The organism is Sphingomonas sp. MJ1 (PH-R8) (genome assembly GCF_048058635.1).
Lineage (GTDB): Bacteria > Pseudomonadota > Alphaproteobacteria > Sphingomonadales > Sphingomonadaceae > Sphingomonas.
Window position 1 is genome coordinate 1 of sequence record NZ_JBBEFX010000008.1, and the last position, 57,671, is coordinate 57,671.

The following is a 57,671-nucleotide window of genomic DNA, read 5'->3' on the forward strand; positions in this document are numbered from 1 at the left end:
GAGGACCGGGTTGAACGTACCTCTGGTGTACCTGTCGTCGTGCCAACGGCGCAGCAGGGTAGCTATGTACGGACGGGATAACCGCTGAAAGCATCTAAGCGGGAAGCCTCCCTCGAGATAAGATTTCTTAGGACGGTCGGAGACCACGACCTTGATAGATCGGATGTGGAAGCGCGGTAACGCGTGTAGCTAACCGATACTAATTGTCCTATTCGCGCTTGAAGAGTCCCACCATCAACGACAACCCTGGTTGTCACGATGTGGATGTACCCTCAGCCTTAACATCGATTTGAAAAACTTGTGTGCACCGGCTTCATTGCTTGGTGGCTATAGCGTCTGTGACCCACCCGATCCCATCCCGAACTCGGCCGTGAAACCAGACCGCGCCAATGGTACTATCGCTCAAGCGATGGAAGAGTAGGTCGTCGCCAGGCATTGAAGCTCGTGCTCACAACCCATTCACAATGCAATTCACCCTGGCGCGGGGTGGAGCAGCCCGGTAGCTCGTCAGGCTCATAACCTGAAGGTCACAGGTTCAAATCCTGTCCCCGCAACCAAACACCAAAGCCCGCTTGGTCCAACGACCTCGCGGGCTTTGTTGCGTCCGGGGTATACGCGCTCAGGCCCTGGAGATAGCCTGCCCGCGTGGAAACTGTCGCGGTGTGCCGTGCCCGCCTCCTCAGCCGAACTGGCGCCAAACAGCACGCTCACCGTAAGCGGCCGGTGAGCCGCGTGTTGCCGGGGGCGGCGTAGGCGTCAATGTCCGGATTTGTGGTCTCCTCCTGGAGTCCAGAAGGAGGTCAGGAGATGGGGCAAATGGAGGTCATCACCGGGACGGAGCGCCGGCGGACCTACAGCGAGCGGGCAGCGGCGATCTACACCCTCTCCAAACCGCCAAGCTCAACTTTGTCGACCCCCAGCCTCGCTGCGCGACGTGCTTACGCGCATCGCCGACGGGTACCCTGTCAACCGCATAGGCGAACTCGTACCGCGGAACTGGACCACGTAGCGTTCAATCCGAGAGACGGAAACGATGGCTTGCTGCACCCCTTCATCTACAATCGGCACATGACGCCATCCCGCATCAAGACCGCCGGCCACCACGTAGCGCGCTATGTGCTGCCCATCATTAGCGCCATATGGCTGTTCTGGACGATGCTTGAAACAAAGCGCATGCAAGGCTGGTTCGAAGCTCAGGACGATTTTCGTCATGCCTCAAGGCCGTTCTTCGCCTTTCCGACGGCTGAGTTTGCTTTCGCCGCGATCTTCGTCATCGCGAGCTTCGCATCGGCCGCGATGTCACGTCCCCGGATTGCAGCCATCATTGCTCTCATGGCAACGGCCTTCGTCGAGATCATGTGGATCGGCATGACAAGGTGATCTTGCCAGCCCTCCGCAGCTCATCACTTCTTCCCAGTCGACGGTCCTGAGCAGACGCTTACGTGGGCTCTGCGGATCCGCCGCTCTTTTCGCCGGACTAATTCCGGCTTGTTCCGCGCGGGTTCTTCGCCGCGATGTCAGCGTGTTTCACCAATGGTGCGGTGGTGACCAGGTCCGGCTTGCCCGGCACCAGCGGATAGAAGCCGAGTGCGCCGAAGACGTACCAGGCCGACATCGCACCCGCGTCGTCATCCATGCCGTCGGCATACCCCTGCGGCGCCAGCGCGAAGCTGCGGCCGCGGAAGGGGACGGGGCGCTTGCCGGCGTTGGTGTAAGGGTGGTCCACCGGCTCGGTGAGGTAGCGGTGCACCAGGTCGCGCGTCTTATCCGGACGACCAAGCGCCGCGTAGAGCCAGGGCGTATGAATGTCGGGCTGGTTGGTCATGTTGTAGAGCCCGTCCGCAAAGAAGCGATCCAGCTCCTGCAGAAAGCGCTCCCTGCCGAGCGTCGCCACCATCCAGTCGAGGTCGAACACCGGCGCCCAGCGGTACTGCCACAGCGTTCCCTGGTAGAGGCCCCGCGCCTTGACGACGTCGGCATCGGGCCCGAGGTTCTCGAACACCGAGCGCCACATCTTCCGATAGGAGAGTGCCTTGGCGCGGAAGCGCTCCGCGATCGCCTGCTCCCCCAGTTCGCCGGCGAGTTCGGCGACCGCCCAGTCATCATAGGCGGCCTCGATCTGCTGGTCCGGGGTGTCGCGTTGCAGCGTCTCGCTTTCGCGTACCATGCCGGCGAGGGCAGCACGCGCATCAAAGCCGCGGATGCCGCGTCGGTAGAAATCGAGCAGCGCGACGCCGGCATGCTCGGTGCGCACCGTCAGGAACGGCTCCGTCCGGGTCGACCAGCGCTGCTTGCCCTCGCCATAGAGGGCAAGCAGCGAACGTGCGATGTCGGCGGCGCGGTCCGGGTCGAGGATCGCGATCAGCGGCATCTGGGTCCGGTAATTGTCCCACAGCGCCCAGCTGGCATAGCGGGTGGTGCCGGGTGCGGACCGGTGCACCTGGCCGTCGCTGCCACGGTGTCGGCCATCGGGATCGTCGATTGCGACCGGCGTCTGCATCACCCGGAAAAGCGACGTGTAGAACAGCGCGCGCTGCTCGCGCGAGGCGTCAATGCGGACGCGGGACAGTTCCCGCTGCCAGCGCGCTCGCGTGCCCGCGAGCACCGTCGCGAACGATCGGGTGCCGAGCTCCGTGTCGCGCACCCCTGCTGCCGCCGCGGGGTCGACGGTCGAGAGACCCGTGCGCACTTCCACGACGGCGCCGCGGCGCAGATCGAGGGCAAGCGATGCCTGGTTGCCGGTGATCGTCCCGGCGGCAGCGCGCGGCGTGCCGTCCACCGTGATCCGGCTCGCGCTGTGGATCGTATAGGCACCCTCGTCGCAGACGGTGCCGGCGGTCAGGGTCGCCCGCAGATCAGTGCCCTCGGCGGTGAGCCGGGCGGCATGGCGCCGCGTGTAGGCGTGCGCGGCATCGAAGCGGAGCAGGTAGCGGCCCGTCTGGGAGACGGTGAAGCGCAGCAGGCCGGCGCCGCGGGTCGCGGTCATGTCGGCGGTGATGCCGTTGGCATAGGTGACCCGGTAGAGCCCGGCGCCTGCGCGCTCGCTTGCCTTGTCGAGCGGCACGAGCGCTCCAGAGCCCTCCGGCAGCAGCGAGACCAGCAGGTCGCCGCCGCCGCCGCCACAGCCCACGCCCACCGCACGCGTGTGCGAGAAGCCGCGCAGGCTGCGCGCCGCATAGTCGTACCCGGCGTGGTTGGCAGGATCGGTGTCCGGCCCCAACTGCACCATGCCATAGGGCGCTACGGCGGCGGGGGAGAGCTGCCCGAAATCAGCGAGCGTGCCGACGAACGGATCGACGAGGTCGACCGGCTTCTCGCGCGCGATCGCAGGTGCCGTGAACGCCAGTGCCGCACCGGCGGCCAGGAGAGCGCGCTTCATTGGCCCAGCCGAGCGAGGAGCGGCGATGGGGAATCGCATGCCACGTCCCTTCGGATCGCGCGGCGCGGGAGATCCCCCGGCACCGGCGGTCGGCGATATCGGCATTCATTCCCTCCAGCAGGCGAGCAGCTTGCCGCTCCTTTGCCCGGCCACCTCCCGGTGTCCAGAGCGGGCAAGCCCTCTACCGCTGTTGCGCCGATCCGTGTGCGCTCTTCAGGACCTCCCGCCGCTTCCCCGCACGGTCAGAACTCGAACGCCGCGCTGAACCGGAACGAGCGACCGAGGATCGGGCGGGCAAGGATCGGACCCGTGCCCTGGCCGCCGATGATCCGCGGGTTGCCCTCGGTCAGGCCGATCTCGTCGGTCAGGTTGTTGCCCGTCACCTGCAGTCGGATGCGCTGCGACACCTCCAGGGAAACGCCCGCGTCGAGCTGGTAGAAGTGCGGCAGGACCTGCAGGTTTTCCGGATCGGAGAAGCGGTCGCCGGTATATTGCAGCGTGGCGAAGATCGACGGGCGCAGATTGCCGACATCCACGTCGATCGCCGGCGTCACCCGCCACATCCATTTGGGCTGGCGTTGCACCTGATTGCCGGTGTTGTCGATGGTGCCGTTGCCGGTGAAGAAGTCGCGGTAGGTGGCGTCGAGATAGGTGCCGGCCGCCGTGATGCTGAACCAAGGCGTCGGGCGCACGGCACCCTCCACTTCGACGCCGGTCGCCTTGGCGCCACCGTTCGAACTGACCGGCACATTGTCGATCAGCGAAGTGGTCGCCAGGCCATCGAACTTGTTGTGGAAGACGGTGGCATATAGGTTGCCGATCCCCGTCGAGATCTTCACGCCGCCCTCATAGGTATCGACCTCCGCGGTTGCGGCGAGTCCGGTGTCGTTGGCGATGTTCTCGGCCGTGGCTTCGCGCAGATTGTCGAACTGCGGGAAGCTGTTGCCGCGGCTGTAGCGGGCGAAGACGCCGATCTCGTCGGTGAAGTCGTAGTTGGCGCCGGCGGTCCACGACCAGGCATCGTTGCGGTAGCGAATCGTACGCGGGTCGCCGAGTACGGTGACGGAATTGTCGTACAGCGTCAGCGGGTCCCCATCGAGATTGACGTTGCCGCCCGCGACCGGCGTACGCAGCGTCGCATCGACGGCATGGCGTTGCCAGCGGATGCCGCCGTCGATGCGCAGTTGTGGGGTCAGCTGCAGCTCGTCGACGGCGTAGAGGGCATAGTCCTCACCCTCGTAATTCGCGCGGACCTGGAAGGCGGGACCGCTCGTGAAGCCGTCGAGCGTTGCGGCGCGGCCCCCGTTCAGCGTCAGGTTCAGGCGGCGCGCGTTCGGTTCCGCCGCGAGCAGCACCTGGTTGCCCAGCACCCAGGCGTCGCGCGACGTATAGTTGGTGTAGAAAAAGCCGGCAGTCAGCTTGTTCTTGCCCGCCGTCCACTCGGCTGCCGTGTCCGACACGAAGGACGAGATCTTCTTGCGCACTTCCCAGATGCCCGCGCGCATCACCCGCGCGTCGGCACCGCCCTCGACCGCGCCGCCGCCGCTCGCATAGGTGAGCGCACCGACGGTCGAGCCGGCGCCGCCCAGCGTCACGGCCATGGCGGATGCTGCGACCGGGGCCTCGACCGGCACGAGCCCGAGCGTATCCGCATTCCCGCCAAGGAAGCTGGTGCGCTCGCGCAGCCGCAGCCCCTCGGCGACCTCATATTCGAAGTTGATGCCTGTGTTGACGATCTTGGCGCCGCGGCCCTCGCGCAGGTCAAGGGTGCGGCCGACCACGTTGGTCGTGACCCGCGTGTCCGGCCCCAGCAGCGTGCCGGTGCCGGGATCGAAGCCCGGATAGGCGCGAATGTCGCCATCGCTGTCGGAGATCACGGGGATCGGCAGCAGCCAGGCGCCGCGATCGTTCAGGTAGCGCGCATAGACCTCCACGGATCCGCGGCCGCCGAAATCATGGTGGACATTGGCCGTGATCTGCCCGCCCTTTTCGGCGCGGAAGCGGGGATCGCGGATGCCGTTGCCCTGGGCGTAGAAGCCACCGATCATGAAGCCGGTATCCTCGTCGAGCGGACCGGAGACCCAGGCATCGCCGCGGATCTCGTCGTAATCGGTGTAGGAGAGCTTGGCCAAGCCGTGGAACTCGCTGCCGCCGATCCGCGGAACGACGTTGACGGTAAGTCCGGGCTGGCCGAGCGAGAACAGCGATCCCGTGCCGCCACGCACCGCCTCGATCCGCTGCACCGTCTCGTCCAGCCGGATCAGCTGCGAATTCTCCAGGAACGAGAGGGTGGGCGGTGCGAACACCGGCGCGCCGGCATATTGGAAGGAGACGAACTGCGCATCGCCGCCCGACGGATAGCCGCGGACGAAGATGTTGGCGCCGTTCTGGCCGCCCGAGCTTTCCGCCATGACCCCGGGCACCGCGCGCAGGATGTCGGCCGTGCTGTTCGGCGCCGCGCGTTCAATGGCGTCGTTGGAAAGCGCTGTTACCGCAAACGCGGCGTCCTGCCGGCGCGTGCCGCCGCCGGCCGTGCCGACGACGATGATCTCCTCGCCATTGGGCTGGCTCGTATCGACCAGCCCCTCCTCAGGCGCGGCGCGCTGGGCGCTGTCGGCCGTCTGCGCCCCGTCCGTGGTTGTTTGCGCGAGTGCAGGGAGTGCCGTCATCAGCGCCCCGGTAGCGGTACCGATCATCAGTCGACGAATGGATATGGCAAGCATGTCTCATCCCCTACACTTGTACGATCCGGCTTTAATTCGGCCGGTTCTTGATGTGGGATCTTCATCCCAAGAGCTGGTATAGTACTTCATTTCAGTTGCTGCGATAGGTGTACGGTACAAGGCCGGTTCACTGCTGCTTTCTTGCAACAGAGGATCGGCGTACGAGGACGGTTTCTGGAGTGCTGATCTTGCGGATGGAGTTTCTCGCAGGAATAGCTGCCGCGGGAGGGCTGTGTGGGGGCAAGAGGGTGCTCGCTCGGTTGGACCTTGATGAGGCCGGTCGCTTGCCGCAGCCTTTTTGGACCGGCATCTGGGCACGAACGGCGCGCCCGTGCTGACGAGAGGACAAGACATGAAGCTTTCGCGTTCGCTGATCGGCAGCTTGCTTGCGCTCTCGGCACTGGTCGCAAGCCCGCTTCCCGCGCAGCAGCAATCGCCTGCCGACATCTACGGCCCCCTTTTCAGCGCGGTGCAGACCGGGCGCATCTTCCCGGACGGCAAGACCTTCGTCGATGCGGTGCCGAAGCGCGCGCCGGACGCCATCCTGGCAGAGTATCGCCGCAATGCGCCCACCACGCGGGAGGCGTTGCGCGCCTTCGTGCTCCGGAACTTCGTCGTGCCGGGGGTCAAAGACCGCGAGGCCGCGGACCTGCGCCGCCACATCCGTACGCTCTGGCCGACGCTGGTGCGCCAGCCCGAGCCGGTGCCGGCGGGCAGTTCTGCGCTGCCGATGCAGGCGCCGTACGTGGTGCCAGGCGGGCGCTTCCGCGAGATTTATTACTGGGACAGCTATTTCACGATGCTGGGGCTGACCGTCGACGGGCAGCAGCCGCTGGTGGAATCGATGCTCGCGGACTTCACCGACACGATCGAGCGCTACGGCCACATCCCCAACGGCATGCGAACCTACTATCTCGGCCGCTCGCAGCCGCCCTTCTTCGCGCTGATGCTGGACCTGTCGAAGGATGCCGATCCCGCACTCGCTGCGCGTCGGCTTGCGGCGCTGAAGCGCGAGCATGGCTATTGGATGCAGGGCGCCGCGTGCCTGGATGCGTCCGGGGCCTGTGCGCGCGTGGTGCGCATGCCGGACGGGACGCTGCTCAACCGCTATTGGGACGATCGCCCGCTTCCGCGCGACGAGTCCTTTGCCGAGGATGTCGCCACCGCGAAGGAGGACCCTTCGCGCCCGGCGGAAACCCTCTACCGGCACCTGCGCGCAGGGGCGGAGAGCGGCTGGGACTATAGCAGCCGGTGGCTCGCCGATCCGCGGCGCCTGGCCTCGATCCGCACCACCGAGATCGTGCCGGTCGACCTCAACAGCCTGATGCTGATCCTGGAGCAGTCGATCGCCCGCCGGTGTGCGGCCGCGGGCGACCAGGGCTGCGCGATCCAGTTCCGCGACCTCGCGAGCCGCCGCCGCGCTGCCCTCGATCGCTATTTCTGGGTGGCGAAGGAAGGGCACTATGCGGATTGGGACCGCGTCGCGCGCGTCGCCACACCGCGCCTGTCCGCCGCGATGCTCTATCCGCTGTTCGCGGGTGCCGCGTCTCCCAGGCAGGCTGCCGCCGTCGCCGCGACGGTGCGCCGGACGCTACTCGCGACCGGCGGCCTGCGGACCACGCCGCTGCGAACCGGCCAGCAGTGGGATTCGCCCAACGGCTGGGCGCCGCTGCAGTGGATCGCGATCGCTGGCCTGGAACGCTCTGGCCAGCCGGAACTCGCGCGCGAGATCGCGCGCCGCTGGATCGATACGGTCGCCACCGCCTATGCCGAAACCGGCAAAATGCTTGAGAAATACGACGTCGAGGAGCGCAAGCCTGGCGGCGGCGGCGAATATCCGACGCAGGACGGCTTCGGCTGGACCAACGGCGTGGCGAGCGCGATCCTGGAGCGCTACCCGGACATCGGCGCGCCGGTCCGCACCCGCTGAAAGGGCTTCCATGTCTGCTCGTTACCTCGAAGACCTGTCCGTCGGCGAAAGCTGGGAAGGGGGGCCGATTCCGATCACCGAGGATGCGGTGATCGCCTTCGCCAGCGTCTATGATCCGCAACCGATGCACGTCGATCCGGTGGCGGCGGCGCAGGGGCGTTTCGGCGGCATCATCGCGAGCGGATGGCACGTAGCCGCGCTGGTGATGCGCGATACGGTGGAGACCAGCCCGTTCGGCGACATGCCGCTGCTGGGGCTCCAATTGGACGAGCTTCGCTGGGAGGAGGCGGTGCGGCCAGGCGACGTCCTGCGCGCACGCCGCGAGGTCCTGGAGGTCAACAGGTCGCGAACCAAGCCCGACCGGGGCGTGGTGCGCATCGGCGTCACCGTCCGCAATCAGCATGGCCGCACCGCGATGCGCTACACGAATCTCGTGCAGATCTTCGCGCGCCCAACGCCCCAGGGTGAAAGTTAACCTAGTAGAATCCATCCGCGTAACGTCCGCTGCGCGGCACCTTCCGTCGCAACCATACGAACCTTCAATTCCTCCGAAGCGCTTGCGGGATGCCAGAGGCCGGCAGGTTTCCTCAGGCGTCACCGCAATCGGAGGAGTTTCGCATGTTCATCCACATCAAGGAGGCGGCCTACAACTGCACGCCCGAGCGTCCTGATCCCCTGTACGCCAAGAAGCTCCAGGAGCTGATCGGCGGTCAATGGGGCGAGATCAGCGTGATGCTGGGCTATATGTTCCAGGCCTGGAACAGCCGCGGCCCGATCAAGTATCGCGACATGACCTTCGACATCGGCACGGAAGAGATCGGCCACGTCGAGATGCTGGCGACGATGGTTGCCCGGCTGCTCGAACAGTCTCCGGTGGAAGCGCAGGAACATGCCGCCAAGGATTCGATCGTGGGCGCGGTGATGGGCGGCGCACGCGTGGACGACGTGGTGTTCGCCGCAATGAGCCCGCAGCACGCGATCGTGAGCGGCGGCGGCGCCATGCCGGTGGACTCGCAGGGGAACCGCTGGACCGCCGACTATATCGTCGCGAGCGGCAACCTGCTGGCCGACTTCCGCTTCAACGTGACGGCCGAGAGCCAGGGCCGCCTCCAGGCCGCGCGTCTCTACAACATGACGGACGATCCCGGCGTGAAGGACATGCTGAGCTACCTGATCGCGCGCGATACCATGCACCAGAACCAGTGGCTGGCCGCGATCGCGGAACTCGAGGCCGAAGGGCTGGACGAGACGCCGAACCCGATCACCTTCCCCCAGGAGCTGCAGCGCGAGGAATTCGCGTACAAGTATCTCCAGCATTCGCGCGGTGGCGAAAGCGCCACCGGCCGCTGGGCATCGGGCCCGTCGATGGATGGCAAGGGCGAGTTCGAATTCATCGCCGAGCCGCCGGCCATGGGCCCGCCGCTGGAGCTCGGGCCGACGGACCCGCGCCTCTACGGGACCCAGAAGGTGCCGACCCCGCCGGCTGCATCCTGAGCGAACGGGAGCGGCGGTCCTCCGCCGCTCTCGCTTTCCGCCTATCGGGGCGTGAGGGTCACGCGCGTACCGCTGGCCGCCAGCGGGATCGTATAGGCCCCACGCTCGACTGCTGCGGTGTCGACCGTATAGGAGCGCGCGCCTGCCACCGTGGTTTCCACCAGCAGGCGCGCGGCAGGGGTGAAGCGCGTCTTGCCCGACAGCGTCAGCGTCACCCGGCCGCTCGCCGGATCATAGTCGGCCGCGTCGATCTTGCCCGCCTCCAGCGTCAGCCACAGCCCGGCCGGTGCCACGAACAGCCGCGTGCGTGCGCTGTCCCTGGGCTCGACGTGCAGCGAGCCGCCCTGCTGCTTCAGGTTGCCGCCATAGGCGAGCCAGCCGAAGGTCGGGTCGTTCACCAGATAGGTCGCCGTCGCATAGGCGTGGCCGAAGAAGCCCATGCCATAGTCGCCGGTATAGGCGTCCCACTGCATCATGTCGGGATAGGAATGGAAGGCGGCGCTGGAGAAGCCCTCCTGGTCGATGTTGGTGATGCCGCCCATCAACCCGCCATAGGCGACGCGCAGCAGGTGGGTATCCTTGGGGTTCGCGCGGAAGGCGTCGAACAGCGGCACCGCGTTGAGGGTCGAGCCATAATGGTGGATCTGCCGCTCGATCCGCGGGACCTTGCCGCCGTAGAGGAAGTCCCAATAGCGGCGCGCATTGCCGTTATAGCCCCAGTGCGGGACGGCCGGGTCATAGGCCAGGATCACCTCGCGCGTTTCGTCGGCCTGCTGCTGGTGGCCGAAATAGCGCATCCACGCATAGACCTCGGGCTGGCCGGTCGAATCCCACGCCATCTCGCTGCCGAACGGATAGGGCAGCGTCTTCCAGTGGTCGGCGCGACCCTTCATCAGCCGTTCCATCTCGGCCGCCTCGGGCGCCATCCCCTCGCGCTTCAGGTCCTTGAGGATGTCGACGAACACGTCGCCCTCCATCTGGCCGAACTGCGCATACTGCGGCGCATCGCGCATCATCGCGACCGTGGTCTGATAGGCACGCTCCAGATACCAGCGCCAGTCATGGGTCTTCACCAGGCCGGTGTGGTTGCGGGCGAGCCGGTAGAGCACCCAATGGCCGGCCGCGACGTGTGGATAATTGTACGAGCGGCCGAGGTCGTCGGACTGCTTCTTCGTCCACGCCGTCCAGTTCTTCCAGTTCCGGCTCTCGTCGTAATAGCCCGGGTGCTGCCCGGGCTCATAATAGAACAGGCTCTTCTTGATGGCGCCCGCCTGCGGGCCGCTGGCGACCTGCAGCTTGCCGACCACCGTCTCGTTCATCATCCGCTCGAGCTTGGCGACTTCCTCGCGTACCGGATTGTCGAGCTGCTTCATCATCGCGGCCACCCAGGCGCCGGCGCCGCCCTCGTCGCTGAGACCCGCGATCCAGACGCGGGCATCCTGCGTCACGATGCGGTTCGCCTCGCGATCATAGGACATGACGGCGGGGCCGCGGCGGAAGGGATCGGACCTGTCGTCATACCATTGCCGGGTGGTCGAGAAGCGGCCGAGGTCCGCCACTGCCTGTTCGAGCGGCTTGGTGATGAAGTAGCTCACCGTCTGCACGCTGTTGTCGGCATAGGTGATCGAGAGGCGCGCCCGGCCCCAGCCGCTGGCGCGCACCGCATAGCGGGCCCAGCCGTTGACCGGCGCCGCAGGCGTCGCGGCAAGCGCGCCGGCGGGCTCGCTCTCGACCTTGATGACCGGCTGGGTGCTCTTGAGGAACAGCGATGCATCCAGGTCGGTCGGCACGACATAGCCTGGGATGCCGACGGCGACGGGCCGCGCCTGCTGCACCAGCGTGTTCTCGATGCCGCGGATGGAGGGCGCCTGCACCAGCCGCACGCCGATGGTGCGGGTTTCGCCCGGCGCCAGGGTGATGCTGGTCGGCGTGTTCCACTGCTCGCCGGCGTTCTTCCATTCCTTGTCGGCAAAGCCCTTGCTGGCCACCGTCCAGTCGTAGAAGCCTTCCGAGGTCTGGCCCCGCGGGCTGCGGTCGGTGAAGATGTCGCCGGGCTTGGCGTGGCGGGCCTCGGCGATCGGGCGATAGGCCTCCAGCGGGGTGCCGCGCTCGGGGATCACCAGCAGCGCCGGGCCCTTGCCGTTCAGGCGCGTCACCTGCAGGTAGCCGGCGTCACGGCCGATATAGGGGTCGACGAAGCTCGCCTGCGCGTGCGCCGTGTCCAGCTCGCGTTCGGTGATGATGTTGTCGAACACCATCGGCAGCCCCAAGCCGCCGATCTCGATCGGCGTGCTGCCGGGGTTGGTGAGGGTGAAGCGCAGCGCCACCGCCTTGCCCTCGGTCGCCCAGCGCCGCTCCACCTTCAGCGGAAAGCCCGCGCCCATGCTGGCGGTAATATCGGCGGCCGCGAGCGTCCCCGGGCGCGCTGCGAGCTTGCGGATCGGGGCACGCTTCCTGGACGAGGCGAAGTCCTGCCAGGCGCCGCCAGGCGTGCGCAGCCGCAGGTTGAGGTCGCCCAGATGGACATAGCCGTCCTCGGCCCGCTCTGCCGCCCGCGCGCCTGGCACGAAATCGAACGCCGGTTCGGCGTTGGGGGACAGGCGCGCGAGCGTCCCCGTGTCGCTGCGCAGCTCCATGCGGAAGTCCGCCGTCCGGTACGCGGTGCGCGCGATCGGCTTGGCAGCCTTCTTGACCGGCTTCTCCTGCGACCAGGCGGGCTGCAGGACCGGGACCAGCGGCACGGCTGCTAGCAAGGCGACGAGGGGCAGGGTGCGCAGGACGTGCATTCGGCGGGGCTCCTAGTCTGCGGCGGCAAGGGTGCAGCAACGGCAGTATCTTCACCGGCATGAAACCAGCCGAGTGTACATAGGTCAAATACATTATACGATGTTGAAGCTACCATGAAGATGGCAGCGGTTGACGCCGCAGGAAGTGCGCCGTAATCGTATACCGTATTTCACGGGAGAGGCATGTGATCGAGAGCAGCCGTAGGGAACTGCTGGTAGGGGCAGCCACGTTGGTTTTCGCAGCGCATGGCGCGCGCGCGATGGCGCGGGTGGCGAATCCGGGCGCATCGCTGCTGCCGCCCAAGCCCAAGCCGCTACCGCTCGCGGCCGTGCGGCTCAAGCCGTCCGACTATGCGACCGCCGTCGAGGTCAACCGCGGCTATCTGCATCGGCTCGATCCCGACCGCTTCCTCCACAACTTCCGTAAATATGCCGGGCTCGAGCCCAAGGCGCCGATCTATGGCGGCTGGGAAAACGACACGATTGCGGGCCATACGCTCGGCCACTACATGACCGCGCTGGTGCTGACGTGGCAGCAGACCGGCGACCCCGAATGCCGCCGCCGCGCCGACTATATCGTCGACGAACTCGCCGAGGCGCAGGCGAAGCGCGGCACCGGCTATGTCGGTGCTCTCGGTCGCAAGCGGAAGGACGGCACGATCGTCGACGGGGAGGAGATCTTCCCCGAGGTGATGAAGGGCGACATCCGTTCCGGCGGCTTCGACCTCAACGGCAGCTGGTCGCCGCTCTACACCGTGCACAAGCTGTTCGCCGGCCTGCTCGACATCCACGGCGCCTGGGGCAATCCCAAGGCGCTGCAGGTCGTCCTCGGCCTGGGCGGCTATTTCGAGCGGGTGTTCGCAGCGCTCGACGACGCGCAGATGGAGAAGCTCTTGGGCTGCGAGTACGGCGGCCTTAACGAAAGCTATGCCGAGCTCTACGCCCGCACCAACGACAAGCGCTGGCTCGCGGTCGCGGAGCGGATCTACGACCATCGCGTGCTCGACCCGCTGGTTGCGGGCGAGGACAAGCTCGCCAACTTCCATGCCAATACCCAGGTCCCCAAGCTGATCGGCCTGGCGCGGCTCCACGACCTCACCGGCAAGCCCGAGCAGCGCAACGCAGCCACCTTCTTCTGGAAGACGGTGACGCAGCACCACAGCTATGTGATCGGCGGCAACGCGGACCGCGAGTATTTCTCCGAACCCGACAGCATCGCCAACCACATTACCGAGCAGACGTGCGAGCATTGCAACACGTACAACATGCTCAAGCTGACGCAGCAGCTCTACCATTGGCAGCCCGACGGCGCGCTGTTCGATTATTACGAGCGCGCGCACCTCAACCATGTCATGTCGGCGCAGAACCCCAAGACCGGCGGCTTCACCTACATGACGCCGCTGATGACGGGCACGAAGCGGGGCTATTCGGAACCCTATGAGGACAGCTTCTGGTGCTGCGTCGGTTCCGGCATGGAGAGCCACGCCAAGCATGGCGAGGCGATCTTCTGGGAAGGCGAGGGTGGCCTGATCGTCAACCTCTACATTCCGGCCGAAGCACAGTGGCAGACCCGCGGTGCACAGCTGGCACTGGAGACTCGCTACCCCTTCGAGCCCGGCGCCCGCCTGACGCTCACCGCGCTCCAGAAGCGCGGGCGCTTCCCCGTGGCACTTCGTATTCCAGGCTGGGCCGGCGACACCGTGCAGGTGACGGTCAACGACCAGCCCGTCACCCCCGCGATCGGCAATGGTTATGCCGTGGTGGATCGGCGCTGGAAGGCTGGCGACATGGTCGCGATCACCTTCCCGCTCGATCTGCGGCTGGAATCGACGCCGGGCGATCCGAACACGGTTGCCGTGGTACGCGGGCCGCTGGTGCTGGCGGCCGACCTGGGTCCGGCCGAGACCGAGTGGCAGGGCGTTGATCCGGCGATGGTCGGCGAACAGCCGCTCGCCGCGTTTACGCCCGTCCAGGGCCGCGCGTCCTATGCCACCAAGGGGCTGCTGCGCCCCGCCGACCTGACCTTCGTGCCCTTCTACTCGCAGTATGAACGGCGCAGCGCAGTCTATTTCAAGCGCTTCAGCGAGGCCGGCTGGAAGAACGAGCAGGTCGCGTTCCTCGCCGAACAGGCGCGCGTGAAGGACATCGCTGCCCGTTCGGTCGACGTCATGCACCTGGGCGAAATGCAGCCGGAGCGCGACCACAACCTCACCTCCGAAATCTCCTATCCGGTCTCGTACCGCGGCAGGAACGGGCGCGACGCGCGCTCGGGCGGCTATTTCGAATTCTCGATGAAGGTGAAGCCGGGTCCGCTCGTCCTCCAGGCCAGTTATTGGGGCAGCGAGCGCGCGCGCGACTTCGACATCCTCATCGACGATGTGAAGCTCGCCACCCAGCATCTGGAGAACGACCAGCCGGGCAAGTTCTTCGACGTCGAATATCCGCTTCCCGAGGCTCTTACCAAGGGCAAGCAGAGCGTGAAGGTGAAGTTCGTGCCGCATGACCGCAGCAGCGCCGGGCCGGTGTTCGGCGTCCGCCTGTTCACCGCGAAGCCCGGCGCGACGACGTGAGCGAGGCCGCTCCCGCCGACACGGTGGCGATGTCGCTGGACGAGGTCCGCACCCTGTCGCGCAACGTGCTGTCCGGCGCGGGCCTTTCCGACGATCATGCCGCGGCGGTCGCCGAGACGTTGGTCTCCGGCGAGCGCGACGGCTGCGGATCGCACGGCGTCTACCGGCTGCTGGTCGCGACCCGCAGCATCGCGACCGGCCGCGTGTCCAAGAATGCGGTGCCGGTGGTGAGCGAGCCCGCCCAGGCGCTGGTGCGGGTCGATGGCGGCGGCGGCTTTGCCCAACTCGCCTTCGAGCGTGGCAAGCCGCTGCTGGTGGAAAAGGCGCGCAAGTTCGGCATCGCCGCGCTGGCGCTCAACAACGTCGTCCACTTCGCAGCACTCTGGCCCGAGGTCGAGGCGCTGACCGAGCAGGGGCTGGTGGCGCTCGCCTTCACCCCCAGCCACGCCTGGGTGGCGCCGGCGGGCGGGACGGAGCCGGTGTTCGGCACCAACCCGATCGCGTTCGGCTGGCCACGGCCGGGGCGCGAGCCGTTCGTGTTCGACTTTGCGACCAGCGCAGTCGCGCGCGGGGAAATCGAGCTCCACCGTCGCGCCGGCAAGCCCGTGCCCGACGACTGGGGCTATGACGCCGACGGCAATCCCACCACCGACGCCGCGGCCGTGCTCTCTGGCGCGATGCGGACCTTTGGCGGCCACAAGGGCTCGGCGCTCGCCGCAATGGTCGAGCTGATCGCCGGGCCGCTGATCGGCGACATGACCAGCAAGGAATCGATGGCGGCCGACGAAGGCGCGGGCGGATCGCCGCTCGGCGGCGAGCTGGTGCTCGCGATCGACCCGGCCGGCTTCCTGGGTGCGGGCGTCGCCGAGCATCTCGCGCGCGCCGAGGCGATGTTCGAGGCAATCGAAACGCAGGGTGCGCGCCTGCCGGGGTCGCGGCGCTATGCCGCGCGGCCGCGCAGCCTGGTGGAAGGCGTGCGGGTGCCCGCGTCTCTCCACGCCGATCTGATGGCGCTGGCACAGGGGGGCAAGGCTTAGACATGCGCAAGGCACGGTTTCTGCTTGGGGCAGCGTTGATGATGGGGCAGCTGGCGGTGGTGGAGGCGGCGGTTGCCGCGGCCCCGGCACAGGCCGCGGCCGCCCAGACCGCCGACCAGCGGTTTGAGGCGATCTACACGGCCGAATGGGAATGGCGAACGCAGCAGTCCGCCCCCAATGAGGACAGCCCTGCGGGCGCCGCCAAGCGCCTGCCGGACGTCGGCCCCAAGGTGCAGGCCGAAAAGCTCCAGCGCTGGGAAGCGACCGAACGCGCGCTCGCCGCCATCGACCTCGCCACGCTGTCGCCTGCCAACCGCGTCAACTTCGCGGTCTACAAGGGGCAGATCGACGCGCTCTTGGCCGAGCAGCGCTACCGCGAATATGAAAAGCCGCTCAACGCGGACACCAGCTTCTGGGGCGACATCGCCGGCTGGGCGCGCGAGCCGCTCGAGAACGAGACCGCCTATCGCAACTACATCGCGATGCTGCGGGAGGTGCCGCGCTATTATGACCAGCAGATCGCGAACATGCGCGCCGGCCTCAAGCGCGGTTTCACCCCGTCCGCGATCACGCTGAAGGGCCGCGACCTCGGCGTCGCACAGGTCGCCGAGGCCAAGTCGCTCGACGACCAGGCCTTCTACGCGCCGTTCCGCAAAATGCCCTCGACCATCCCGGCGGCGACCCAGGCCGCGCTGCGCAAGGAGGGAGAGGCGGCGATCCGCGAGGCGGTGGTGCCCGCCCATGCCAGGCTGCTCACGTTCCTGCGCACCGAATATATCCCCGGCGCCCGCAAGGAGCTGGACGCCTATCACCTTCCCGACGGCAAGGCCTATTACCAGTCCAAGATCCGCGAGTTCACCACGCTCGACAAGACACCGGACGAGATCCACGCGATCGGCTTGTCCGAGGTCGCCAAGATCCGCGCGCGGATGCTGGAGGTGATGCAGCAGGTCGGCTTCCAGGGTGACCTGCCGGCGTTCCTCACCTTCCTGCGCACCGATCCGCAATTCTATGTGAAGACCCCGCAGGCGCTGCTCGACCGCGCCGCCTGGGTCGCCAAGACCTTTGACGGCAAGGCCAGCCAGTATTTCGGCCGGCTGCCGCGTAGCCGCTTCGCGATCAAGCCGGTGCCGGACGAGGTCGCGCCCTTCTACACCGGCGGGCGCGGCGGGCCGGGCATCTACCTCGTCAACACCTACAACCTGCCGGCGCGGCCGCTCTATTCGATCCCGGCGCTGACCCTGCACGAGAGCGCGCCAGGTCACGCCTTCCAGATGCCGCTGGCGGCGGAGAACACCAGCCTGCCGGCGTTCCGCCGCGACAGCTATATCTCTGCCTATGGCGAGGGCTGGGCGCTCTATTGCGAAGCGCTGGGCGAAGAGATGGGGATGTACGACACGCCCTATGACGTGTTCGGCATGCTCAGCTACCAGATGTGGCGTGCCGCCCGGCTGGTGGTCGACACCGGCATCCACACCAAGGGGTGGAGCCGCGATCAGGCGCAGAAATATCTGCACGACAACACCGCGATGGCCGATCACGAGATCACGACCGAGGTGGATCGCTACATCGCCTGGCCGGGGCAGGCGCTGTCCTATTACTTGGGCGAGCTCGCGATCCAGGAAGCACGCGCCAAGGCCGAGCAGGCGCTTGGCCCCAAGTTCAACATCCGCAACTTCCATGACGCGGTGCTCGAACTCGGATCGGTGCCGCTGCCGGTGATGGCGGCGCGGGTGGACCAGCTGATCGCGGAAGGCGGCAAGGGGCCGTACCCGGACGAGGGATAACATGCGCGCGGCTCGGTCAGTCCCGCTCGCGGCGCTGCTCGCAGCGGCGTGGCCGGCCGCCGCGCAACAGGGCGTGCCGGTGCAAAGCGCCAGCAATCCCATCCTCGCGGATGGGCGCTTCTATTCGACCGATCCCGCTCCGGTGGTGATCGACGACACGCTCTACATCCTCGCGGGCCGCGACGAGGCGCCTCCGGACGTCAACGACTTCATCATGAACGAGTGGCAGCTGCTCGCCACGCAGGACCCGGCGGCGGGCGCCTGGACCCATTATCCCGCGGTTGCGACGCCCGAAGGCATCTTCCGCTGGGCGGAGCCCGGCCGCGCCTATGCCGGGCAGATCGTCAAGGGTCCGGACGGCCGGCTCTATCTCTATGCTCCGGTGCTCGAGGCGAACACCGACGCCAGGGACGGCTTCGCGATCGGCGTCGCCGTGGCGGACAGCCCGACCGGTCCCTGGGTCGACGCGCATCCCGCCGGCCCGATCGTGTCGCAGCGCGTGCCCGAGCCCAACACCATCCAGAACATCGACCCGACCGTGCTCGTCGACGATGACGGGCGCGTCTATCTCTATTGGGGGACGTTCGGAAAGCTGCGCGGCATCGAGCTGGAGCGCGACATGGTGACGCCCAAGAGCCGCCAGATCGCGGTGACGACGCTGACCGGTTTCTTCGAGGCGCCGTGGCTGATGAAGCGCAAGGACGTCTATTACCTGCTCTACGCGGGCAACAATGCCGGGCCGGACTCGCCCTGCACGCCGACGCTCTACCACGCCTGCATCGCCTATGGCACCGCGCCGAGGCCGCTGGGCCCCTGGACCTATCGAGGCACCGTGCTGAAGCCGGTGTCCTCGACCACGTCGCACCCGGGCGCGGTCGAATATCGCGGGCAATGGTATCTCGCCTATCACACCGCCGATGGCGCGGGCGGCGGGCACTTCCGCCGCAGCGTCGCGATCGACCGGCTGGAGTGGGACGACAGCGTCAGCCCACCCGCGATCCGCCCTGTCGTGCCGACCCGAAGCCCGCAGCCGGTGCCGCCGCCCAGCCGCAACATCGCCCCTGCCGCGACGCCCGCCGCCTCGAACGAGCCGATCCCGGTGCGATTTTGGCTGCGCGCGCTCAACGACGGCGCCACCCGGGCGTCGCCCCTGCCGCCCGAGATGTGGGGCAGCGCGAGCGCCGGAAACCCGTCGCAGCAGTGGATCGAATATCGCTGGCCAGAGTCGGTTACCGTCAGTGAATCCCGCATCTGGTTCGTTGCCGACGACGCTGCCGGCATCGCGGCGCCCGCGGCCTGGCGCATCGAATATTGGGACGGCAGCTGGAGGCCGGTTCCGCGCGCCGACCGCTATAGCACCGCCGTTGGCGCCTTCCAGCATTCGCGGTTCGTTCCCGTTAGGACCCGGTGCTTGCGCGCGGTGTTGCAGGCCGCGCGTGCCGACGAAACGAACGCGGCGATGGCGGTCCAGGAGTGGGAAGTGCTCACCCGTCGCCCGACGCGGGTCGCGCCGTCCACCGAGCCGGCGGCGCCCTGCGAGCCGCGCGAGTAGCGCCCGACCGACAAACATAGATTATCGCGATAACGAAAACCGCTGGACAAGCGGCAGCACGCGTCCCATATTGCTTATCGCAATAAGGGCTTTCACAGGAGTCAGCCAATGTCCGTCGACGTGAAGTATCGCACCTCCGCCACCGCAACCGGGGGCCGCGATGGTCGCGCCCGTACCGAGGATGGCCGCCTGGAAGTTCAGCTGGCGACGCCCAAGGAGCTCGGCGGCGCCGGCGGCGAGGGGACCAATCCCGAGCAGCTGTTCGCAGCCGGCTATGCCGCGTGCTTCCTGGGCGCGCTGAAGGTCGCGGGCCAGCAGCTCAAGGTGCGCGTCCCGGCGGAAACCAGCATCACCGCGACCGTCGGCATCGGCCCGCGTGCGGCTGGCGGCTTCGGCATCACCGCCGACCTGGAAGTGACGCTACCCGGGGTCGATCGTGCCGAGGCGCAGAAGGTCGTAGAAGCCGCGCACCAGATCTGCCCCTATTCGAACGCCACCCGCAACAACGTGGACGTCGGCCTCAGCGTCGCCTGACGGCGCCCTCCAGCGAAGTTTCCCAGCGGGCGGGGTGGCGACACCCCGCCCGTTTTACGTTCCATTGCTGCGCCCCTCCGCGATTGCGTCAAAGCGGTCGTTGCAATATGTCCGAGTAATACGGACGCGCGTATCGCCGGCCGTCGTGCACCCCATGAGAGGGTGGGAACCAGGCTGTAGCTCCGGCTGCGGCAGCAAAGGGAGAGACGACCTATGATCCGGACCCTCCGTCGCGCAGCGCTCGCGCTGATGCTTTCGGCGGCCCCGCTCGCCGCAGGCGCCCAGACCGTTCCTGGTCAGAGCGCGCCCAGCCAGCCGCCCGCCGCCGGCACCGCCACCGTCGCGATCCAGGGCAATCAGCCCGGCCCGGTCTATGATCGCCGCATCTTCACCCAGTTCGCCGAGCATCTGGGCCACGGCATCTACGAGGGGCTGTGGGTCGGCAAGAACTCCAAGATCCCGAACACCAACGGCTTCCGCAACGATGTGGTCGCGGCGCTCCGTAACCTGAAGGTGCCGGTGATCCGCTGGCCGGGCGGCTGCTTTGCCGACGAATATAACTGGCGCGAGGGCATCGGCCCGCAAAACAAGCGTCCGGTCAAGATCAACACCCATTGGGGCGGCGTGACCGAGCCGAACACCGTCGGCACGCACGAGTTCTTCGAGCTGCTGCGCCAGGTCGGCGCCGAGGCCTATGTCGCCGGCAACGTCGGCAACGGCACCCCGCGCGAGATGGCCGAGTGGGTCGAATACATGACCTCGCCCGCCGGCAGCCTCGCCGACGAGCGCGCGAAGAACGGCCACAAGGCGCCCTGGGCGGTGCCGTTCTTCGGCGTCGGCAACGAGCTGTGGGGCTGCGGCGGCAACATGCGGCCGGAGTTCGCGGCCGACGAGACCCGCCGCTACGCGACCTTCATCAAGGCGCCGGCCGGCACCAAGATCATGAAGATCGCCGCCGGCGCGAACGTCGAGGACTATAACTGGACCGAGACGATGATGCGCGTGGCCGCACCGCAGCTCGACGGCGTGTCGCTCCATTACTACGTCCACCCCGCCGGCGGCTGGCCGCCGCGGGCGCCTGCGGTCGATTTCGACGAGAACGGCTGGGCCGATGCGCTCGCCGGCGCGTGGCGCATGGACGAGCTGATCACCAAGCACAGCGCGATCATGGACAAGTATGATCCGCAAAAGCGCATCTTCCTGGCGGTCGACGAATGGGGTGCCTGGTATGCCCAGGATGCGGGCACGCACCCGGGCTTCCTGCGCCAGCAGAACACGCTGCGGGACGCGCTGATCGCCTCGATCCACCTCGACATCTTCGCCAAGCATGCCGACCGCGTCCGTATGTCGGCGATCGCGCAGATGGTGAACGTGCTGCAGGCGATGATCCTGACGGACGGCGGCAAGATGGTTCTGACGCCGACCTATCACGTGTTCGAGATGTACAAGCCCTGGCAGGACGCGACCGTGCTGCCGATCACGATCAACGCGCCCTGGTACAACAAGAACCAGTTCACCATGCGTGCGGTGAGCGGCTCGGCGGTGCGCGGCAAGGATGGCAAGGTCCACATCGGCCTGTCCAACCTCGATCCGAACCAGGCGAACACCGTCACCGTGAACCTGGACGGCATCACCGCCGGCTCGGTGACCGGCCGGGTGCTGACCGCGCCCGCGATCAACGCGCACAACACCTTCGACGCGCCCGAAGTGGTGAAGCCCGCCGCCTTCAACGGCGCGCAGGTGAACGGCGGCACCCTCAGGGTGACGCTGCCCGCCAAGTCGGTGGTGGTGCTGGAACTCCAGTAAACCTTGTGCCCCTGCGCAGGCAGGGGCCCAGGGCCACAAGCGGAATGCATGGAAACCCCGGGCTCCTGCTGTCGCAGGAGCACCGGTGGAGGAGAGGATGAGGATGATACGGTCGCTTCTACTGGGAGCCGCACTCGCGCTCGGCGCTGCCGCTGCTCCGGCACAGCAGACGCCCAGTCTCAACGAGCGGCTGACCGGTGACCTCATCCCCACCCACGATCCCGTGATCGCGCGCGAGGGCGGTACCTATTACGTTTTCGGCACCGGCCACGGCGATCGCCTGGTCGAGACCAAGAGCTCACCGGACCTGATCCACTGGACCGCGGGTGCGCCCGTGTTCACGAAGATGCCGGACTGGGCGCCCAAGGCGGTGCCCGGCACCAACGGCATGTGGGCACCCGACATCGCCTTCGTGAACGGCCGCTGGCGGCTCTATTACTCCGTGTCGACGTTCGGCTCGAACCGCTCGGCGATCGGCATGGCGACCAACGCCACGCTGGATCCGAAGTCGCCCAAGTTCGCCTGGCGCGACGAAGGGCTGGTGGTGCAGTCGATGCCCAGCGACGATTTCAACGCCATTGATCCGAACTTCGTGGTCGACCGCCAGGGCCGCCACTGGCTCTCACTTGGCAGCTTCTGGAGCGGCATCAAGCTGTTCGAGCTCGACAAGAAGACCGGCAAGCTCCTCCACCCGAAGGAAAAGCGCTTCTCGATCGCGCGCCGCATGGCGCCTGCGGGCGCGGCGGCACCGGTGGAAGCGCCGTTCATCGTGCCGCATGGCGACTACTACTACCTGCTCGTGTCCTATGATTACTGCTGCAAGGGCGTGAACAGCACCTATTACACCGTGGTCGGTCGCTCGAAGGAGATCACCGGGCCCTATCTCGGCAAGGACGGCAGTTCCTTGATGCAGGGGCAGGGCACGATCTTCCTGCGCGCCGATCTCGAAGAGAAGCAGCGCTTCCGCGGCCCCGGCCACCCCGGCTGGCTGCACGACAAGGACGGCCGCGATTACGTGGTCTACCACGCCTATGATCGGGAGAAGAACGGCGCGCCCACGCTGCGCATCGCTCCCGTCACCTGGGGCGCGGACGGCTGGCCCGTCGCCGCCCAATGACCTCCTCTCGCCGAATCCAGGGAGCCGACATGCTTCATCTCGACCGCCGCCTCTTCCTCGCCGGTGCCGCCGGCAGCGTCGCTGCCGCCCAGGCAGCAGTCGCCGGCATGCGCGCATCCGGTACCACTCCCGCCGCCCCGGTGCCGGTGAACCCGCTCGTCAAGCAGCGCGCCGACGCGCAGGTGTTCCGCCACACCGACGGCTATTATTATCTGACCGGCTCGGTGCCGGAGTATGACCGGCTGGTGCTGCGCCGCTCGCGCACCCTGGCGGGCCTTGCCACCGCTGAGGAGCGCGTGCTGTGGCGCCACGAAGCCACGGGCCCGATGTCCGGCTTCCTCTGGGCGCCCGAACTGCACCTCTTCCAGGGCAAGTGGATCATGTATTTCGCAGCCGGCCCCAGCGGCGGCGGCGAGGACGTGTTCCGCATCCGCACCTATGCGATCGTGTGCGACGGCCCCGATCCGATGACTGGCAATTGGAAGGTGCTCGGCAAGTTCGAATCGCCATTCGACGGCTTCAACCTCGATTCGACGATCTTCGAACATCGCGGCGTCTCCTATTTCTGCTGGGCAGAGCGCGAGCCGGGGATCGAGACCAACTCCAACCTCTATCTGGCGCCGCTCAAGACGCCGCTGACGCTCGGCGCCAAGGCCGTGCGCCTGACCGTGCCGACGCTCGACTGGGAAATCCGCGGGTTCAAGGTCGCCGAGGCACCGGCAGTGCTCGCGCGCAACGGCCGCCTGTTCATGACCTATTCGGCGAGCGCGACCGACGATCGCTACAGCCTGGGCATGCTGACCGCGCGCGACGACGCCGACATCATGGACCTCAAGAGCTGGGTGAAGTCGCCCCAGCCGGTGTTCGTCAGCTCGGAAGTGACCAGCGTCTACGGTCCCGGCCACAACAGCTTCACCGTCGACGAGCAGGGCCGCGACGTGCTCGTCTACCACGGCCGCGATTACAAGGCGATCAAGGGCGATCCGCTGTTCGACCCGAACCGCCACACCCGCGTCCAGCGCATCTATTATCGCGAGGACGGCACCCCCGACTTCGGCATCCCGGTCGGCAACGGCCCGGTGCCAGACCGCTTCTCGCCCGCGACTGCGCCGAAGCAGTTCGTGCGCCATGACGGCGATCGCGTCGTTGTCGGACAGGGTTCGATCCCGTCGAGCCAGTTCCGCAGCGTCGAGAGCATGGCGGGGTCCGGCGCCATCTCGCTGGCACCGATCGACGTGGCCGACCGGGTGCTGTTCGCCGCCCCCGACGGCAGCGTCCGTTTGGCCCAGCCGCTGCGCGACCGCCAGTTCGTGCTCCGCAGCAGCTTCGTGCGCGAGGCCGTCGGTCGCGATACGGTGCGGTTCGCGCTCGCGGGTCGTCCCAATATGGTACTCGCACAGGTCGGCGGCGAGCTCCGGCTCGTGGCGCGCACCACGCGCGACAACGGCCAGAACAGCGTCTTCCGCGTCAGCTGACGCGGAAGTCTCGCCCGCTTTTGCCTCCTGAACCTGCTGGTCCCGCACGGCTCTGCCGCTGCGGGGCCAGTGCTGCGTGACTTTCAGGCAACGCTGCCCGCTCGCTGTGCAGCGACCTTGCGAATGCAGCTTGCCGTCGCCCAGCTGTTGCCGTAATTTTGTAGGAGTAAAGTTTCGATCAATTACGCCCGGGCGCCAAGCCCGGCGAGGGGAGAGGCACATGGCTTTCAAGCCGATTTTCTTGCGTACCGCGTCCGTTGTTGCCCTGGTGCTGGCGCCGCCGGCCTTTGCGCAGACCACTGCGGACGACGCGACGCAGACCACCGAGGCCGCAGAGCCCGTCAATTCCACCCCGGATGAAGCCACCAGCGGCGACATCATCGTCACCGGCGTGCGCGGCAGCATCGTCGGCGCGCTCAACGTGCGCCGCGAAGCCACGCAGATCGTCGACTCGATCGTGGCCGAAGATGTCGGCAAATTGCCCGACAATAACGTCGTGGAAGCGCTCCAGCGCGTCACCGGTGTCCAGGTCACCGACCGCACCGGCGGCGAAGCGGCCACCATCACCATTCGCGGCCTCAGCGACCCGCTGACCACGCTCAACGGCCGCAACATCTTCACCGCTGCCGGCCAGTCCTTCTCGCTGCAGGACGTCTCGGCGAACCTCGTCAAGCAGGTCGACGTCTACAAGACCCGCTCGGCCGATCAGATCGAGACCGGTCTGGCGGGCCAGATCGACGTGAAGACGCGCCGTCCGCTCGACTTCGACGGCTTCACCATCTCCGGCCTCGCACGCGGCATCTACAACGAGCAGGCCGACACCTTTAACCCCAACATCGCGCTCCTCGTGTCGGATCGCTGGGAAACCGGCATCGGCGACATCGGCCTGCTGGTGAACGGCAGCTACAGCCGCACCAAGTATCGCAACATGTCGGTGACGGCCGGTGCGCTGGTTCCCTTCGCGACCGAGACGCCGCCCGCGGGCTCCGGCCTCGCGCCGCTCGAGCGCATCTTCCCGGGTGAGGGCAACGTCAACTGGCAGCCGGGCCTCGACGCCGGGCTTCCGACCGCACCGGGCTCGACGCTCGACATCAACGGCGTCGACACGCCCTATTACCTCTCGCGCGACGCGGTCTTCAGCTCGGATCTCTATGGCAAGCGTGAGCGCCCGTCGTTCAACGCGGCGCTGCAGTGGGCCCCGAACAGCAGCTCGGTCTACACGGCCGAAGTCTTCTACGCGGGCTTCCGCGGAGAGACCTCCAACAGCATGATGTTCAGCTTCGTGGATTTCTGGGCGAATCCGCAGCCGGTCGAGCTCTACGAGGGCACCAACATCGTCAAGTCGCGCGTCGCGAACGACGTGTACGGCTTCAACAGCGCGGATTACACCCGCAGCAAGACCGACAGCTTCGTCTATGCACTGAACGGGCAATGGGACCTGGGTCAGCGCGGCAAGATTACCGCCGACCTCGCCTATCAGACCAGCAAGTACCAGACCTCGTTCATCGCGATGCGCACCGAGCGGGTGGCGGATCAGATCACGGTCGACTTCAATGCCGGCGGTGGCATCCCCTCCTACCACTTCAGCGACGATTCGCTGCTGACCGATCCCGCGTCCTGGAACATCGCGCAGCTCTACGACAACGGTGGCCGCGACAAGGGCAGCGCGCTGACCGGTACCCTGGACGGCTATTATACCTGGGACGAGGGCTTCCTGCGCCAGATCAAGGCAGGCATCCGCGTCGACGACCGCAAGGCATCGAGCTACGTCCGCACCCAGGACGCCGGCGTGCTCGGTCGCAGCCTGACGACGCTCGGCGAAGACGCGCTGTTCACCAACTCCGACTTCTTCGATGGTCGCGCCGACGTGCCGACCAGCTGGGTGCTGCCGAAGGGCAGCTGGCTCTATGACAACGCAGACACGGTTCGCGGCCTCTATGGCCTCCCGACCTCGGACCAGCTGCGCATGGTCAAGACCTTCAACATCGAAGAAGTGACCATGTCGGCCTACCTGCTGGCCGATGGCGAGATCTCCGTGTTCGGGCGTCCGCTGAAGATCCAGGGCGGCATCCGCTATGTGGATGTCGATACCGACTATGACTTCTTCGATCGCTACAACAACGGCGCCCAGACCTCCGTTTCCAGCGGTTCGCATCGCTGGCTGCCGAGCTTCACCGCGCGCTACGAAGTTACGCCGACGCTGCGCGTGCGCTTCAACTATGGTGAGACGCTGCGCCGTCCGAACTTCGGCGACATCAACCCGAACTACTCGCTGACGGGTGACCTCACCAACGTCGGCTACGGCAGCGGCACGGCGGGCACCGCGGACCTGCAGCCCACCCATTCGAAGAACTACGACCTCGCGGTCGAGTGGTACTTCGATCGCGACAGCGCGATTTACGTGACCGGCTTCCGTCGCGAGATCGAGGGTCTGGTCGTTCCGCTCACCGTCATGGAGTATATCCCCAACAACGGGATCGTCGCGGGCGCGACGAACAACTTCGCCATCACCCGTCCGGCGAACGCCTCGGACGGCGTGCTGAAGGGTGTCGAAGTGGGCCTGACCTACTTCCCGAAGTACCTGCCGAGCTTCCTCGACGGCCTGGGCTTCGTCGGCAGCCTGACCGTGCTGGATTCCAAGCAGAACATTCCGCAGACGGACTCCGCCGGCAACATCACTGGCGAGGCGACCTCGTCGTTCTTCAACGTGTCGGACTTCTCGTACAACGCGACGCTTGCCTACGACAACGGCCCGGTCGGTGCCCGCCTGTCGTACGTCTGGCGCAAGGAGTTCCTGCACAACAACGAGGCGCGCCTGTTCGCCAACCCGATCGGCGTCTGGTACCGTCCGGAGAGCAGCCTGGACTTCCAGCTGAGCTACAAGGTCAACGACCAGATCGGCCTCACCTTCGACGCGGTGAACCTCACCAACCAGAAGCAGCAGTCCTACTACCGCTTCGGCAGCGCCGGCGGTCAGGACACGGACAACCTTGGCACGACGCTGCTGAGCCGCACCTTCGCGGTGGGCCTGCGCTTCTCGATGTAAGCCGCTGGCGGGGAAACCCCGCCGGATGCGCCAAGTCTCTCAAGGGGTCGGCACCGCCGGCCCCTTTTTTTCTGTCAGCGCGCGTCGCTCGCGACGCAGTGGACGGGGGCCTGCCCTTCGACTTCGAAGCTCGCGTCGCGGCCCTTGCCCCGCAGGGTCATGCCGTCGCCGGCATACCAGATCCCCGATGCCGGTCGCTTGCCCTTCAGCACGCCCAGCGTCCTGCCACGCGCACGCAGCGTCACCGTGTCTGCCCGATTGTCGAAGGTGGCGATCAACAGGGTGCCGTCCTCGCACTGATACCGCGCCGTCACGCGCTGCGGCAGATCGCCTGCCGGCGCCTCGCCGGGGGACAACTCGATTTTCTCGATTCGCCAGGACCGCTGCTCGGCGGTCGCCCCATCGATGTCGCCGGTGCGGTGCAGGGTGACCTCGCCGGCCTCGGTGAAGGGTACGCCTCCGTCCTTCAGCGTCCCGCGCACGGTGACGGGAACGGTGACGTATCGCTGACCGGCACCGGCATCGACCGGTCCGGGCGCGCCCACGCGCGCGCCGTAGCTCGCATAGCGGACGAAGCTGCGCGCGAAGGCCCGCGCGTCCCTGCCGGAGCCTTCGCTACCCCGGCGCCACAGCGCCCGCGCCGCTGCATAGTCGCCGCGGGCAAGCAGCGCGTAATAGCGCTGTACCACCGCGCGCGCCGCCTCGGCGGTCTCTTCATCCGGGTCGTCGGCAGCCGAAGCCACAGGGGGCGTCGGGCTCGACGGCGACGGCGCCGGAGCCGCCATGGAGGTGGGACTCGGGACCGGGCCGGCCGACTTCTCGGCCGGCGCCGCGGTATCCGCTGCCGCCTCGGGGGTATTCCCCTCCGGCTCCGGCACGCCCCCGCCGCAACCGGCGAGCAACAACGCCAGTGCGGCAGCGGTCGTGGTGCGGGTCACGGTTCCAGCGCGGCCCTGTCGGTATCCTCGAGATCGTCGTCCTCGGCGAGATCATCCTCGTCGAAATCTTCCTGAAGCTCGTCTTCCTCCTGGTCCTCGGGGTCGACAACGAGGTCGTCGTCGTCATCCTCGCTGCCGAGCTCATCGTCTTCCATGAGGAGGTCGTCCTCATCCTCGTCATCGCCGAGGTCGGGCTCGATGTCCGTCAGCAGGGTGCCGTCCGAGGGGCCGTCGCTGGTTACCTCCAGGATTTCGGCGCGCTGGCTCTCGTCATAGCCTTCTTCGTCAAAGCTGTCGCCGGAGCCCAGCCCCGGTACCTGGTGACCACCCATGGTTCGCTCCTTCGTCTGGCCCACCAGCAGCGGGGGCCGTCAGAGCGCGAACGGCGGGCGAGCCCGCGTGTTCCCGAGCCGCAGGACGATCCGGGCGGCGGACAGGCGGGGGCGTGCCTGCGGTATACTCCTGGCCGGCGGGCGCAGGGGGCTGTTCCCGCGCGGGTTGCAGGCGTATTCACGCCGCTATTCATACCCCTACAGGATTCCCCATGCTCGACGTTCCCATGACCCAGGTGCCCCTCGTCTCGCTGGCCGACCAGCAGAACGACCCGGAGGGTTTCGCACAGGCGTTCGGCGGCTCGTTCGAACGCTTCGGCTTCGCCATGGTCGCGGACCATGGCATCGATCCGGCGCTGATCGACCGCGCCTGGGCGCTGACCGAAGAGTTCTTCCGCCTGCCGGAGGAGGAGAAGCGCGCCTATCACACGCCGGGCGGCGGTGGCGCGCGCGGCTACACGCCCTTCCGCACCGAAATCGCGAAGAACGCAAAGGTCACCGACCTCAAGGAGTTCTGGCACATCGGCCGGGAGCTGCCAGCGGGCCACCGCTTTCGCGACGTGATGCCGGACAACATCTGGCCGTCGGCGCCCGCAGGCTTCAAGGAGACCTTCCTCGAGCTGTTCGCCGCCTTCGACACCGCCGGGCTCAAGCTGCTTTCGGCGATCGCGCGCTACCTGAAGCTTGATCCCAACTGGTTCGAGCACGCGGTCAAGGACGGCAATTCGGTGCTGCGCCTGCTCCACTATCCGCCGATCCCCGCCGATGCGCCGGGTGTGCGTGCGGAGGCGCATGAGGACATCAACCTCATCACGCTGCTGCTGGGCGCCGAGGAAGCCGGGCTGGAACTGCTCGACAAGGACGGCGACTGGCTCGCGGTGAAGCCCCCGGTGGGCGCGATGGTCGTGAACGTCGGCGACATGCTGCAGCGGCTGACCAACCATGTGTTGCCGTCGACCACGCACCGCGTGGTGAACCCGGCGCCCGAGCGGCGCGGCAACTCGCGCTACTCCATGCCCTTCTTCCTCCACCCGGCGCCCGATTTCCTCATCGAGACGCTGCCGAGCTGCGTGGGGGAGGGCAACCGCTACCCCGAGCCGATCACCGCCCACAACTATCTGCACCAGCGCCTGGTCGAGATCGGCCTCCTGAAGAAGTGATGCGACGCGCGCCCGTTTCCCGGAACGGGCGCGCGTTCCGCCTCCGGCGGCGAAAGCGCCCCGGTAACTTTTGCAAAGCCTTCTGGTCGTGTTGGGGTTGTTTATACCACGGCCCCTCCGCTAACGGCTGCCGCTCCGCCGGGACGTGCCCGGCGGCGAAATGGAAGAGGCAGGCATGACGGAACCGCTACGCGTCGCGATCGCAGGACTTGGTACGGTCGGCGCGGGCGTCATTCGTCTGCTCGACGCGAACGGGGCGTTGATTGCCCGCCGCGCCGGTCGCCCGATCGAGATCGTGGCGGTGTCTGCGCGGGATCGTGCCAAGGATCGCGGCGTCGACCTTTCGCGCTTCGACTGGGTGGACGACACCGCCTCGCTCGCGGCCGACCCGCGCGCCGATGTGGTGGTCGAACTCGTCGGCGGGGCGGACGGCCCCGCGCTGACACTCACCCGTGCGGCACTCGCCAACGGTAAGAGCGTCGTCACCGCCAACAAGGCCATGATCGCGCACCATGGCCTCGAACTCGCCCGCGCCGCCGAAGGGCGCGGCGTCGCGCTCAAGTTCGAGGCTGCGGTCGCAGGCGGCGTGCCGGTCATCAAGGGGCTGCGCGAAGGTGCCGCCGCCAACGAGATCGGCCATGTCTATGGCATCCTCAACGGTACCTGCAATTTCATCCTCTCGAAGATGGAGGCCGAGGGCCGCGACTTCGCCGAGGTGCTGGACGAAGCGCAGCGGCTCGGCTTTGCCGAAGCGGACCCCAGCTTCGACATCGATGGCGTCGATGCCGCCCACAAGCTGTCGATCCTGGCGAGCTTCGCCTTCGGTACCCGTCCGGCCTTTTCGGATGTCGCGATCACCGGCGTCCGCCACGTGCTCGCCGCCGACATCGCCGAGGCGGCGACGCTCGGCTATCGCGTGCGGCTGGTGGGCGTGGCGGAGGCCGGCAAGAACGGCCTGTTCCAGCGCGTCCACCCGCACCTTGTCCCCCTCGACCATCCGCTCGCGCATGTCACCGGCTCGCTGAACGCGGTGGTGGCCGAGGGCAATTTCGTCGGCCGGCTGTTCTTCCAGGGCCGGGGCGCCGGCGACGGCCCGACTGCCAGCGCGGTGGTGGCAGACCTGATCGACATCGCCCGCGGCGAGTTCGGCCCCCCCTATGCGGAACCGGCCGAGGCGCTCGCCGAGCAGCCCGCCGCGCCCACCGGCGAACGCCGCGGCCGCGCCTATCTGCGCCTGATGGTCGCCGACAAGGTGGGCGTGCTGGCGGAGATCGCGGCGGCGATGCGCGATGCCGGCGTGTCGATCGAACGGCTGATGCAGCGCGGCGCGAATGCCGACGGCAGCGTGCTGGTGGCGATCGTCACCCACGAAGGCCCGGAGCGCGCCGTCGCCGCCTCGCTCGAACGCCTGCGCGGCTCCCCCAGCCTGGTGGGCGAGCCGATGTGGATGCACATCCTGGAGAGCTGAGCGCACCCTGCACCAACCTGTACCCCGGCGAAGGCCGGGGCCCAGTTGCGATGGTGGGGATTAAGTGCGCTGACGCTTGCTTCGCGAGTGCCGGGTTGCGGGAAAGCTGTGGGGGGGGGGCATGCTCCCGCAAGGCCGGGGTGCTATCCGGCGGTGTTGCGCGAAAGCCCGGAACGCACCCCAACTGGACCCCGGCCTGCGCCGGGGTACCGATCACGTCCGTTGATTATTCCGCGAACGGCTGGTCGATGGCATGCTGCGGTTGGGTGAACCACGCCGCACCCGTCTCGGTCACGTACATGTGATCCTCCAGCCGCACGCCGAAGCGATCCGGCACGACGATCATCGGCTCGTTGGAAAAGCACATGCCGGGCGCAAGCGGCGTCCGGTCGCCGCGCACCAGATAGGCCGGCTCATGGATCGACAGGCCGATGCCATGCCCGGTGCGGTGGGGTAGCCCCGGAAGGCGGTAGTCGGGCCCTAGCCCTGCCGCCTCGAGCACGCGCCGCGCCGCCGCATCGACGCTCTCGCAGGGTGCGCCCGGCACTACCGCGTCGAACGCCGCCTGCTGTGCTTCCTTTTCCAGCGACCAGATGCTGCGCACCTCGTCCGGAACCGCCCCGAACGCATAGGTACGCGTGATGTCCGAGTGATAGCCCCCGACCAGGCAGCCGGTGTCGACCAGCACCAGCTCGCCCTCCTGCAGATATTGTTCGCCCGGCAGCCCGTGCGGGAACGCCGTCGCGCGGCCGAACTGAACGATGCAGAAGCTCGAGCCCGCAGCCCCGATCGCGCGGTGCGCAGCGTCGATGAAGCGCACGACCTCGCTTGCGGCGATTCCCGGGCGCAGGATGCGCGCGGTGCGGCGATGCACCTCCAGCGTCATCGCCTTGGCCTGGGCAAGCAGCGCCAGCTCGGCGCGGGACTTCACCATCCGGCAGCCGTCGATCGCGGGCGCGCCATCGAGCAGCCGGACTCCGCCCGCCTTGGCCCGCAGCCGCTCGCCCCATTGGAACGGAAACAGCGGATCGACGCCCAGCTTCGTGATCCCGGTGGCCGCGAGCGTATCGGCGAGCAGCGCGATCGGGTCCTCGTCCTCCTCCCACAGCCGGATGTCCGCGTCGATCGCGAGATCGGCCTCCAGCGTGCCGAGTTCGAACGCCGGGCACAGCAGCACCGGGCGGCCGCGTGCCGGCAGCAGCATCGCCACCAGCCGCTCGCTCGGGCCCCAGGGCACGCCCGCGAAATAGCGCAGCGTCGCCCCGACGTTGAGCAGCAGCCCGTCCGCACCGCCCGCATCCGCGAGCGCGCGGGCACGCTCGAGCCGCGCCTGCCGCTCTGCCGCACCGATGGGATCGGCGCGATCCGCCCAAGGGGTGATGGCCGCGATTTCGGCCTCTGCGCTCGATCCGCCGATGGTCATGCCTGTTCTTCCTTGTTCAAAACCGTGCGAGGTCGAAGGGCGCCAGGTCGACCGGCGGCCGCTCGCCTGCGACCAGGGCCGCGACGAGTTCGGCCGTGATCGGCGCCAGCGTCAGCCCCAGATGCTGGTGCCCGAATGCATAGAGCAGGTTGTTCGCGCGAGGCGAGCGGCCGATCGCGGGCAGATAGTCGGGAAGGGTGGGGCGCGATCCCATCCACCGGCGGAAGGGGCCCGTGATGGGGAGGCCGAGGGCGCGGACGTGCGCTTCCAGCCGCTCCCATTTGCGGGGATCGGGCGGCGCGTCGGGGCTGCTCAGCTCGACGAAGCTCGCGGCCTGCACGCGATCGGCGTAGCGGGTGACGATCATCGACCGGTCCTCGAACACCAGCGGCGGCAGGTCTGCCGGCCAGCGATCGGCGGCGGCACGGATGTGATAGCCGCGCTCGGCGATCATCGGGGCGGCATGGCCGGTCGCCTCCATCAGCGCGCGCGAGCCGATGCCGGCCGCCACCAGCACCAGTTCGGCCGGATGCCCGGGGACCAGCGCCACCCCGTCGATGATGCGCAGCTGCGCGCGGGCGCGGACGATGCGGCCCCCTGCACGAAGGAACGCTTCTTCCAGCGCGCCTGCCAGCACCGAGAGATCGCGGATCTGCCCGCTGCCGGCAAAGCGAATGGCACCTGCCACCGGAGCCTGGGTCACGCTGGCGATCGCTGCGAGCTCGGCGGCGTCGGCATCGCGGAACGTCGCCGTGCCGGTGTCGGCCGCCGTCCACGCGTCGCGCCCGGCGCGCGCGGTCTCCGGCGATTCCCACAGCACCAGATGTCCGTCCTGCGTCAGCAGCTCGGGGGCGTCGATCGTCGCCGCCAGCCGCTCCCAGGCGGGCATCGCCTCCTGCAACAGGCTGCCGAGCGCGGCGCTGCCCGCGGCAAAGCGGCTCGAGGTTGACCGGCCGACCAGCCGCAGCGCGAACGGTAGCCAGTTCGCGAGTTGACCGAGCGGCAGGTCGAGCGCCCCCCCGCGCACGAACAGCCGCCGCGGCGCGGACCGGATCGCAGCCGGCGAGGCGAGCGGCGCCACCTGCTCCGTGGCGATGTGGCCGGCATTTCCCCAGGAGGCGGCCGTGCGGGCGGCGTCCGGTTCCAGCAGCGTCACGGAATGGCCGGCACGCGCCAGCGCCAATGCGCTCGCCAGCCCGACAACGCCCCCCCCGACCACATTTGTCGCACCCACGCCCGTTCTCCTGTTGCGGCACAGCAATCCCTATCGTATACGGTATATGTCCGCAACGAGAAGAGAATGGTTCCGATGATGGTCGAATGGAAGGGCGTGTTCCCCGCCGTGACGACGCAGCTCCGTGAGGATCTGACGATCGACTTGGGTGAAACCCAGCGGGTGGTGGACGACCTGATCCGCGACGGGGTGACCGGCGTGATCGCGCTCGGCACCGTGGGTGAAAACAACTCGCTGATGTTCGAGGAAAAGCAGCAGGTCCTCTCCGCGATCGTGGAAGTGGTCGCCGGCCGCGTACCTGTGCTCACCGGCGTTTCCGAATATGATCAGCGCCGCGCCACCCGCTATGCCCAGGCGGCCGAAAAGATCGGCGCCGATGGCCTGATGCTGCTCCCGCCGATGGTCTATGTGCCCAAGGCCGAGGAACTGGTCGCGCACTTCCGCGGCGTGGCGGAGGCGGTGAGCCTGCCGATCATGCTCTACAACAACCCGCCGGCCTATCGCACCGTGATCGACCGCGGCGTGCTGGCGGCGCTCGACGACGTGAAGAACATCGTCGCGGTCAAGGAATCGGCGCCCGACACGCGTCGCTTCACCGATTTCCGCAACGAGTTCGGCGACCGGTTCGTGCTGTTCGCGGGCCTCGACGACGTGGCGCTGGAGGGTCTGTTCCTGGGCGCCAAGGGCTGGGTCTCGGGCCTCACCAACGCGTTCCCGCGCGAATCGGTCGAGCTGGTGCGCGCGTTCGAGCGCGGCGACCATGCCAAGGCGCTGGAGATCTACCGCTGGTTCATGCCGCTCCTCCACCTCGATGCCGAGCATGACCTGGTGCAGACCATCAAGCTCGCCGAGCAGGTGATGGGCCGGGGTTCGGAGCGCGTGCTTCCGCCGCGCCAGGTGCTGACCGGCGAGCGCCGTGCAGCGGTGATCGCCATGGTGGAAAAGGCCGCGGCGACCCGCCCGACGCTCGACATCGCCAAGGCAGCCTGACACGAGATACCCATGCGGCACACCTTCTTCTGTATCGACGGCCACACCGCCGGCAATCCGGTCCGCCTGGTCGCGGGCGGCGCGCCGCTCTTGAAGGGGGCATCCATGTCGGAGCGGCGCCAGGACTTCCTGGCCCGTTTCGACTGGATCCGCACGGGCCTGTGCTTCGAACCCCGCGGGCACGACATGATGTCGGGCGGGTTCCTCTACCCCCCGACGCAGGCCGACACCGACATCGGCATCCTGTTCATCGAGACCTCGGGGTGCCTGCCGATGTGCGGCCACGGCACCATCGGCATGGTCACCTTCGGCCTTGAGCATGGCCTCATCCAGCCCACGACGCCCGGCAAGCTGCGCATCGAGGTTCCGGCGGGGGTGATCGACGTCGCCTACGAGATGCAAGGCGAGAAGGTGACGGCGGTGCGCATCACCAACGTCCCGGCCTATGTCGCGGCGACCGGCATCCAGGTCGATCTGGAGGGGCTGGGGCCGCTCAGCGTCGATGTGTCCTATGGCGGCAACTATTATGCGATCGTTGAGCCGCAGGGGGCCTATACCGGGCTCGATGATCTCGGCGCCTCGCGGCTGGTGGAACTCAGCGGCCGACTGCGCGAGGCGATCCGCGAGAAGTTCGAGCCGGTCCACCCGCTCGATCCCACCATCCGCGGCGTCAGCCACATCCTGTGGGCGGACAAGCCGCGCGGCGACGGCGCCGACGGCCGCAACGCGGTGTTCTATGGCGACCGGGCGATCGATCGCAGCCCGTGCGGCACCGGCACCTCGGCCCGCCTCGCGCATCTCGCCTTCAAGGGGCAGCTGAAAACCGGCGAGCGCTTCGTCCACGAAAGCTACATCGGCAGCCGCTTCATCGGCCGGGTGGAGGCGGACACCGCGATCGGCGACCAGCCGGCGATCATCCCATCGATTGAGGGATCGGCGGTCGCCACTGGCTTCAACACGATCTGGATTGATCGCGCCGATCCTTTCTGGAAGGGTTTCCAGGTCAAGTGACCCTGGCGGCCGAAGTCGATTGTCGGCGGGTCCGTCGCGGCCCTCCGGAGGTTTTTCGCAGATGAGCATCGTCGTTCGCACGCTCTCTGAACAGGTATTCGAAATCATCCGCGAGCGGATCATCACCGGCGTCCTTCCGCGGGAGGTGCCGATCCGCCAGGATGCGCTCGCCAACGAACTGGGCGTGAGCAAAATCCCCCTGCGCGAGGCGTTGGCGCGGCTGGAGCAGGAAGGGCTGCTCACCAGCCAAGCGAACCGCGGCTATTTTGTACGCCCCATGTCGGCCGCGGAAGCGGAGGAGATCTTCGAGCTGCGGCTGGTGCTGGAGCCGCCGGCCGCGGCCCGCGCGGCGGAGCGCGCCGATGACGCGGACCGTGCGGCCACCATCGCAGCGTTCGAGGCGCTTGACAGCGCCGCCAGCAACAATCTCGCCAGTGTCGCCAGCTGCAACCGCAGCTTCCACACCGCGCTGGTGCGGCCGAGCGGGCGGTTGCTCACCACCCAGCTCGTCGAGCGGCTGACGGTGCTGTCGGAACGCTATGTCATCGCGCACCTCCAGCCCGCCGGACGCGAGGATCGCGCACACCTGGAGCATCGCGACCTGCTCGATGCCTGGCTCGCCGGCGACGGGCCGTCGGTGGAACGGCTGCTGAGTGCACACATCCAGGCAACGCTGGACGATCTTCGAAGCCAGTTCGGCTCGGAATTGTCCGGCTAAGACGAAAAACCAGGGGGGAGAGCCGATGTTCGGGCCGCGTAAATCGATCCACACGATGGGCAGTCAACAAGAGGGGCACCGTCTCGCCAAGACGCTGAGCTGGCCGCACCTGATCGCGCTGGGGGTCGGCGCCATCGTCGGCACCGGCATCTACACGCTCACCGGCGTCGGTGCGGAACGTGCCGGGCCGGCCGTGATCCTCGCCTTCGCCATCGCCGGGGCGGTCTGCGCCTGCGCGGCACTCGCCTATGCCGAGATGGCGACGCTGATCCCGGCCGCCGGCAGCGCCTATACCTTCAGCTACACCGCGATGGGCGAGGGGATCGCCTGGATCGTCGGCTGGAGCCTGATCCTTGAATATTCGCTCGCCTGCTCGACCGTCGCGGTCGGCTGGTCCGGCTATCTCGTCGGCTGGATCCAGGCGGCGGGCGTGACCCTGCCGCAGGCGCTGCTGGTGGGGCCGCATGATGGCGGCATCATCAACCTGCCGGCCGTGCTGGTCGCGCTGTCCGTCATGGGCATGCTGATCGCCGGCACGCGCGAGAGCGCGACGCTCAACATCATCCTCGTCATCATCAAGCTGGTGGCCCTCAGCGTGTTCGTCGCCTTTGCGCTGCCCGCGTTCCAGGCCGACAACCTCCAGCCGTTCATGCCCTATGGCTTCGGCAGCACCGAGGTGATGGGCGAGAAGCGCGGCGTCATGGCGGCGGCTGCGATCGTGTTCTTCGCCTTCTACGGCTTCGACGCGGTCGCGACCTCGGCCGAAGAGGCCAAGAACCCGGGGCGTGACCTCACCATCGGCATCGTCGGCTCGATGCTGGTGTGCACGATCATCTACATGGCGGTCGCGGTCGCGGCCGTCGGCGCGCTGCCCTACACCGCGCTCGCCAACTCGCCCGAGCCGCTCGCGCTGGTGCTGCGGTCGCTGCAGCAGCCGGTCGCCGCCCACCTGATCGCGCTGGCAGCGGTCGTCGCGCTGCCCTCGGTGATCCTGGTGATGATGTACGGCCAGAGCCGCATCTTCTTCGTGATGGCGCGCGACGGCCTGCTCCCGCGGGGCCTTGCGAAGGTCAGCGCGCGGACCGGTGCCCCGACCCTGATCACGCTCGTGACCGGCGTGTCGGTCGCCGCCGTCGCCGGCTTCTTCCGCCTCGATGAAATCGCGGAACTCGCCAATGCCGGTACGCTGGTCGCGTTCATCGCGGTGGGCGCCTGCCTGATGATCCTGCGCCGCCGCTTTCCGGAACTGCCGCGGCTGTTCCGCTGCCCGGCGCCCTATGTGGTCGGCACGCTCGCGATCCTCGGCTGCATCTACCTGTTCATCAGCCTGCCGAGCTCCACCATCACCCGCTTCGCGCTGTGGAACGTCATCGGTCTGGTGATCTACTTCGCCTATGGCCGCCGCCACACCGAGGCGCGCGAACCGAAGCCGGTCGCCGCCGCCTGAACCTGCGCGGCGCACCGACGCCGCGCCCAGGTCTTCGCCCGGCATCAGCGCCGGGATAGTGCGGGAGGTGCGGGATGCCGCACCTCCCGTTTGTCGTTTCAGGCGCCGGGGTGCTTCTTGGCGATCGCCCCCAGCAGATCGTCGAACGCCTTCACGAACTGCGCGACGCCGTCTTCGACCAGCCGCTGGGTTACGCCATCCAGGTCCAGGCCCAGCCGCTCAGCTTCCGCCAGCACGTGACGCGCGCCGTCCAGATCGGCGGTGAGCGTGTCGGCGACGGTGCCGCGCTCGCGGAACGCGTCCATGGTCTTGGGCGGCATGGTGTTGACCGTGTCCGGACCGATCAGCGCGTCGACGTAGAGCGTGTCCGGATAGGCCGGGTCCTTGGTCCCGGTCGACGCCCACAACAGCCGCTGCGGCTGCGCGCCCTTGGCGGCGAGTGCCTGCCAGCGGTCGCTCCCGATGAAGTCCTGGTACCAGGCATAGGCGGCCTTGGCGTTGGCGATCGCGACCTTGCCGCGCAGCGCCTTCAGCGCCTCGGCCTCGGGATCGCCCTCGGCGACGCGCGTGTCGATCGCCTTGTCCATCACCGCGTCGATGCGGCTGACGAAGAAGCTCGCGACGCCCGCGATCCGGTCGATCGGCAGGCCCTGCGCCGCGCGCTGCTCCAGCCCTGCGACATGCGCCTCGGCGACGCGCTGATACGCCTCCAGCGAGAACAACAGCGTGACGTTCACGTTGATGCCGGCTGCAACCGTTGCCGCGATCGCCGGCGCACCTGCCGGCGTACCGGGGATCTTGATCATCAGGTTCGGCCGGTCGACCGCCGCCCACAGCTTCTGCGCCTCGGCAATGGTCGCGTCGGTATCGTCGGCGATATAGGGCGACACTTCCAGGCTGACATAGCCGTCCCTGGCATCGGTACGGTCATAGACCGGGCGCAGCGTCTCGGCCGCGGCCTTGATGTCCTGGATCGCCAGATGCTCGTAGCGGTCGATCGTCGCCGCACCCGGATGGGCGGCGTCATAGGCGGCCAGCGTCGCGTCATAGGCGTCGCCATAGCCCATCGCCTTCTCGAAGATGGCGGGGTTGGAGGTGACGCCGGTCAGCCCGTCCTCGGCGACGAGCTTTTCCAGCCCGCCCGCTTCCAGGAACTTGCGGTCGACGAAGTCGAGCCACGGTGCGGTGCCCTTGGCGCCGAGATCGTTGAGCAGCCCCATTTCCAGTCCTTTCAGCCTGCGCCGGACCCAAAACCCGGCTTTGGGAGCGCTATGCCGCCAGCCGCAGCAAAAATCGACTCACGCGTGCAGTCCCAATCTCGCGAGTGGCCGCCCGACCAGCCCCGCCACCAGCGCGGCCTGGATCCGCTCTACCAGCGGCAGGCGAGAGAGCGGCGCCACCAGCCGGTCTCGCAGTGCCGGGATTACCCGGCTGTCGGACTGATAGACCGGCGTCAGCAATGCCGTGAGGGCCTGGTACAGCGCGACATGCCGCCGCCGCAGCGCCACCGCGCGCGCCAGCCCTGCGCCAACCGTCGCGGCGCCGCGCAGCCCCTGCCGCAGCGCATAGGCATCGAGCAGCGCCATGTTCGCCCCCTGGCCCAGCTGCGGGCTCGCGGAATGCCAGGCGTCGCCGATGTGGATCAGGCCCGCTGCGGCCGGCTTCGAGAGCGTGCGATGCGCATAACGCGCGGCAACGAGCCGGTCGGGATGGTCGATCTGGGCGAGCAGCGGCTCGGTTGCGGGCCACAGCGCGCGCACTTCCGCCTTCCAGGCCGCCAGTCCGGCCGTGCGCCACGCTTCCAGCCGGTCGAGCCGAAGCGACCAGAACAGCGAGGCTTCGGCGCCACCGCCACCGGTGCGCTTGCCCGTCGGCAGCACGCCGACCATCTGGCTCGCCCGGTGATAGCGCTGCTCCAGCGTACTCGGCGACAGCGCGCTCCCTTCCGGCCAGGCGAGGCTCGTCCACAGCGCGCCATAGGCGAGTTCGCGGCCCGTGGGCGGCGCCAGCGGCGTGCGGCCGCCCAGCGCGTCGACCACCAGGTCGAACCGCACGCTGCGGGTGCCACCTTCGAAGAGCAGGCAGCGACCGCCCTCGCTCGCCGGCTCGCTGCCAACCACCGTCCGGCCCGTCTCGATCGGGATGCCGGTTGCGACCGCAGCATCGAACAACACCCCGAAGAGGCTCGCCCGGTGGATGCCGAGCCCGAAGCGCTCGCCCTTGAGGGCCCGATAGGCGACGTCCAGCACGACGCTGCCCTCGGCCGTGCACCCGAGCAGGCGATCGACGCGCGCGCCCCGCGCCAGCACTTCCTGCGTCAGTCCAAGCTCCCGCATCACGGCAAGCCCGGTCGGCTGCAGCATCAGCCCCGATCCGATCGGCTGCGGCGTCGCGAACCGCTCGAACAGGGTGACGTGGTGCCCGTCCCGCGCCAGCAGCAGCGCGGCTGCCAGGCCGGCGGGGCCACAGCCCGCGACCGCAATCGTCCGCGCCGTCACCGTGCCAGGTCCAGCGCCATCTGCACGCCCGGCGTTGCCGGATCGGGCAGGGGGCCCAGGTTGGAGAGGGTGACGCCCAGCAGCCGCACGCCCATTGGCAGCGGGTAGAGCCCGCGCACCAGCTCGACCGCGATCGCGTGCAGCGTGGCCCGATCGCCGACCGGTTCGGGGATGCTTCGGCTGCGCGTCAGGGTGCGGAAGTCGGCGAAGCGGATCTTGGTCGTCACGGTGCGGCCGGAACTGCGCATGCGTTCGCACCATTCCCAGACATCGTCGGCCATGGCACGGATTCCGTCCTCCACCGCATCGGGCGTGGTCAGGTTGGTGGCGTAGGTGGTTTCCGATCCGGACGACTTGCGCACCCGGTCGGGCGTCACTGCGCGATCGTCCTCACCGCGAGCGACGCGGTAATACCATTCGCCCGACTTGCCGAAGTGCGCGCGCAGCCATGGTAGCTCCTTCGCGCGCAAGTCGGCGCCGGTGTGGATGCCGAGCCCCGCCATCTTCTCGGCCGTACGCGGGCCGATGCCGTGGAAGCGCCCGACCTCCAGCTTGGCGACGAAGGCCTCGCCGGCACCCGGCGGGATGACGCACTGCCCATCCGGCTTGTTGGCGTCGGAGGCGAGCTTCGCCAGGAACTTGTTGTAGGAGATGCCGGCAGACGCGGTGAGGCCGGTTTCCTCGCGGATGCGCCGCCGGATCTCCAGCGCCGTCTCGGTCGCGGACGGCAGCCCCGCGAGGTTCTCGGTCACGTCCAGATAGGCCTCGTCCAGCGACAGCGGCTCGACCAGCGGCGTATAGCTGTGGAAGATCGCCCGGATTTGCTGCGACACCGCCCGGTAGACATCGAAGCGCGGCCGCACGAACACCAGTTCCGGGCACTGCCGGATCGCCCGCGCCGAGGGCATCGCCGAGCGTACCCCAAAGCGCCGCGCCTCATAGCTCGCCGCCGCGACCACGCCGCGCCCGCTCGAGCCGCCCACCGCCACGGGCCGCCCGCGCAGCTCCGGCGCGTCGCGCTGCTCCACCGACGCGAAAAAAGCGTCCATGTCGACATGGATGATCTTGCGGGTCATGGCACGCGAACAGGATAGGAACAAACGCCCCCGATGTCACCCGTGAACCTTGGTGGCTCTTCGCTGTCATGGTGCCGGCATCAAAGCCGCAGTGAGCCCGTACCCCGGCGAAGGCCGGGGCCCAGTCGGGAGACGGTTGAGGCGCGTGGCACATCGCGATTGCACCGCAACTGGACCCCGGCCTTCGCCGGGGTACGGATAAGCTCTTGCTACGGTGTCACCTCAGCGCCGAGCCCGCCCCGTTCGAACAGGATGCCCGGCGCGTCACGATAGTGGACCTCGCCGAAGCGCCGGTAGCCGAGCTTCTCCGCCACCCGCCGCGACGGCAGGTTGTCCGGGTGGATGAGGCACACCGTGCGCTCCGCACAATGCACCTCGGCCATCCACGCATGCACTGCCTGCACCGCTTCCGTGGCATAGCCCCTGCCCTGGCCCTGCGCCGCCAGGATCCAAGCCGCCTCCGGAAAGGGATCAAAGGCGGCGCCGAACCCGCGCGCGAAATGGGCGGTTCCCACTTCGCCCAGGAAGCGCCCGCCGTCCTTCTCGCGCACGGTGAAGATGCCATAGCCAAAGGCCGTCCAGTGGCCGATGTTGCGCAGCAGCTTGTTCCACGCATCCTCGCGGCGGATCGGCTGCCCGCCGATGAAGGCCATCACGCCCGCATCGCTCAGCATCGCGTGGCTCTCGTCCAGGTCCGCGAGCGTGGGCCGGGCAAGGGTCAGGCGCTCGGTCTCGAGTACCGGTTCACCGCGCGCGTGGGTGCCTTCCATCGAACCGTCTCCCCCTCAACCCTGCTGGTCGTGCTTGTCCTTCTTGCGCTTGCCGAACAGGAGCTTGCGTTCGAGCTCCAGCCGCAGCGCTGCGTAATAGGCTTCCAGGAACTCGCGGTCATAGCCCTCGTCGGGGTTGCGGCCGAGCTTGGTGCGGATGGTGCGCGCCACCATGAACTGGTCGTGCCGGTCGTTCCGGCGCAGCACGTCCTCCAGCTTGTGCAGCTCGAACGCGCCATAGGCGGCGAGTTCGTGCGGCGCGAAGCGATAGCGATCGCCCTCCAGCGCGGCCGGATCGAGCAGCTCCGCGCCGATCTGCCCGCGCTCGTTCTCCACCACCCAGGTGCCCGCCACCAGGTCGCCGGCGCGCATCCGGTCGCGGTTGAACAGCAGGAAGAACAGAAACAGGCACGCCCAGCCGAGCGCCAGGAAGCCGACCCAGCCGTCGATCGTCCCTTCCGCAAAGGCAAAGGGCAGGAAGCTCAGCGGCAGGAACAGCTCGACCTCGCGCATCAGGTTGCGCGCCAGCACGGCCGTCGGGGTCAGCCGCCCCCCGTCGCGCGCCACCACCCGCAGCTTCTGCATCCGCTTGCCCGGCGTCGCCGCGCGCCCGCCCGCCTCGAACGCCACGAAGTAGAAGTTGCGCAGCAGGAAGAAGCCGAGCAGCCACACGACCATCAGCAGCGGGCCGGTCGCGGTTCCTCCCGCGCGGGCGAGCAGCACCACCAGCAGGGTGAAGCCGATCAGGATGGCCAGCATGACCAGCAGGTCCAGCACCAGCGCGCCCGCGCGCGCGCCGCCGCTGCCCAGCCGCACGTGGAGCGTCACCCCCTCGGGCGTCACCAGCGCACGGTCGAGCGACAGCGGCGGGCGCGGCTTGCGCGGGCGCCTAGCCACGGCGACTGCCTCCCGCGAGACTGAAATAGCCGACCCACAGGGCGAACATCGCACCGGCGATCGCGTACCGTGCGCTGTCGCTGGTCACCAACTGGCGCGCGAACCCCTCCAGCAGGCCAGCCACCAGCAGCATCAGGATGACGCCCAGCATCACGGTGGCGGCGGTCCGGCCGGCCGCCCCTGCGGCAGCGACGCGCCCGCGCTCGCCCGGAAAGGCGATGGTGCGTCCGATCCGCAGCCCTGCTGCGGCCGCCAGAACGATCGCGCTCAGCTCGGTCGATCCATGGATCATCAGCCAGCCGAACAGCCCGGGCGCGAGGCCATGCGGCGTATAGACCGCGAACATCGCGCCCAGCATCGCGCCGTTCTGCACCAGCAGGATCAGCGTCGGAATGCCGAGCGCAAAGCCCAGCGCAAAGCACAGGAACGAGACCTGCGCGTTATGGGTGAACAGAAAGGCCGCGAACACCTCCAGCCCGCCGTCTTCCGGCTTGTCGTAGAGCGACTTGCGCAGGAACTCGGTGGAGGCGCTCATGTCGCGTCCGCTCGCCATCTCGGGAGGCATGATCGCGCCGAACCACGCGGGTTCGGCGCGGATCAAGGCGTAGGCGGCAACGGCGCTCAAGATGGTGAGCAGCGTCGCCACCAGGATCTCGGGCCACAGCGTGCGCACCGCCTGCGGCAGCCCGCGCGCAAAGAAATCGACGATCTGCCGCCCCCACGGCGCGCGGCAGCCGTAGAGCACGAAATAGGCGCGGGTCGACAGCCGCTCGAGATAGTCGACCAGCGACGCGTCGAGCGACGTCTCGCGCGCCACCGACAGCGCCGACAAGGTCGCGCGGTACAGCCGCGGCAGCTCGAACAGGTCCTCTTCGGACAGGCGGCGCGGGCTCTTGCTCTCCACGACGTCGAGCAGCGCCTCCAGCCGCGCCCAGTCGGCCTCGCGCTCGGCACGGAAGTGGCGGCTGGCGAACAGCGGCGCGTTCATGCCACCCGCTCCCGATGACGCAGATAGCGCTCGACCAGCCGGAGCGCCATCGCCTCGGCTGGCGCCTCGATCACGTCCACGCCCATCCGTCGCAACCGTTCGATCACGATCCGCCGCTCGCGCAGCAGCGCATGGGCGACGGTCGCGCGCACCACATCGTCGGCATCCTTCGGCTCGGCATCCTGGATCCCCTCCAGCTCTTCGTCGCGGAACAGCACGAACAGCAGCCGGTGGCGCTTGAGCATGCGTTGGGCGGCGGCGAGCATCAGTTCCGCGCTGGTGGGGTCGGTGAATTCCGTGAACAGCACCACCAGCGAACGCCGCTCCAGCCGCCCGTCCAGCGTCACCAGCGACAGCGTGTAGTTGCTCTCGTCGGTGCCATAGTCGATGTCGGCGGCGGCGTGGTGCAGCCGCGCAAAGCCGCGCGTGCCCGACAGCGTGCCCGAATCCACCTGCGGCCGGGCGGCAAAGGAATAGAGCCGCACCCGGTCGCCCGATTTCAGCGCCACGAATGCCGCGAGCAGCGCTGCCGACACCGCCCTGTCGACCCGCGGCACGCCGCCGACGGGATCGCTCATCGCGCGCCCGGCGTCGACCGCGAACACCACCGCATTGTCGCGCTCGGTCTGGTACTCGCGGGCAAGCAGCGACGCGTGCTTGGCCGACGCCTTCCAGTCGATGGTGCGCCGTTCCATGCCGGGCTGGAAATCGGTGAGTACCTGGAATTCCTGCCCTTCGCCGCTGTCGCGCCGCATGCGCAGGCCCGTGTGCTGGCTGTTGAGATACTGGCGCATCCCCTCGTCGCGCACGGGGCGGATGTCGGGCATGATGGCGATCGCCTGGCCGCCCGGCCGGCGCGTCTGCCGCCAGGCGAGGCCCATCGGCCCAGCATGGCGCGCCCACAGCGCCTCCACCACCGCACGCCCACGCCGTACGGCACGAAAGCGCGTGCTGGTGCGCGGCCCCTCGCGCTCCAGCGGGCCGGCAATCTCCGCGGTAAAGGCGGCGGGCAGCACGCGCGTGTCCTGCTCCAGTCGCGGGGCGAGGTCGAACGTCTCGCCCACATGGATCGCCGCCGGGGTCGCGATGGACAGCCGGGCGCTGCCGAGCGGCGGCGCCAGCAGCGCGTCGACGATCACCAGCACCACCATCAGGACCACCCAGCCGAGCGCCGCCATCCAGGCACCGGGCGCGACGATGCCGATGGCGAGCGCCACCGGGGCCGCCGCCGCGACCAGCCACACCGCGCGCTGGGTGGGATAGATCAACGCGGCGCCTCGGTCGCGTCGATCAGTGCGGTCACGACATCGTCGATCCGCCGCCCGTCGATCTCGGCCGCGGGCGACAGGATCAGCCGGTGGCGCAGCAGTGCCGGGGCGAGCAGTTTCACGTCGTCGGGAATGACATAGTCACGCCCCTCCAGCGCCGCTGCGGCCCGCGCTGCCGCGGCCATGGCCGATGCGGCGCGCGGGGAGGCGCCGCTGGCGATGTCGGGATGCTCGCGGGTCGCCCGCACCAGCCGCACGATATAGTCGATCACCGGATCGACCAGTCGTACCTCCGACACCGCAGCAATGGCGGCTGCAATCTCCGCGGCACCCGCGACCGGCTGCACGCCCGAATCCTCGGGGCGCGGCGTACCGGTGCGGTTGCCGTACTGCGCGACGATCGCGCGCTCCGATTCCTCGGACGGCCAGCCGATCGACAGCTTAAACAGGAAGCGGTCGAGCTGCGCCTCAGGCAGCGGATAGACGCCCTGCTGCTCGATCGGGTTCTGGGTCGCGACCACGGTGAAGCGGTCCGACAGCCGCTCGGTGCGCCCGTCGGTGGTGATCGCGCGCTCCTGCATCGCCTCCAGCAGCGCCGCCTGCGTCTTGGGCGGGGTGCGGTTGATCTCGTCCGCCAGCAGCAGCTCGCAGAACACCGGCCCCTTGGTGAGCGCGAAGCTCGACGTCTGGAAGTTGAACAGGTTCGCCCCGATGATGTCGCCCGGCATCAGGTCAGGCGTGAACTGAATGCGGCCGAAGTCGAGGCTCAGCGAGCGCGCGAAGCTCTGCGCCAGCAGCGTCTTGGCGGTGCCCGGCGGCCCCTCCAGCAGCACATGGCCCGCGGAAAACAGCGCGATTGCCAGGAAGCGTACCACCGGTCCCTGGTCCACCACGGCCTTTGCGATCTCGCGGTCGATCGCCTGTCCGAGCGACCGGACCTCTTCGAGCTTCATGCCAATGCGTCCTTCCATGCGTGGAGTTGTCGGGCCGCCGCCACCAGCTCCGCTTCTGTGCGGGCGGTGCGCAGGCGATGGTCGATCTGCGAATAGGGGGCGGGGCGGTCGCCCAGCCGGTCGAGGCGCTCCAGCACGCCCGCCTCGTCCAGGTCGCGCGGCAGGTCCATGGTGCGAACCAGCCCCTCGCGGGCGATGTCGGCGTAGCGCCCCCCGGCCGAGAGCGTTCTGCCGGACAAGCGGGTGAGGGCGGCGATGTTGTCGATCAGCGCCGCTTTCCCAAGCGCCACCGCCCGCCGCTCGCGCAGCACCGGCCCGAACCGCACCGCGGTCGCAAGTCCCGCCAGCACGGCGGCGGCGATCATCGCCAGGGTCGCCGCCAGGAACGGCGGCGTGAACAAGAGCTTCACCAGGTTGCGGTCGCCTGGGCCATAATGCAGCGACGCGTCGAACACGGCCGCACCCGGATATTTCGGGTCGAGCGCCGCGAGCAGTGCGATCGCCGCCTGCGCATTCTGCGGGTGCTTGAGCGCGGCATTGTTGAGGAGGTCCGGGTCGGACAGCACATAGGTGTTCGTCCGCCCGATCCGCGCCAGCACCGCCGCCCCGTCCTCGTCCCGCAGGATCGGGACCAGTGTCTTGCCTGTTACGGCGCTCAGATACCGGGGCGCCAGGAAGGGGCGGAGCTTCCAGTCCGGGGCGCTGCGCATCTCCTGCGTCGCGCCATAGGTCGTTTCGACAGCCTTGGCGGGCACCAGCGCTGCGACCTTCTCGGAACTCAGCAGCCCCACGCGCTGCACCCGATTGGGTTGCAACGGCAGCGCCGACACGTGCCACTTGGGCAGCACGATCAGCGTCGGAAAGTCGCCGCTCTCCTCTGCGTCTTCCTCCTCCGCCGCGGCCGCATGTGCCTCGCGCGCCTGCACCAGCCTGGCCACCTGCTCGGGCTGGGTGTCGATCGCCGGCGTCAGCACCGCCAATTCGGGCATCGCGGCCAAATCGTCCGGATCGGCCACCAGCGATCCGCCACCGCCGGTGCGGTCGACCAGCTGGCGCAGCGCATAATAGCCGGCGCCATGCTTCTGGTCGGCCGCCGGAAGCGAGCCCAGCTGGCGCGACAGCACGTCGGAAAAGCCGTTGAGCAGGATCGCCGCCAGCGCCAGCAGCGTGCCGACCACCACCAGCACGATCGCGGTGCGCCGCGCAAAGGGCTCGGGTGTCGCGCTCATGCGGTCTTCAGTGCGAACCGGGCGTAATCCGCACGGGCCGCTTCCCAGTCGCCCGCCTCCAGCGCACGCCCGCCGAACCAGCTGCGCTCCACCGCCGCCACGATCCGCGCGAACACCCCGCGCGCTTCCCCCGGCAGCCCCTCGGCTCGCGCGATGTCGCGGCTGGTGGAGGAGGGGCGCACCAGCTCGCCGCGCCAGGCGGCGATGTCGTCGATGCTGCGGAACAGGATCAGGTGCACCGCCTCGTCATAGCGGCCGCCGGCCGCCAGCGCGTCCGCCTCTTCCAGCAGCGCGCGTGCCTGCGTTTCGGTCGGCGCCCATTGCGGCGTCTCGTCCACGTCGCTGCGGCCGCGGCGGGCGAGCGAGAGCACCCACTCGCGTAGTCCCGGAACCAGCGCGAACAGCAACACCGCGACCACCACCGCCGCCGCGATCCAGCCGATCACGGTCCAGCCATCGCCGACCCAGGCGACGAAGCGCGCGATCGCTCTGCCGAGCGCCTTCAGCCACTCGGGCGTCTCACGCGCCTCGATGTGCCGCATCGGCAGGTCGAACTGGATGCTCTTGTCGGCCAGGATCGCGCGATGCGCCTCCGCCACACGCGCGGGGTCGGGCGGCGCTGCCGCCGATGCGGCCTCCATGGATGCGCGTGCCGTCATTCGTCCCCCTGCGCGCCGTTGGAGCAAATCGCCGATTTACACGCAACGCTTTTCGCCTAGGCTTGGCGAACCGGCGGGGGGCGGGGGATCCATGGCAGTCATTTTGATGTTGGTGGTGCTGCTTGCGCTGCCGTTCCTGTTCATCGCCGCCCTGATCTTCGCGGCGCGTACCGAGGCGCGGCGACACCCCTGGCGCTTCCGCATCACCGACGTGGTCTCGCAGAGCTTCTCGACGATCGGCCGTGCGCGCCTGCCGATGCTGGCGACCAGCCTGGTGACGATCGCGCTGCCAGCCACCGCCCTCCAGACGGCACTCGGCGTCGACGCAACCGCCCGGATGTTCACCATGCCGGACGAGCAGGTGCTGACCGCCCTCGGCATCGGCTGGCTCGTCAGCCTGCTGGTGGGCACGCTGGGCGAAGTCGTGATGATCGCGATCGCCCTCGACGTGCTTGCCGGGCGGCCGGTGCAGTTCGGGCCGGCGCTGGCGCAGGGACTGCGGCTGCTGCTGCCCGCCATTCTCGTCCGGCTGCTGCTGTGGGTGGGCGTCGCCCTCGGGTTGATGCTCTTCATCATCCCGGGGCTGGTGCTGATGCTGACCTGGGCGATCGTGCTCCCGGTCCTGGTCGCCGAGCGTCCCGGCATCTTTGCCAGCTTCGCGCGCAGCGGGGAGCTCCTGCGCGGCGCCCGCTGGCGGCTGCTGCTGCTCTTCGCGATCGTGTTCGTGGCCTGGTCGCTGTTCGGCGGCATGGGCCAGGGGTTCGCGCTCGCCAGCCAGACCAGCGGCGCCCGGATCGGCAGCATCGTCATCCAGACGCTGGTCGCCACGCTCACCGGCGCGATGGGCGCGGCCGGACTTTCGACCATCTACCACCAGCTCAAGTCCGAACGCGAAGGGCTGGTCGGCGAGGATCTGGAGGCGGTGTTCGCATGACCGCCCGACATCGACAGGAACGGAGAACAGGCTTGCTACGAACGTTGCTGATGCTTGCCGCGGCCGGCGGGCTCGCCGCCTGCGCGGCCGATGGGACGCGGGCGCATACCGCCGGCGATCGTTCGGCCAGCGCCAAGAAGGACAAGGGCGACGCGGCGCCCGGCGCGGGCAAGGGGTACAACCACGATCCCTATCCCTCCACTTACCGCGCCTATCCCGGCCGGCCGACGCTCCTCACCAACGTCACCATCTATGATGGCGAGGGCGGCCGCATCGACGGCGGCGCGGTGCTGTTCCGCGACGGCAAGATCGTCGAAGTCGCCCGGTCGATCGCGCCTGCTGAGGGCGTGACCGTGATCGACGGCACCGGCAAGTGGGTGACGCCCGGCGTGATCGACGTCCACAGCCACCTCGGCGACTATCCCTCGCCCGGCGTCGAGGCGCTGTCCGACGGCAACGAGATGTCGGCGCCGGTGACCGCAGAAGTCTGGGCCGAGCACAGCGTCTGGCCGCAGGACCCCGGCTTCGGCCGCGCGCTCGCGAACGGCGGGGTCACCACGCTGCAGATCCTGCCCGGCTCCGCCAACCTGTTCGGCGGCCGCTCGGTGACGGTGAAGAACGTCTACGCCCGCACCATGCAGGGGATGAAGTTCCCCGGCGCCCCTTATGGTCTCAAGATGGCCTGCGGCGAGAACCCCAAGCGCGTCTATGGCAGCAAGGGCCGGATGCCCACCACCCGCATGGGCAATGTCGCGGTCGATCGCGCCACCTGGGCGAAGGCCCGCGCCTATGATCGCAAGTGGGACAAGTATGAGGAGGACGGCGGCGACGCGCCCGATCGCGACCTCGCCATGGACACGCTGCGCGGCGTCCTGGACGGCGAGATCCTCGTCCACAACCACTGCTACCGCGCCGACGAAATGGCCGTCGTCCTCGATATGGCCAAGGAGTTCGGCTACAAGGTGACCGCCTTCCACCACGCGGTGGAGGCCTACAAGATCGCCGATCTGCTGAAGGCGAACGGCACCTGTGCGGCGGTCTGGGCCGACTGGTGGGGCTTCAAGATGGAGGCCTATGACGCGGTCGGCGAAAACCTCGCCATCCTCGACCGCGCCGGTGCCTGCGCGATGATCCATTCGGACGACGAGAACGGCATCCAGCGGCTGAACCAGGAAGTCGCCAAGGTGATGGGCTCGGCGCGCCGCGCCGGTATCGCGGTCACCCCCGAACATGCCTGGACCTGGCTCGCCATCGCGCCTGCGCGTGCGCTCGGCATCGACCAGGTCACCGGCAGCCTGAAGCCCGGCAAGATGGCCGATGTCGTGCTTTGGAACGGCGATCCGTTCAGCGTCTACACCCGCCCCGAAAAGGTGTGGGTCGATGGCGCGCTGCTGTTCGACGCCAATGACAAGCGGCTGCGGCCGGTTTCCGATTTCGAGCTCGGCCAGCCGGGCGAGGGGGATGTGAAGTGAAGCGCCTGATCCTTTCCACGGCGGCCGCGCTGCTCGCCACGGCCGCGGCGCTGCCCGCCTCCGCGCAGACGATGGCGATCACCAACGCCAAGCTGGTGGTCGGCACCGGCGCCGGCCCGGTCGATGGCGGCACGGTGGTGGTACGCGACGGCCGCGTCGTCGCCGCCGGTCCCGGCGTGGCGGTGCCCGCCGGCATGCGCACCATCGATGCCGGCGGCAAATGGGTGACGCCCGGCATCTTCGCCGGCTTCACGCGCATGGGCATCGTCGAGGTCGATGCGGTGCGCGGCACCAACGATGCCAGCGCCGACGAGACGGTGTTCAACGCTGCGCTCGACATCGCTCCTGCCGTGAACCCGCGCACCTCCGCGATCGCGCTCAATCGGGCCGAGGGCGTCACCCGCGCCGTCGTCGCACCCGAGAATGGCGGCTCGATCTTTGCCGGTCAGGGCGCCGTCATCGACCTCGCGTCCGACATGGACGCGGTCACCCGCCCGCGCGCGTTCCAGTTCATGGAATGGGGCGAAAGCGGCGCGCGCGCTGCCGGCGGCAGCCGCCCGGCCGCCTTCGCGATGCTGCGCAACGCGCTGTTCGAGGCGCGCGAATATGCCCGCAGCCCCGCGAGCTTCGCCGATCGCGGCAAGGACGCGCTGCTCACCCGCCTCGACGCGCAGGCGCTGGTGCCGGTGATCGAAGGGCGCATGCCGCTGCTCGCCCATGTCGAGCGCGCGTCGGACATCCGCGCACTGCTCGATCTCAAGCGCGAACTCGGCACCGTCAAGCTCGTGCTGGTCGGCGCCACGGAAGGCTGGACCGTCGCCGCCGACATCGCGGCGGCCGGCGTGCCGGTGATCGCCAGCGCGCTTGCCGACCTGCCGTCCTCCTTCGAGCAGCTTGCCGCAACCCAGTCGAACATCGGCCGGCTGAAGGCGGCGGGCGTCCCCGTCGCGATCGGCATGATCAACAACGACGAGGCGCGCCAGGCGCGGCTGGTGAAGCAGTATGCCGGCAACCTCGTGGCGCTCAGCCGCATTCCCGGTGCCGCCGGGCTCGACTGGGGTAGCGCCTTTGCGGCGATCAGTTCGCGTCCTGCCGAGGCGCTGGGCATGGGTGGCGAGTTCGGTTCGCTCCAGCCCGGCCGCCGCGGCGACGTGGTGATCTGGGACGGCGATCCGCTGGAGATCGGCTCGATGCCGACCCAGGTGTTCGTCGACGGGGTCGAGCAACCGCTCGTCCACCGCCAGCAGCGGCTGCGCGACCGCTACCTCGATCCGACCGAGGGCACGTTGCCCAAGGCATATCAATACTGACCGCTTCGTGCCGCCCGCGGGAACCGCGCGGGCGGCACGCGCTTTGTCAGGAGAGCCGCCGCCCGCGGCACCAGAGGAGGTCTATTCCGATGCGCTTTCCGACCCTGATCGTTCCCGCGCTCGCCCTGGCGCTCGCCGCATGCGGCGGCAACAGCGAGCCCCAGCCGACCGCTGCCGAAAACGGCGCAACGGCCGAGGCCACCCAGCAGCTGGACGCCAAGGTCGCCGCGCTTTCGGAAGGACAGCGCAACGGCGTGTTCATCCGCGCGATCCGCGACGCAGGGCTGCCGTGCCAGGGCGTCACCGCCTCCGAACGCTCGGGCGATGCACAGGCGACCTGGACCGCCACCTGCACCGACGGCTCCAGGCACATCATCGCCTTCACCCCCGACGGGATGGCCAAGGTCACCAGCATGACGCGCAAGTGAGCGCGCCCAACGGGTGACTTACCGGTGCGGCGCAGCTAGGGGCGATCCCATGGCCGCGCCGCCCTCCCGTCCCGGAAATCCGCCGAGTCTGATGGCGCGGGCGCTCTCGGCAGCGCGGGCGAAGGCGACTGCGCCCCGCCGCGAGCCCCCTTCCGCTGCCGAAGCCCCGCGTGTGCGGTCCCGGAAGACTAGGACCGCATCCTCGGATCGCGTCGTCGCCCAGGATCTTCGCTGGCCGGGCGTCCTGGCGCTGCTGCTGGCGCTCGGCCCCGCGTTGACCTGGGCCTGTGCCGCCGTCCTCGAACACCGCGCCCGCGCCGATGTCGCGGCCCTCGCACCCGCCGCCGAACCGTTGCTCGCCCGCGCCCGCGCCGCTGCCGGGACCCGTGCCGCCTGGGCGCCACTGCTCGATCGCCCGACGCTGGGCAGCACCCTCGAGCGTCTGGCGACGACGCTTCCTGCCGAGGACCGCCTGGCACGGGTATCCAGCGATCCCGACGGTACGCTGGAGGTGGCGATCCTCACCGCGGATCCCGACGCGCTTCGCGACGCCCTCCGCCGGGAGCCGGTGCTGGCGCAGCTGCGGGAGGCGGGGCAGCAGCGCGACGAAGCGGTCATGCGCGTGACCCTGCGGGGGCGTCCGCAATGACCACGCGGCTCTGGGCAGCGGCGGTCGTGGCGGGGCTCCTGATGGCGGCGGCGTTCTGCATCCCGATGGCGGCGACGCTCGATCGCCTGGCGGATGCGCGAGAGACCCGCAGCCGCTTGGCCGTCGCGCTCCACGCACCGCCGCCCCCGGCGCCGATCGCGCCCGAGTTAGCGCTCGCCGCGCCCGATCGTGCGACCGCCACGCGCCGGGCGGCCGGCCAGCTGCGCGCCGCTGCCACCGCCGCCGGCCTGCTGGTCGAGGGCATCACCCCTGCCGCTGCCCCGCCTCCCGGCGTCGTCCTGCTCGACCTGCGCCTCTCGGGCCCGGAGAAAGCGGTGCTCGCCTTTGCCGATCGCGCCGAACGCGGGCGTCCGCTCGCCCGCTTCGCCGGCTGGCGGGTGGAGGCCGGGGAAGGCGGCAGCATCCGTCTCGACGCACAGTTGATGATGCCATGGCGCGGCTGAGCCCCCGCTGGCTGCTGCTGCCCGCCGCGCTGCTTGTCGGCGCGATGCCGGCGCTGCTGCTGACGCCGCCCCACGCATCGGAGGCGCAGCCGGGCGCCTTGCCGCCGCTCGCAGCACCGCCGGAAGCGCCGCCACTCGCCGCCGCCTTCACTCGGCCCCTGTTCGCAGCCGGCGGGCAAGAGGCGCCGGCTGCCGAGGATGCGCCCGCGCTGGTGGGTGTGGTCGGGCGGCTGATGCACGACGCGGTCGCGCTCGTTCGCACCGCCGACGGGAGCACGCGCACGCTCGCGCCGGGCGAGAGCGTCGACGGCTGGCGGCTCGAATCCCTCGCCGCCGACGCCGCCTATTTCACCCGCGGCGGCCAGCGTGCGCGGGTGCCGATGCCGGGCGAAGACCCGCCTCAGTAGATCCCGTCGATTTCCACCGACAGGCGCGGCCGCGGCGGATCGAGCAACAGGCTGCGCTTCTCGCCCAGTTGCGCTTCGTCGCCGCGCAGCCGGTCGTACCGCGCCTGTGTCTCCGCCGCTGCCGTCGCGCCGTCGCGCAGGATCGTCGGCTTCAGGAAAATGAACAGCGTGCGCTTGGTGCGCTGTTCCTGGCGGCTCTTGAACAGCTCGCCCAGCACCGGGATGTCGCCCAGGATCGGCACCTGGCTCTTCAGCCGGTTGTAGTCGTCGGCGGTCAGGCCTCCCAGCACGATGGTCTGGCCGTTTTCCGCCAGCACGGTCGTGTTGATCATGCGCTTGTTGGTGATGATGTCGGCCGCCGCCTGCAGCTGCGTCGGCGAGATCGACGACGCCTCCTGCGCCACCTCCAGCCGGATCGTGTCGCCCGCGTTGATCCGCGGCAGGACGCGCAAGGTGATGCCGACGTCCCGGCGCTCGATCGACGTATAGGGGTTGGCGTTGGTCGTGTCCGTCAGGATCGATCCGGTGATGAACGGCACTTCCTGCGCCACCACGATCTCGCCCATCTTGTTGTCGAGCGTGGTGATCTGCGGGGTGGAGAGCAGGTTCGCCTTGGAGGACGTGCCCAGCGCCTGCACCAGGATCGAGAAATCGTCGCCGATGCCGATGTTGGCGGTCAGGCCGTTGCCGAGCAGCCCGGCCGCGGGCACGCCCAGCGTCTGCAGGATCTGCGATAGCGGAGTCGAGCCGCCGGGGCCGTTGAACGAAGTGCCGCCACCCGTGACCGACGTCAGCGCGGCGCCACCGGTGCCCAGCTGCACCGCCAGCCGCTCCGCGTCATCGCCGACGATCTCGGCGATCGCCGCCTCGATCAGCACCTGCGGCCGCCGCACGTCCAGGTCGGGGATCAGCCGGTCGATCTGCGCCACCGCCGTCGGCGTGCCGCGCACCACCAGCGCGTTGATGTCGGGGGCCGGCTGCACCGTCAGGTCCGGTGTCGAAAAGCCCTGCGGGGTCGGCGCCTGCTCGCCCATCGCGCCGCCGCTGCTGCCGCCGGACAGGCCGGCCGTGGTGCTCCCTGCCGCTGCTGCCTGTGCGGCGGCGTTGCCGCTGATCAGGCTCGACAGCGCCGCCGTCGGGCTCTGCGCCCCGCTTCCGGCGCGGGGGCGGGAGGAGAGGCTGCGCGCGACCGGATTGGACGCGCTCGCTTCCTGGCCCAGGATGCCGCGCAGCACCTCGGTCACCGCCTCGGCATCGGCATGGTTCAGCCGGAAGACGCGCGTGACCGGCGTGGCGCCGCCCGGTGCATCGAGCGCATGTGCGATCCGCCGCGCCTCCGCCACCGCCGCCGGGGTGCCGCGCACCACGATGGTGTTGCTCCGCGGGTCGGCCGCCACGCGCGCGCCGGTGCCGCCGGCGGCATCGCCCAGCACGCCCTGCATCGCCTGCGCGACATCGCTGGCATTGCCGTTCTGCAAGGGGATGGTCGCAAAGCTCGAACCGCCGCCGCCGTCCAGCGAACGTGCCAGCGCCTCGATCCGCGCGACATTGTCGGCATAGTCGGTGACGACGATCGCATTCGGCGCCGACAGCGGCTCCACGCTGCCGAAGCTCGCGACCAGCGGACGGACGATGCGCGCGGCGTCCGCCGAGGGAACGTTCGCCAGCCGGACCATGCGCGTCACCAGCGCCTGGCCGCCGCCGCCGCGTACGCCGCCGTCGCGCACCGCATTGGCCGCCGGCACGATCCGCCAGGCGCCGCCCGATCGCACCGCGGCAAAGCCGTTGGCGCGCAGCACCGACTGGAACAGCTCCCACACGCCCGCCGGGGACAGCGGCTCCGCCGACGTGACGGTGACCTGGCCCTTCACGGTCGGGTCCAGGATCAGCGTGCGCCCGGTCAGCCGGCTGATCTGCTCGGCGACGTCGGCGATTTCCACGCCGCGCATGTTGACGACGATGTCGCCCGCGGGCGCAGTCTGCGCGGCGAGCGGTTGGAGCGCGGTCGCGGAGAGGCAGAGCGCAAGGAGAGGAATACGGATCGGATGCGGCACGATGCTTTGACCTAACGGATCGGTATGGTGACGGTAATCGGCTTGCCGTCGCGAAGGATGGTGACCTGGGCCGGGCCGGTGCCGGCACCGGCTAGCGCGGCGTCGGCCGCTGCCGGGTCGCTGAGCGCGACGCCGTTGATCGACTGGACGACGTCGCCCGCCCGCATGCCCGGCGGCGCGTTCGCACCGATCGCATAGCCGCCGGGGACCTGGGTCGCGCCCAGCCGGTCGATTAGCGCGGAGGCTGCGGGCAGCGGCGCCGCGGGAGGCGCGGGCTGCGGCGCGGCGGACATTGGCGCGGAGCCGGGAGCGGCAGCGGCGGTACCGCCGCCCGGTTGGGCAGCCGCACCCGTCAGCACCGAAGGATCGGGGAAGCCCAGATATTCGATGCGGCCGCCGTTGTTCAGCAGGATGCGATCGCGCTGGATGCCCTCGATCCTCAAGCCCGCCAGCGTGTCCCCGACGTGATAGGCGCGCGCCGGCTCGGAGCCGATGGCTACGAACGCCACCGCCTGCTCGGCCGGGACGGTGAAGATCAGCCCCTTCAGCTCGGCCTGGATGCCCGTCTTCTGCGTAGGCTCGCCTACTGTCGCCTGGCCGAACGGAGCCCAGCCGAGCAGCGGCCCCAGGTCGCTGACGGCGGACGGGCGCGCGCGCCCTTCGCTCGGCACCGTCACCGCGCCGGTGCCGGCATGCCCTGCCATGCGCCACACCAGGCCGGCCAGCGCGAACGCCACGGATATGATCGCCAGCGCGATCGCCAGGTCGAGCGTCCGGCGTTTCTGGCGCGGCGTCAGCGCGGGCGGCATCCTCATGATCCGCGTCCTTCCAGGAAGCCGTCGAGCTGCGCAAGCGGCCTTTCCTCGCCCGCTGCCGAGACGGCGATGCGCACCCGGTCGAGCGCGGGATCGTCGGTGCTGCGCCGCGCGATTGCCACCTGCCAGCGGCGGCCCAGCATCTCCACGTCGCGCGCATCCGCCTCGGGCGCGCCGACCTCCAGCTCCGCCAGCCGGTTCTCGGCGATCAGCATGGCGATCGTGCGCCGCTCGATCCCGCGGGTCGAATCGATGTGCTGTTCGACCGCGCCGATCAGCCCGACGGTCGCGATCGCCAGCACTACGAGCGCGACCAGCGCCTCGATCAGCGAAAATCCCGCCTCGGCCGGGTGCGCCGTCATGCTGCCGCCGCCTTTGCGGGGTCGGCGGGCGCGTGCACGGCCTCTGCCGTCATTCCGTCATAGGTGACGATCCAGCGATCCCCGCCCGCGCTGATCTCGGCGGTGAGCGGCTGGCCGGTGCCATCGACGCCCAGCAGCACCGGCGGCCGCGCCGACAGCGCCATCACCATGCCGCCCGGCAGCGGGTGGAATGCCATGCCGGCGCCCGCGCGCGGCGTCCAACCACCCTTCGCGTTCAGGGTCGCAAAGCCATAGCCATGCTCGCCTGCGGTAAAGGCGATCGCACGATCCCCCAGCATCGCGTCGTCCGCCGCCGCCTGCAGCTGCGTCGCCAGGCGCCGCGCCTCGGTCTCGACGGTGGGCGCGCGCGTGGCAGCCCCGATGCCGAGCGTGACGGCCCCCGCCGCCACCCCCAGGATCGCGAGCACCACCAGCATCTCGACCAGCGTCATGCCAGCCTCGCCCGCGCGCCGCTTGCCTT

The 57,671-nt window shown here is 68.8% G+C and carries 47 protein-coding genes, 1 tRNA gene and 2 rRNA genes (1 of these 50 running past the window's edge); 29 read left to right on the plus strand and 21 right to left on the minus strand.

What is annotated here, in order from left to right; genetic code table 11:
* The 4 genes from VPH46_RS08545 to VPH46_RS08560 all read left to right on the plus strand — a co-directional run.
* Positions 1-222: ribosomal RNA gene (locus tag VPH46_RS08545) — 23S ribosomal RNA — on the plus strand; the annotation flags it as partial.
* A gap of 97 nt (positions 223-319) precedes the next feature.
* A 5S ribosomal RNA gene (gene rrf / locus VPH46_RS08550) occupies positions 320-434 on the plus strand.
* Positions 435-480: 46 nt separating this feature from the next.
* Positions 481-557, plus strand: a tRNA-Met gene (locus VPH46_RS08555).
* Between the two features lie 259 nt (positions 558-816).
* The gene (locus VPH46_RS08560; RefSeq protein ID WP_416610467.1) at positions 817-1,380 is read left to right on the plus strand and encodes a hypothetical protein; all 564 of its coding nucleotides are present in this window, start codon (positions 817-819) and stop codon (positions 1,378-1,380) included.
* 97 nt (positions 1,381-1,477) lie between these two features.
* On the opposite strand, the gene VPH46_RS08565 is transcribed toward VPH46_RS08560, so the two are convergent.
* A complete protein-coding gene (locus VPH46_RS08565; protein WP_416610468.1) occupies positions 1,478-3,379 on the minus strand; it encodes a glycoside hydrolase domain-containing protein in 1,902 nt (633 codons plus the stop codon).
* 242 nt (positions 3,380-3,621) lie between these two features.
* Positions 3,622-6,075, minus strand: a complete 2,454-nt coding sequence (locus VPH46_RS08570) for a TonB-dependent receptor (RefSeq protein WP_416610470.1) — start codon at positions 6,073-6,075, stop codon at positions 3,622-3,624.
* A 379-nt stretch (positions 6,076-6,454) separates the two neighbouring features.
* On the opposite strand from VPH46_RS08570, the gene treF reads away from it, so the two are divergent.
* The 3 genes from treF (at position 6,455) to VPH46_RS08585 (ending at position 9,526) form a co-directional block, all read left to right on the plus strand.
* A complete protein-coding gene (gene treF, locus VPH46_RS08575) occupies positions 6,455-8,032 on the plus strand; it encodes an alpha,alpha-trehalase TreF (protein ID WP_416610472.1) in 1,578 nt (525 codons plus the stop codon).
* 10 nt (positions 8,033-8,042) lie between these two features.
* Positions 8,043-8,507 carry a MaoC family dehydratase gene (locus VPH46_RS08580; protein WP_416610473.1) on the plus strand — a complete coding sequence of 155 codons (465 nt, stop codon included), beginning with the start codon at positions 8,043-8,045 and terminating at the stop codon, positions 8,505-8,507.
* A gap of 143 nt (positions 8,508-8,650) precedes the next feature.
* Positions 8,651-9,526 carry a manganese catalase family protein gene (locus tag VPH46_RS08585; protein ID WP_132883417.1) on the plus strand — a complete coding sequence of 292 codons (876 nt, stop codon included), beginning with the start codon at positions 8,651-8,653 and terminating at the stop codon, positions 9,524-9,526.
* Positions 9,527-9,567: 41 nt separating this feature from the next.
* Here VPH46_RS08585 and VPH46_RS08590 read toward each other — a convergent pair whose 3' ends face one another.
* Positions 9,568-12,312, minus strand: coding sequence for a DUF5695 domain-containing protein (locus VPH46_RS08590; protein WP_416610474.1), 2,745 nt, complete (start codon positions 12,310-12,312; stop codon positions 9,568-9,570).
* 185 nt (positions 12,313-12,497) lie between these two features.
* On the opposite strand from VPH46_RS08590, the gene VPH46_RS08595 reads away from it, so the two are divergent.
* From VPH46_RS08595 to VPH46_RS08635, 9 genes are all read left to right on the plus strand, one after another.
* Positions 12,498-14,882: a beta-L-arabinofuranosidase domain-containing protein gene (locus VPH46_RS08595; RefSeq protein WP_416610477.1), complete on the plus strand. Its 2,385-nt coding sequence runs from the start codon at positions 12,498-12,500 to the stop codon at positions 14,880-14,882.
* Positions 14,883-14,911: 29 nt separating this feature from the next.
* Entirely contained in the window at positions 14,912-15,919 is a 1,008-nt protein-coding gene (locus VPH46_RS08600; protein ID WP_416610657.1) for an Ldh family oxidoreductase, read from the plus strand.
* A 2-nt stretch (positions 15,920-15,921) separates the two neighbouring features.
* The gene (locus VPH46_RS08605; protein ID WP_416610479.1) at positions 15,922-17,706 is read left to right on the plus strand and encodes a DUF885 domain-containing protein; all 1,785 of its coding nucleotides are present in this window, start codon (positions 15,922-15,924) and stop codon (positions 17,704-17,706) included.
* 1 nt (position 17,707) lies between these two features.
* On the plus strand, positions 17,708-19,258 hold the full coding sequence (locus VPH46_RS08610) for a family 43 glycosylhydrolase (RefSeq protein ID WP_416610480.1): 1,551 nt from the start codon (positions 17,708-17,710) through the stop codon (positions 19,256-19,258).
* A gap of 108 nt (positions 19,259-19,366) precedes the next feature.
* A complete protein-coding gene (locus VPH46_RS08615; RefSeq protein WP_416610481.1) occupies positions 19,367-19,792 on the plus strand; it encodes an organic hydroperoxide resistance protein in 426 nt (141 codons plus the stop codon).
* Positions 19,793-20,005: 213 nt separating this feature from the next.
* On the plus strand, positions 20,006-21,598 hold the full coding sequence (locus VPH46_RS08620; protein WP_416610482.1) for an alpha-N-arabinofuranosidase: 1,593 nt from the start codon (positions 20,006-20,008) through the stop codon (positions 21,596-21,598).
* A gap of 103 nt (positions 21,599-21,701) precedes the next feature.
* Positions 21,702-22,715, plus strand: coding sequence for an arabinan endo-1,5-alpha-L-arabinosidase (locus VPH46_RS08625; RefSeq protein WP_239434872.1), 1,014 nt, complete (start codon positions 21,702-21,704; stop codon positions 22,713-22,715).
* A 29-nt stretch (positions 22,716-22,744) separates the two neighbouring features.
* Positions 22,745-24,190 (plus strand): family 43 glycosylhydrolase, encoded by a 1,446-nt coding sequence (locus VPH46_RS08630; RefSeq protein WP_416610484.1) that lies wholly within the window; start codon positions 22,745-22,747, stop codon positions 24,188-24,190.
* Between the two features lie 220 nt (positions 24,191-24,410).
* A complete protein-coding gene (locus VPH46_RS08635; RefSeq protein ID WP_416610486.1) occupies positions 24,411-27,236 on the plus strand; it encodes a TonB-dependent receptor in 2,826 nt (941 codons plus the stop codon).
* 74 nt (positions 27,237-27,310) lie between these two features.
* Here VPH46_RS08635 and VPH46_RS08640 read toward each other — a convergent pair whose 3' ends face one another.
* Together VPH46_RS08640 and VPH46_RS08645 are read right to left on the minus strand one after the other, a co-directional pair.
* Positions 27,311-28,174, minus strand: a complete 864-nt coding sequence (locus VPH46_RS08640; protein ID WP_416610488.1) for an MliC family protein — start codon at positions 28,172-28,174, stop codon at positions 27,311-27,313.
* A complete protein-coding gene (locus VPH46_RS08645) occupies positions 28,171-28,506 on the minus strand; it encodes a DNA primase (RefSeq protein ID WP_416610490.1) in 336 nt (111 codons plus the stop codon). The genes VPH46_RS08640 and VPH46_RS08645 overlap by 4 nt, the downstream gene beginning before the upstream one ends.
* 212 nt (positions 28,507-28,718) lie before the next feature.
* On the opposite strand from VPH46_RS08645, the gene VPH46_RS08650 reads away from it, so the two are divergent.
* On the plus strand, positions 28,719-29,666 hold the full coding sequence (locus VPH46_RS08650) for an isopenicillin N synthase family dioxygenase (protein ID WP_416610492.1): 948 nt from the start codon (positions 28,719-28,721) through the stop codon (positions 29,664-29,666).
* Positions 29,667-29,841: 175 nt separating this feature from the next.
* Positions 29,842-31,134, plus strand: a complete 1,293-nt coding sequence (locus tag VPH46_RS08655; RefSeq protein WP_125960662.1) for a homoserine dehydrogenase — start codon at positions 29,842-29,844, stop codon at positions 31,132-31,134.
* Positions 31,135-31,360: 226 nt separating this feature from the next.
* Here the strand turns inward: VPH46_RS08655 and VPH46_RS08660 are convergent, their stop codons facing one another.
* Both VPH46_RS08660 and VPH46_RS08665 read right to left on the minus strand, forming a co-directional pair.
* Positions 31,361-32,557, minus strand: a complete 1,197-nt coding sequence (locus VPH46_RS08660) for a M24 family metallopeptidase (RefSeq protein WP_416610494.1) — start codon at positions 32,555-32,557, stop codon at positions 31,361-31,363.
* 16 nt (positions 32,558-32,573) lie between these two features.
* Entirely contained in the window at positions 32,574-33,791 is a 1,218-nt protein-coding gene (locus VPH46_RS08665; protein WP_416610496.1) for an NAD(P)/FAD-dependent oxidoreductase, read from the minus strand.
* 75 nt (positions 33,792-33,866) lie between these two features.
* Here VPH46_RS08665 and VPH46_RS08670 point away from each other — a divergent pair, with 75 nt between their 5' ends.
* From VPH46_RS08670 to VPH46_RS08685, 4 genes are all read left to right on the plus strand, one after another.
* Positions 33,867-34,781: a dihydrodipicolinate synthase family protein gene (locus VPH46_RS08670; protein WP_317893217.1), complete on the plus strand. Its 915-nt coding sequence runs from the start codon at positions 33,867-33,869 to the stop codon at positions 34,779-34,781.
* 12 nt (positions 34,782-34,793) lie between these two features.
* Complete coding sequence (locus VPH46_RS08675; protein WP_416610498.1) at positions 34,794-35,792, plus strand: 4-hydroxyproline epimerase; 999 nt, start codon at positions 34,794-34,796, stop codon at positions 35,790-35,792.
* Positions 35,793-35,853: 61 nt separating this feature from the next.
* The gene (locus tag VPH46_RS08680) at positions 35,854-36,510 is read left to right on the plus strand and encodes a GntR family transcriptional regulator (RefSeq protein WP_416610500.1); all 657 of its coding nucleotides are present in this window, start codon (positions 35,854-35,856) and stop codon (positions 36,508-36,510) included.
* A 25-nt stretch (positions 36,511-36,535) separates the two neighbouring features.
* Positions 36,536-37,957: an amino acid permease gene (locus tag VPH46_RS08685; protein ID WP_416610501.1), complete on the plus strand. Its 1,422-nt coding sequence runs from the start codon at positions 36,536-36,538 to the stop codon at positions 37,955-37,957.
* A gap of 98 nt (positions 37,958-38,055) precedes the next feature.
* On the opposite strand, the gene tal is transcribed toward VPH46_RS08685, so the two are convergent.
* The 10 genes from tal to VPH46_RS08735 form a co-directional block, all read right to left on the minus strand.
* Entirely contained in the window at positions 38,056-39,177 is a 1,122-nt protein-coding gene (gene tal / locus VPH46_RS08690) for a transaldolase (protein WP_416610503.1), read from the minus strand.
* Between the two features lie 78 nt (positions 39,178-39,255).
* Positions 39,256-40,455: an FAD-dependent oxidoreductase gene (locus tag VPH46_RS08695; RefSeq protein ID WP_416610505.1), complete on the minus strand. Its 1,200-nt coding sequence runs from the start codon at positions 40,453-40,455 to the stop codon at positions 39,256-39,258.
* Positions 40,452-41,531, minus strand: a complete 1,080-nt coding sequence (gene dinB / locus VPH46_RS08700; protein WP_416610507.1) for a DNA polymerase IV — start codon at positions 41,529-41,531, stop codon at positions 40,452-40,454. The genes VPH46_RS08695 and dinB overlap by 4 nt, the downstream gene beginning before the upstream one ends.
* 209 nt (positions 41,532-41,740) lie before the next feature.
* Positions 41,741-42,301 carry a GNAT family N-acetyltransferase gene (locus VPH46_RS08705; RefSeq protein WP_416610509.1) on the minus strand — a complete coding sequence of 187 codons (561 nt, stop codon included), beginning with the start codon at positions 42,299-42,301 and terminating at the stop codon, positions 41,741-41,743.
* Positions 42,302-42,316: 15 nt separating this feature from the next.
* Positions 42,317-43,198, minus strand: a complete 882-nt coding sequence (locus VPH46_RS08710) for an RDD family protein (protein WP_416610511.1) — start codon at positions 43,196-43,198, stop codon at positions 42,317-42,319.
* Positions 43,191-44,186 carry a stage II sporulation protein M gene (locus tag VPH46_RS08715; RefSeq protein ID WP_416610513.1) on the minus strand — a complete coding sequence of 332 codons (996 nt, stop codon included), beginning with the start codon at positions 44,184-44,186 and terminating at the stop codon, positions 43,191-43,193. The genes VPH46_RS08710 and VPH46_RS08715 overlap by 8 nt, the downstream gene beginning before the upstream one ends.
* Positions 44,183-45,454: a DUF58 domain-containing protein gene (locus VPH46_RS08720; RefSeq protein ID WP_416610515.1), complete on the minus strand. Its 1,272-nt coding sequence runs from the start codon at positions 45,452-45,454 to the stop codon at positions 44,183-44,185. The genes VPH46_RS08715 and VPH46_RS08720 overlap by 4 nt, the downstream gene beginning before the upstream one ends.
* Positions 45,451-46,407 carry an AAA family ATPase gene (locus VPH46_RS08725; protein WP_416610517.1) on the minus strand — a complete coding sequence of 319 codons (957 nt, stop codon included), beginning with the start codon at positions 46,405-46,407 and terminating at the stop codon, positions 45,451-45,453. The genes VPH46_RS08720 and VPH46_RS08725 overlap by 4 nt, the downstream gene beginning before the upstream one ends.
* Positions 46,404-47,636 carry a hypothetical protein gene (locus VPH46_RS08730; RefSeq protein WP_416610519.1) on the minus strand — a complete coding sequence of 411 codons (1,233 nt, stop codon included), beginning with the start codon at positions 47,634-47,636 and terminating at the stop codon, positions 46,404-46,406. Before VPH46_RS08730 ends, VPH46_RS08725 begins: the two co-directional genes overlap by 4 nt.
* Positions 47,633-48,295, minus strand: a complete 663-nt coding sequence (locus tag VPH46_RS08735) for a DUF4129 domain-containing protein (protein ID WP_416610521.1) — start codon at positions 48,293-48,295, stop codon at positions 47,633-47,635. Before VPH46_RS08735 ends, VPH46_RS08730 begins: the two co-directional genes overlap by 4 nt.
* Positions 48,296-48,386: 91 nt before the next feature.
* Between VPH46_RS08735 and VPH46_RS08740 the strand changes: the two genes are divergently transcribed.
* The 7 genes from VPH46_RS08740 to VPH46_RS08770 all read left to right on the plus strand — a co-directional run bounded on the left by VPH46_RS08740 (position 48,387) and on the right by VPH46_RS08770 (position 53,959).
* Entirely contained in the window at positions 48,387-49,229 is an 843-nt protein-coding gene (locus VPH46_RS08740; RefSeq protein ID WP_317893177.1) for a hypothetical protein, read from the plus strand.
* 50 nt (positions 49,230-49,279) lie between these two features.
* On the plus strand, positions 49,280-50,701 hold the full coding sequence (locus VPH46_RS08745) for an amidohydrolase (RefSeq protein ID WP_416610523.1): 1,422 nt from the start codon (positions 49,280-49,282) through the stop codon (positions 50,699-50,701).
* The gene (locus tag VPH46_RS08750) at positions 50,698-52,011 is read left to right on the plus strand and encodes an amidohydrolase family protein (protein WP_416610525.1); all 1,314 of its coding nucleotides are present in this window, start codon (positions 50,698-50,700) and stop codon (positions 52,009-52,011) included. The genes VPH46_RS08745 and VPH46_RS08750 overlap by 4 nt, the downstream gene beginning before the upstream one ends.
* Before the next feature lie 89 nt (positions 52,012-52,100).
* Positions 52,101-52,439 (plus strand): hypothetical protein, encoded by a 339-nt coding sequence (locus VPH46_RS08755; RefSeq protein ID WP_416610527.1) that lies wholly within the window; start codon positions 52,101-52,103, stop codon positions 52,437-52,439.
* A 172-nt stretch (positions 52,440-52,611) separates the two neighbouring features.
* Positions 52,612-53,088: a hypothetical protein gene (locus tag VPH46_RS08760; protein WP_416610529.1), complete on the plus strand. Its 477-nt coding sequence runs from the start codon at positions 52,612-52,614 to the stop codon at positions 53,086-53,088.
* A complete protein-coding gene (locus VPH46_RS08765; protein ID WP_416610531.1) occupies positions 53,085-53,552 on the plus strand; it encodes a hypothetical protein in 468 nt (155 codons plus the stop codon). Before VPH46_RS08760 ends, VPH46_RS08765 begins: the two co-directional genes overlap by 4 nt.
* The gene (locus tag VPH46_RS08770; protein WP_416610533.1) at positions 53,540-53,959 is read left to right on the plus strand and encodes a hypothetical protein; all 420 of its coding nucleotides are present in this window, start codon (positions 53,540-53,542) and stop codon (positions 53,957-53,959) included. Before VPH46_RS08765 ends, VPH46_RS08770 begins: the two co-directional genes overlap by 13 nt.
* Here VPH46_RS08770 and gspD read toward each other — a convergent pair.
* The 4 genes in view from gspD to VPH46_RS08790 are tightly spaced (at most 11 nt apart) and all read right to left on the minus strand, a layout consistent with a single transcriptional unit that may run on beyond the window.
* Positions 53,953-56,013, minus strand: coding sequence for a type II secretion system secretin GspD (gene gspD, locus VPH46_RS08775; protein ID WP_416610535.1), 2,061 nt, complete (start codon positions 56,011-56,013; stop codon positions 53,953-53,955). The two genes, VPH46_RS08770 and gspD, sit on opposite strands and share 7 nt — an antisense overlap.
* Positions 56,014-56,024: 11 nt before the next feature.
* Positions 56,025-56,828: a type II secretion system protein N gene (locus VPH46_RS08780; RefSeq protein WP_416610537.1), complete on the minus strand. Its 804-nt coding sequence runs from the start codon at positions 56,826-56,828 to the stop codon at positions 56,025-56,027.
* Positions 56,825-57,190, minus strand: a complete 366-nt coding sequence (gene gspI / locus VPH46_RS08785; protein WP_416610539.1) for a type II secretion system minor pseudopilin GspI — start codon at positions 57,188-57,190, stop codon at positions 56,825-56,827. Before gspI ends, VPH46_RS08780 begins: the two co-directional genes overlap by 4 nt.
* On the minus strand, positions 57,187-57,671 hold the 3' portion of the coding sequence (locus VPH46_RS08790) for a prepilin-type N-terminal cleavage/methylation domain-containing protein (protein WP_416610541.1). The gene runs 25 nt beyond the window's last position; 485 of the gene's 510 nt are visible here — the last part of the coding sequence; its start codon lies off the right edge, out of view; the stop codon is at positions 57,187-57,189. Before VPH46_RS08790 ends, gspI begins: the two co-directional genes overlap by 4 nt.

What these genes read in the sequence shown, in the direction of transcription:
- VPH46_RS08560 (WP_416610467.1), top strand. Translation starts at nt 817, where the DNA reads ATGGAGGTCATCACCGGGACGGAGCGCCGGCGGACCTACAGCGAGCGG.
- VPH46_RS08565 (WP_416610468.1), bottom strand. Translation starts at nt 3,379, where the DNA reads ATGAAGCGCGCTCTCCTGGCCGCCGGTGCGGCACTGGCGTTCACGGCA.
- VPH46_RS08570 (WP_416610470.1), bottom strand. Translation starts at nt 6,075, where the DNA reads ATGATCGGTACCGCTACCGGGGCGCTGATGACGGCACTCCCTGCACTC.
- treF (WP_416610472.1), top strand. Translation starts at nt 6,455, where the DNA reads ATGAAGCTTTCGCGTTCGCTGATCGGCAGCTTGCTTGCGCTCTCGGCA.
- VPH46_RS08580 (WP_416610473.1), top strand. Translation starts at nt 8,043, where the DNA reads ATGTCTGCTCGTTACCTCGAAGACCTGTCCGTCGGCGAAAGCTGGGAA.
- VPH46_RS08585 (WP_132883417.1), top strand. Translation starts at nt 8,651, where the DNA reads ATGTTCATCCACATCAAGGAGGCGGCCTACAACTGCACGCCCGAGCGT.
- VPH46_RS08590 (WP_416610474.1), bottom strand. Translation starts at nt 12,312, where the DNA reads ATGCACGTCCTGCGCACCCTGCCCCTCGTCGCCTTGCTAGCAGCCGTG.
- VPH46_RS08600 (WP_416610657.1), top strand. Translation starts at nt 14,912, where the DNA reads ATGTCGCTGGACGAGGTCCGCACCCTGTCGCGCAACGTGCTGTCCGGC.
- VPH46_RS08605 (WP_416610479.1), top strand. Translation starts at nt 15,922, where the DNA reads ATGCGCAAGGCACGGTTTCTGCTTGGGGCAGCGTTGATGATGGGGCAG.
- VPH46_RS08610 (WP_416610480.1), top strand. Translation starts at nt 17,708, where the DNA reads ATGCGCGCGGCTCGGTCAGTCCCGCTCGCGGCGCTGCTCGCAGCGGCG.
- VPH46_RS08615 (WP_416610481.1), top strand. Translation starts at nt 19,367, where the DNA reads ATGTCCGTCGACGTGAAGTATCGCACCTCCGCCACCGCAACCGGGGGC.
- VPH46_RS08620 (WP_416610482.1), top strand. Translation starts at nt 20,006, where the DNA reads ATGATCCGGACCCTCCGTCGCGCAGCGCTCGCGCTGATGCTTTCGGCG.
- VPH46_RS08625 (WP_239434872.1), top strand. Translation starts at nt 21,702, where the DNA reads ATGATACGGTCGCTTCTACTGGGAGCCGCACTCGCGCTCGGCGCTGCC.
- VPH46_RS08630 (WP_416610484.1), top strand. Translation starts at nt 22,745, where the DNA reads ATGCTTCATCTCGACCGCCGCCTCTTCCTCGCCGGTGCCGCCGGCAGC.
- VPH46_RS08635 (WP_416610486.1), top strand. Translation starts at nt 24,411, where the DNA reads ATGGCTTTCAAGCCGATTTTCTTGCGTACCGCGTCCGTTGTTGCCCTG.
- VPH46_RS08645 (WP_416610490.1), bottom strand. Translation starts at nt 28,506, where the DNA reads ATGGGTGGTCACCAGGTACCGGGGCTGGGCTCCGGCGACAGCTTTGAC.
- VPH46_RS08650 (WP_416610492.1), top strand. Translation starts at nt 28,719, where the DNA reads ATGCTCGACGTTCCCATGACCCAGGTGCCCCTCGTCTCGCTGGCCGAC.
- VPH46_RS08655 (WP_125960662.1), top strand. Translation starts at nt 29,842, where the DNA reads ATGACGGAACCGCTACGCGTCGCGATCGCAGGACTTGGTACGGTCGGC.
- VPH46_RS08660 (WP_416610494.1), bottom strand. Translation starts at nt 32,557, where the DNA reads ATGACCATCGGCGGATCGAGCGCAGAGGCCGAAATCGCGGCCATCACC.
- VPH46_RS08670 (WP_317893217.1), top strand. Translation starts at nt 33,867, where the DNA reads ATGATGGTCGAATGGAAGGGCGTGTTCCCCGCCGTGACGACGCAGCTC.
- VPH46_RS08675 (WP_416610498.1), top strand. Translation starts at nt 34,794, where the DNA reads ATGCGGCACACCTTCTTCTGTATCGACGGCCACACCGCCGGCAATCCG.
- VPH46_RS08680 (WP_416610500.1), top strand. Translation starts at nt 35,854, where the DNA reads ATGAGCATCGTCGTTCGCACGCTCTCTGAACAGGTATTCGAAATCATC.
- VPH46_RS08685 (WP_416610501.1), top strand. Translation starts at nt 36,536, where the DNA reads ATGTTCGGGCCGCGTAAATCGATCCACACGATGGGCAGTCAACAAGAG.
- tal (WP_416610503.1), bottom strand. Translation starts at nt 39,177, where the DNA reads ATGGGGCTGCTCAACGATCTCGGCGCCAAGGGCACCGCACCGTGGCTC.
- dinB (WP_416610507.1), bottom strand. Translation starts at nt 41,531, where the DNA reads ATGACCCGCAAGATCATCCATGTCGACATGGACGCTTTTTTCGCGTCG.
- VPH46_RS08705 (WP_416610509.1), bottom strand. Translation starts at nt 42,301, where the DNA reads ATGGAAGGCACCCACGCGCGCGGTGAACCGGTACTCGAGACCGAGCGC.
- VPH46_RS08715 (WP_416610513.1), bottom strand. Translation starts at nt 44,186, where the DNA reads ATGAACGCGCCGCTGTTCGCCAGCCGCCACTTCCGTGCCGAGCGCGAG.
- VPH46_RS08725 (WP_416610517.1), bottom strand. Translation starts at nt 46,407, where the DNA reads ATGAAGCTCGAAGAGGTCCGGTCGCTCGGACAGGCGATCGACCGCGAG.
- VPH46_RS08730 (WP_416610519.1), bottom strand. Translation starts at nt 47,636, where the DNA reads ATGAGCGCGACACCCGAGCCCTTTGCGCGGCGCACCGCGATCGTGCTG.
- VPH46_RS08735 (WP_416610521.1), bottom strand. Translation starts at nt 48,295, where the DNA reads ATGACGGCACGCGCATCCATGGAGGCCGCATCGGCGGCAGCGCCGCCC.
- VPH46_RS08740 (WP_317893177.1), top strand. Translation starts at nt 48,387, where the DNA reads ATGGCAGTCATTTTGATGTTGGTGGTGCTGCTTGCGCTGCCGTTCCTG.
- VPH46_RS08745 (WP_416610523.1), top strand. Translation starts at nt 49,280, where the DNA reads ATGCTTGCCGCGGCCGGCGGGCTCGCCGCCTGCGCGGCCGATGGGACG.
- VPH46_RS08755 (WP_416610527.1), top strand. Translation starts at nt 52,101, where the DNA reads ATGCGCTTTCCGACCCTGATCGTTCCCGCGCTCGCCCTGGCGCTCGCC.
- VPH46_RS08765 (WP_416610531.1), top strand. Translation starts at nt 53,085, where the DNA reads ATGACCACGCGGCTCTGGGCAGCGGCGGTCGTGGCGGGGCTCCTGATG.
- VPH46_RS08770 (WP_416610533.1), top strand. Translation starts at nt 53,540, where the DNA reads ATGGCGCGGCTGAGCCCCCGCTGGCTGCTGCTGCCCGCCGCGCTGCTT.
- VPH46_RS08780 (WP_416610537.1), bottom strand. Translation starts at nt 56,828, where the DNA reads ATGAGGATGCCGCCCGCGCTGACGCCGCGCCAGAAACGCCGGACGCTC.
- gspI (WP_416610539.1), bottom strand. Translation starts at nt 57,190, where the DNA reads ATGACGGCGCACCCGGCCGAGGCGGGATTTTCGCTGATCGAGGCGCTG.